Origin of the sequence: Paucidesulfovibrio gracilis DSM 16080 (assembly GCF_900167125.1) — a bacterium.
In the GTDB taxonomy this organism is placed as follows: domain Bacteria; phylum Desulfobacterota; class Desulfovibrionia; order Desulfovibrionales; family Desulfovibrionaceae; genus Paucidesulfovibrio; species Paucidesulfovibrio gracilis.
Genome location: NZ_FUYC01000006.1, coordinates 55,579 through 112,542 on the forward strand (window position 1 = coordinate 55,579; position 56,964 = coordinate 112,542).

A 56,964-nucleotide genomic window follows, 5' to 3' on the forward strand; every position below is an offset into this window, starting at 1 on the left:
GAGTCAGCAGCTCGACAACTATTTTGAAGGCAAGGATAAGCAACCCATCCGGGTGTACCTTGCCTCCGGCGGTTGAGCTGGTCCAAAGCTCTCATTGGCTCTGGATGAGCCAAACGACAACGACGAGAAGTTCGAATCCCAAGGGTATGACGTGCTCATTGAAAAAGAGCTGTTCACCCAGACCGGGGATGTTCGCATCGACATGACCTATTACGGATTCACCGTGGATTCCCAGCATCCTGTGGGCGGCGGTGGCTGCTCCGGCGGCTCCTGCTCCACGGGTGGGTGCGGCTGATTCCGACGCGGTCCCTGCACCGAAACGGTTCGGCAGCAGAAGGTCGCGAATGTATCATAGCCTGAGAAAAGGGCGGTCTCCACAAGGAGTGCCGCCCCTTTTTTTGTTCGCGGCTTCGGTCAGGAATCGAATTGCCGTTGATCCACAAGTCGGGGACTTTTTTTGTCCAGTCCGCCCGATTCCTGAGTAGCATCCTTTGCCGGGACCGTGATGATCTCCACGGCGGGCCGCAGTTTGCAGCACTCCTGAAAAGCCTGGGCAAATTTGCCCCGGTCCAGTTCCTCGGCATCGGGCCGTAGTTGGAGGCGGCAGGTCAGGGTGTCGCGCCCATCCGGATTGGCCACAACAAGTTGCCAGCAGTCGATTTCCTCGAATTGTTCCATGACGGTGGAGGCTTGGTCCGGGTAGAGAAACTGGCCTTTGACCTTGGCTGTGTCGTCCACGCGGCCCAGCCAGCCTTCCAGACGAAAGCTCGTGCGGCCGCAGGCGCAAGGCTCTTCCATCACGCGGGACAGATCGCCCGTGGCCAAGCGGATCAGGGGATATTCCCCGGTAAAGGGTGTGACCACCACTTCGCCCATTTCTCCAGGAGGCAGGGGCTGCCCCGTACCTGGATCGCAGATTTCCACCAGGGCGCGGGACGAGAGGTGCATGCCTTCGGCCTGATCGCACTCATAGGCGATGCAGCCCACGTCCGCCGTACCATACCCCTGCCGGACCGTAACGCCGAATGTTTCCTCCACCTCGGTGCGCAAGGAGCGGGTGAGTTTTTCCGCAGCCACGAACGCGGTCCGCAGGGAAAAGTCCCGCCGGGGATCCAGCCCCCGGGCCACGGCCTTGCGTCCAATGGTGCGCAAAAAGCTGGCCATGCCCACAAACCCGGTCACGGGCAGCCGGGTCATTATGTCGATTTGTGTCCGGGTCTGGCCCGGGCCTGCCGGGATCACAGCGCAGCCGATGTCCCGTAGCGGCTCCTCCAGCATCAGCCCTGCCGGGGTGAGATGGTAGGAAAAGGTCATCTGCACCACGTCCCGGGGCCGGAAGCCCGCGGCATAAAAGGCCTCAGCCCATCCCCAATAGTCTGAATCCGCTCCTTCCGGGTCAAGGATGGGACCAGGGGATTGGTAGATATGCCGCAGTTCGCCCAGTTCACGGGTGAGCATCCAATCCAGCCCGTGTTCGGCCTGGAGCCGGATGATATCTTTTTTCCGCAGGGGCGGTATGGCCGCAAACCCTTCCGGGGTGCGGACATCCTTTTCCGACAGACCGGCGTCGTTCATGCGGGTTTTGAATTCGTTGGAAAACAGCCAGGCCTTTTCCAGCAGGGTATGCAGGGCGCGCCATTTGCGCTTGCGTCGCCGTTCCGGTGATTCGGTTTCCAGGTCGTGGTAGTACATGGTCCTCCCTCGACGCGGCCGCCCGTGCGGCCGGGTGCGGATGTTTATTCCACAATACCCCAGGAACCGATCGAGAACAATCGGGAATCAATACATGGTGGGCGTTTTGCCCGGTGTTTTGGTCAAATCAGGAAGGATATGAACGAATAGCCGGATATATCCAGCTGTTTCACTTCCTTGGCGAATTTGGAAAAGATGAGCATGCCCAGCTGCTGCATTTCCTCGGGCCGGGCGCTGAAAAAGTGTTCCGGCACGGCGAAGTTGTTCACATCGTCAATGGCGTGGCCGCACACGGCTTCGGTAAAGATGCCCTGTTCGGTCTTGCTGACCCGGAAGGTCAGGGAGCGCTGTTTGTCGCCGTTGCCGCTGCTGATCATGTGGCAAAACACTTCCTCGCAACACAGGATCAGCGTATTCAGCTTTTGGGAGTCGAGATCCAGCTTGCGCTGGTTTTCAGTGAGGATTTTATGGAGCTTGGGCAATTCCGCAAGCTCGGCCTTGAGTGTACCCTGCACGGATTTTTTGGGCATGAAGTAGGCCAGGGCGCTGAGCAGGAACGCGGTGAATCCGCCCACGGCCACGCTGTTTTGCAGGAGCGGGGCCAGGGCTTCGGGGACGGCGTTGCCAAAGTAGGTTCCGCTTTCCGCCACCAGGCCCATGGTCAGGGAAAGGCCCAGGATGATGCCGTGCTGGTTGCTGAGTTTATTCACGCGGACCAGGCCGAATCCGGCATGAAAGAGCAGGGACGCGATGACGATGAGAAAGCCGCCCAGCACCGGGCCGGGCATGTCCAGAATGAATCCGCCCGCCTTGGGCAGAAAAGCCAGCACAAACAGAATGGCCGCGCCGAAAACGCCGATGCGCCGGGAGGCCACGCCCGTTATTTCGATCAAGGGCAGGTTGTCGCAGTAGATGGACGGCACGGGCGCACCGAGCAGACCACAGGCCACCTTGCTGAGACCGTCGCAATACAGCCCGCCCTGGATCACGTCGTAGGATACGCGGCGGAAATTGCGCTGGGAGATTTGTTGCACAAGCATGATGTTGCCCGTGCTTTCGATCATGCTGGCGAGCATGGCCATGCCAAAGGCCAGGATCAGCGGAACGTGCAGGCCCGAGATGTTGGTTTCGATGCCGGGCCAGACCATGGGCGGCAGGCCGAACCAGGGCGCGGCCATGGTGTGGGTGAAGTGCAGTTGCCCGAAGAGTGCGGATGTGATGTATCCGCCGGCCAGGGCGATGACCGGACTCCAGAGCTTGAAGGTCACGTTGCCGAAGAGCATGAACACGGTGAGCAGCAGCGCGGTCACGCCGCCGATGCCGAGTTTGACCAGGGTCAGATCCGGGGTTGTTTTGCCGGTTCCGGCCCAGATTTCCAGGCCAATGGGTACCAGGGAAACTGCGATGAGCAGGATGACCACGCCCCCGATGGCCGGGGTGATGATGTGGCGAAAAAACCGGATGAAAAACGTATACAGAAAAATGATGGGTACCGTGAGCAGGGTCATGGTGGCCACCAGTTCCACGCCGCCCATCTTGACCGCGTCCAGGGTGCAGATCAAAAAGGCGCTGTAGGAACCGGTGAACAGGATGAAGCCCGTGCCGATGCCGAATGGACGTCGGCTCTGGAGAAACGTGAAGATGGAGGCCGTGATCAGCGTGCCGAAGGTGATGAAGCGCAGCGTGTCCCCGGCAATGAGCTGTGATTTGCCCAATACGTTGGGAATGAAGAGAATGCCGTCAAAGATGATCAGAACATGGATCAGGGCCAGGGCCAAGCAAAGCGGAAGCGGCGGCGATTCAGCGGCCTCGTAGCGCAATTGGTCGTTGGACATGGTGGCGACATTCCCCAGGGTTGCATGTGGAGGAAACAATCTCTTGTAGGGGAATGTGTGGATTTGCGCAAACTGTTTGGTGGAACACGGACCCTAGTACGGATCATGGCGGACTGTTGCGCTGGGGGATGCTACTGCTGCACTGGTTGCCGTGCCGTACGGCATTTCGTCTGTGTTTCGTGCTCTTGCGACGGCGCTGCAATCGCATAAAATGCGGTATTGTTATCTTTTGTAACGCATTGGAGTGCGTTTCCCGTTGCGGCGTGGTGTGGGATGGATGTGAAAATGCATTGGGGAGCCGGCAACAGGCTCCCCGCATCGTATACCAGGGAAAAAATCGGGATTGGAGACAAGAAGCGCTTCAGCGCCATTCTTGTTCAAAATCCTGCGGGCCGACAATGCGATAGCCCTTGGCCGCGAGCGCCTCGGCCACGGGTGCCGGGTCCGTCGAATCCACGCGCACCACGATCACGCGTTTGTTGTCGTGGTAGAACGTGGCCGTGGAAATGATGCTCATGCCCAGTTCCTTGATGACCCCGGAAATTTCGTGCAGCACGCCGGAGCGGTCCTCCACCTCAAGGGTGATGCGCGAGCCGCCCTGTTGCATGCCCATTTCTTCCACGAATACGTCCAGCATGACATTGCGGTTGATGTAGCCCAATAGTTCGTCATCCTCGCTTACCACGGCCAGGCCGGCCAGGTCTTCGTCGGACATGCGCTTGGCGGCCAGTTCGATTTCCACGTCCGGAGTGATGACCTCGATGTTGGTGCGCATGATTTTGTCGATGGTCAGCTTGGCCAGAAGATAGTTCAGCTCGTGGCGGTCCAGGGAGGTGACCAGGCTGGGCAGGGCGCGGGCAATATCGCTTTTGCGCACGTACCCCACCAGCTTGCCCTGGTCCATGACCAGCAGCTTCCAGAGGCGGTTCTCCTCCAGCAGGCGTTCTGCGTCCTTGACCAGGGTTTGGGGGGTGACCGTGACGAAGTTTTTGAGCATCTTGAGTCCGACGTACATGACGTTTTCTCCTTGCGGGGTGACGGTGTTGCCGGGCAACGGGGTCCGTCCGAGCGACTGGCGGCCGGGCGAAGTCGTCGCGGGTATCTTCCATGACTCTATTTTTCATACAAACCCGGATTTGTGTCACTCGTCAAGAGCGCAGCACCCGGAACATTCTTTCCTGGATCGTGCGGTCCGGGGTTCTTTTTGGTTCGGCGTTCCAAAATATGGACCGGGGCGTTGTACATGCCTTGCGGCACTGTTGTTTTTGAGGTAAGCCCGTGTGCTATGCATGAAATGTCGCTTATTGATAGCATATTGAACATACTGGCTGACGAGCGGTCCAAGCAGAACCTGGGGAAGATCACCAAGGTGACGCTGCAAAACGGCAAGCTCGCCGGAGTGGTTACCGAGGCGTTGCTGTTCGCCTGGGAAGCGCTCACCCCCGGAACGCAATTCGAGGGGTGCGAAATCGAGGTGCGGGAAACACCGCTGATATTGCGCTGCTTTTCGTGCAAAAAAGAGTTCGAGGCCGAGAGCGCCATGCTTGCGGAATGCCCGGAATGCGGTCAGGAGATCGGGCATGAAGTGGTCTCGGGTCGGGAATTTTTGATTGAAAACGTGGAGGTCGAGGATTCGGAGGGGGAGGCCGGGGGCGACACAGCCCCGACGTCCTGATTCGGCCGGACGCGTTTTCCTTTCCTGTGGCGGGATTTCAAGCGGGCGGCAAGCCCGAGGAGGATAATCATGGAGATACCTGTCGTACGCAATGTGCTGGAAGCCAACGACCGCGTTGCCGATGAGCTGAAGGCTCTGTTCGCCGAGAAGAACATTCTCGTGCTCAACCTCATGAGTTCCCCGGGAGCCGGAAAAACGTCTCTATTGGAACGTACGCTCACGGACCTCAAGGACGAGTTCAAAATGGCCGTTGTTGAGGGGGATTTGCAGACCGTGAACGATGCGCAGCGTGTGGCCGCAACCGGCGCCCAGGCCGTGCAGATCAACACCGAGGGCGGATGCCATCTGGATTCCTCCCAGGTGCGCGAGTCGCTCAAATCCCTGGATCTTGAGGGGCTGGACATCCTGTTTGTGGAAAACGTGGGCAACCTGGTCTGCCCGGCCGAGTTCGAAGTGGGCGAGGATCACAAGATCACCCTGCTTTCCGTGACCGAGGGGGACGATAAGCCCGAAAAATACCCCCTGATGTTCCACATCTCCAGCGTCATGCTGCTCAACAAGGTGGATTTGCTGCCGTATGTCGATTTCAACGTGGACAGCGCCAGACGCCATGCCGCCAAGTTGAACAAAGACCTGCTCATGCTGAACGTGTCCTGCCGTACCGGCGAGGGACTGGAGCCGTGGTATGACTGGTTGCGTGAGGCGCGTGAAGCCAAGAAGAAATAAAGCGCTCCACAGGGAGTACACAGTAAGCCGATCCGGGATTCCGGGTCGGCTTTTTTTGTGGACAGGTGGTTGGAACGGCGGAATGCGGATGTTCACGGCCCGGACCTGTCAAATTCTGGCGGCCCGGATTTCCAGTGGAACTGACGGTGGTTTTCCCGTGTAGGCCACTTCTTGGGTCATGGCCGGGAAATGGCAGGGCGTGTTTTGAGCCTTGACTTCCCGTGGACAGCAAGGGACACTGGGCGAGTTGTGCGTCCATGTCATGGGCGGAGATTTTTTTAGCTTATGGAGTGCGATACATGCCTTTTCCTCAAAACCTCCCCTGCGAAGCCGTGCTTGATTCCCTGGCGGACGGCGTATTCACGGTGGATCGGGACTGGAATATCACCTACTTCAACAGCGCGGCCGCGCGCATCACAGGTACGGACCAGGAGGACGCCTTGGGCGCCAAATGCTGGGAGGTGCTCCGCAGCGGCCTGTGCGACGGGAATTGCGCCTTGGGCGAATGCCTGGAAAGCGGTGGACAGGTGGTCAACAAGTCCAAGTTCATCCTGCGGTCCGACGGTGAAAAAGTGCCTGTGTCCATCTCTGCCTCGGCCCTGCGCAATGCCGACGGGGAGTTGATCGGCGGGGTCGAAACCTTTCGCGATCTCACCGAGATTCATCTCATGCGGCAAAAGGTTTCGGAATCTTATACGTTTGAGGATATCGTGGGCAAAAGCCAGGGGCTGACCAAAATTTTTCAAATCATGCCCCAGATTTCCAAAAGTGAAGCCACGGTCCTCTTGCTGGGGGAGTCCGGAACGGGCAAGGAATTGTTCGCCCGCGCCATTCACAACCTCAGCGCCAGGCGGGACGGACCGTTCGTGGCCGTGAACTGCGGCGCACTTCCCGATAATTTATTGGAAAGCGAACTGTTCGGGTACAAGGCCGGCGCCTTTACCGACGCCAAAAAAGACAAGCCCGGCCGGTTTGAGTTGGCGGCCGGTGGGACCATTTTTCTCGATGAAATCGGGGATTTGCCGGGAAATTTACAGGTCAAGCTGCTACGCGTGTTGCAGGAGCGCACCTATGAGCCGCTGGGCGGGGTAAAGCCGGTCAAAACCGACGTACGCATCGTGGCCGCCACCAACCGGAACCTGGAAGAACGCGTGGCCACCGGGGAATTCCGCCAGGATTTGTTCTACCGGCTGAACGTGGTCACGTTGCGCCTGCCTCCCATGCGGGAGCGGCGTGAGGATCTTCCCCTGCTCATCGACCATTTTATTCAGCGCCACAATGCCCTGCTGGGCCGTCAGGTGGAAGGCGTCAGCGAGGACGTGCTCTCCATCTTCCTGCGGCACGACTTTCCGGGCAATGTGCGCGAGTTGGAAAATATTTTGGAATACGCCTTTATTCTCTGCCAGGAGGGGTTCATCCAGGTGGAACATCTCCCTGAAAACCTGCAACCGAACCGGCCCTCCGAGGAAGACATCTTCGAACCGGGCGGCACCCTGGAGGAAATCAAGTGCCGGGCCGTGCTGCGGGCGCTCAAGCGCAACCAGGGCAAGAAAATGGCCACCTGCCGGGAGCTTGGCATTTCCAAGGATACGCTGCGCCGTATGTTGGGGCGTTGCAAGAATGTGGGCGTATAATTCGCCTTGGCGAGTTTTGCGCGGGCGCATTCTCTGTCTTGCTTCTGGCTCGCGCGATGGCCTGATTCTGTTTAGTCGTTTGAAATACATTGATTTTGTTTGCTTCGGCACAGCCGGTGCTTAAGCGAAACCAAACTCTGGAGCAACACGTCCAGCCGGATGAGTCGGAAGTATGATTATCTGTTTAGCATGTTACCAGGACCGGTTAGCCTCGGTCTTTGAAAACGCCAGTGAGTTCCGGCTGTATCGCCTGGACGACGAGAACAATATTACCCCCGCAGGCCATGTATCCCTTCCCTCAAAGGACCCAACGGACAGGACATCCGCCATATTGGCCTGCGGGGTTCATCTCGTCATCTGCGGCGGGGTGTGCGGCGGTGTTCGCCACTCCCTGGAGGCGGCAGGGCTGGAACTGCGGCCCTGGCTGCGTGGCCGGGTGGACGAAGTGCTCGCCGCTGTGCGGCAGAACACGCTTGAACAATTGACCATGCCCGGTTGCCGTTGTCGTCGCAACGGTGCGGGCCAGGACTGCGGACCCGGACGAGGAAACGGACCGGGGCGCGGATATGGGCGTGGGCATGGCTTGGGGCATGGTCCCCAGGGACCGGGAGCTGGTCGCCGGTCGCGAAGTGCGGTCATCCCCACAATGGGAACCGCAGGTACGTGCTGCGGCCAAATGCCCGCTCCCATGCCCGAACAACAGACGTTCAACCAAGGAGAAACCATGAAGATAGCCATCAGCTGCGAAGGCCCGGGCCTGGAAAGCAAACTGGACCCCCGCTTTGGGCGCGCTGCCGGATTTTTGATTTATGATCTGGAAACCGGTGCGGATGAATACGTGAACAACGAGCAGAATTTGAGCCTGCCCCAGGGCGCGGGCATTCAGTCCGCCCAGACCGTGGGCGCCACCGGCGCCAAGGCCGTGATCACCGGCCACATGGGACCCAAGGCGTTTATGGCATTGGAAAAGGGCGGCATTCAGGTCTTTTTGGGCCAGGGCGGCACCGCTGCCGAGAATCTGGAGGCCTACAAGGCCGGGAAGCTCGCTCCCGCGGACGGACCGGACAAGGAAGGACACTGGTAGGCCGGGGTCGGCAATTCCAAGGGATCCCGACATGCATTGACAACGGGATCGTGATGATTACATAAGCCGGGCCGCCTTGCACGCTTCGGGCGTGGGCGGCCGGACCATACAAATTTCTAAGGAGTGAAAGATCATGAGTGACGCATGCGGCAGCTGCTCCTCGGGACAAGGCGCGGGCGGTTGTTCCGGTTGTGAATCGGAAGACCAGAAGCTGAAAACCAACCTTTCGCGCATCAAGCACAAGATCGTGGTGCTTTCCGGCAAGGGCGGCGTGGGCAAATCCACAGTGGCCACCAACATTGCCGTGGCCCTGGCGCAGGCCGGAAAACAGGTGGGTCTGCTGGACGTGGATGTCCATGGTCCCAGCGTTCCCCGGCTGCTCAGCCTGCAGGACAAGCAGCCCCATATCGGCCAGGAAATCATTGAGCCGGTGTCCTGGAGCAAAAATCTTTGGGTCATGTCTCTGGGCTTTATGCTCCCCAACAAGAACGACGCCGTGATCTGGCGCGGTCCCGTGAAGATGGGCCTGATCACCCAGTTCCTGCGGGACGTGGCCTGGGGCGATCTGGACTTCCTGGTTGTGGACTGCCCTCCCGGAACCGGCGACGAACCGCTTTCCGCCCTGCAGACCATCGGACCCGACGCCTACGCGGTCATCGTGACCACCCCGCAGGGCGTGGCCATTGACGACGTGCGCCGTTCCGTGACCTTCTGCAAGCAGGTGGGCAACCCGGTGCTCGGCATCGTGGAAAACATGTCCGGCTTTGCCTGCCCGGATTGCGGCAAAGTGTACGACATTTTCAATTCCGGCGGCGGCGAACAATTGGCCCGCGAGATGGACGTGCCCTTCTTGGGTCGGATTCCCATTGAACCGGAAGTGGCCCGCTCCGGAGACGAGGGCTTCCCCTATGTCAAGGTGGAGCACGAAAGCCCGGCAGCCCAAGCCCTGGGACGGGTGGTCAAGCCCATGCTCAAGCTGGCGGACAGCCTGCAGGAGCCTGCCGCGGACCAACTGCCCACGCCCAAGAGCCTGGCCAAGAACAACGGCGCGCTGCGTGTGGCTCTGCCCATTGCCGAGGGTCGGTTGTGCCAGCATTTCGGCCACTGCCAACAGTTTGCGGTCTATGATGTGGACACGGAACTGGGCAGCGTGGTGGCCAGCACCAGCGAAACCCCGCCGCCGCACGAGCCGGGCGTCCTGCCCAAGTGGATCGCCGGGTTGAACGTGGACCTGGTGCTCGCCGGAGGCATGGGGGCCAAGGCCCAATCCCTGCTCAAGGACGAGGGCGTCCAGGTTATTGTCGGCGCTCCCTCCCAGGAGCCGGAAAAAGTGCTGGAACAGTGGATGAAAGGCTCGCTCCAGACCGGCGCGAACACCTGCGACCACTAAGAATACAAGGTACTACCTCACCTCTCCAGGTCGGCGGCCCGGTTCCCCTTTGCAGGGGGGAGCCGGGCCGCTCCTCGTTTCGTGGCGGTCAAAGCGGGAACGTCGCAACTGGATGTCGGCGTGGCGCAGCACGCAGGCAGTAGGGACTTGAGAGAGCATTGAGGGGGGACATGGTCCCCTGCCGGGAACCGCAAACCGGATCCGGGTGGGCTAGTCGCTGAGCATTTCCATGAGCTGGCCGATCATGGAAGCACTGCGTTCGAACGCGGCCACCACATTGGGGTCAAACTGCGTACCAGCGCATCGCAGGATTTCCTCCCGGGCCTCGCAAAATCGCATGGCCTTGCGGTACGGGCGACGCTGCATCATGGCGGAAAGGCTGTCCGCCACCGCGATGATCCGCGCTCCGAGTGGGATTTCCGTGCCGTGCAGACCATGGGGGTAGCCCTGTCCATCCCACCGTTCGTGATGGTGGAGGATGATTTCCCGGATACCGCAGCGGCAAAGCGCCTGCACCGGCTGGACGATTTCCGCGCCAATGGCGGGGTGGCGTTTGAGCATGGCCCATTCCGCCGGAGTCAGTGGACCGGGCTTGAACAATACGGCGTCCGGGATACCGATTTTTCCAACGTCGTGCAGGTGGGCGGCCACGTGGATCACATCGGCGTGGGCCGTGGAAAGTCCCATGCGTACGGCCAGTCCGTAGGCAACCTGGGCCACTTCCTCGGAGTGCTTGCGTGTATGGTGGTCGCGGGCATCCACTGCCGTTCCCAGGGATTCGGCAAATTCGTGCAATGCCGTGGTAATGGTTTCCTGGGTCAGAGGCGCGCCGCAGGTCAGGTCATCTCGAAACATGGTGCATCCTTGTCAGGTGGTTGAACCGGGGGATCCGTAGCCTTGCCGTGTGCCGGGCATTTCCCGTGGGCAGCAGCGGCGTGGCGGGGTGAAGCGTGTCTCGTGTTTTTTTCATTTATGGTCAGTGAGTACGTCGTTTCCATGTGTTGATAGATCGTGTCCGCCGCTTCCGACGGAGATGTCGTGAGCAGGTGGGGTATGCCGCTCACGTAAATCTCTAATGAATTTGAGATTCAATTTCAACTAAAAAACAGGGGACGATTTTCCCGATACGCGCGGAAGCAGCAGCCTGTATCCATTGCTGGGACAGTATGTTTGAGGGCAACGGCGTGCTTTTCGTGTTTGGGTTCGTGGCGGCAGGGCATGGACCGGGGGGACGCCGTGCCTGTTGCGGGCGGGTGGTTGTTTGGAAAAAAGGCAGGGCCGCGTGAAGAGCGACCCTGCCGGGAAGAGTCGGCTGGCTTATGGGATTAGAGCGGCAGGCCAAGCAGGGCAAAAACGCCGGTCATCTTTAATCCCATGTAGAACATGACCAGGACAAAGACCTGCTTGAGTTGTTTTGCCGGCAGGAGGTGCGCCGCACGCGCCCCGACCACGGCCATGGGGATGCTGCAACCGGCCAGCAGCGCGAATTGCAGCCAGTTCACGTATCCTGTGGACCACGGCGGCAGGCCCGGGGTTCCCCATCCATGCACAAGGTAGGAGAGAACGCCGCCCACCGCGGTAAAGATCATCAAGGCCGTGGAAGTTCCAACGGCTTGGTGCATCTGGAATCCCAGGCAAAATACCAGGATGGGGATGATCAGCACGCCGCCGCCGATGCCGATCAATCCGGACACAATGCCCAGGGGGATTCCCCAAAGCACATACGGTGCAAGGCGCTGGACCGGCGCTTGCGCAGCCTGGGGCGGCTTGGCCGTGAGCATGCGCAGACCGCCCAGGATGACCGCCAGGCCGAAGAGGACGGTCAGGATTTTGGCCGGCAGGATGGAGGCAATCCAGGCACCGATAAAGGCGCCGCCCGCTCCTGTGAGTCCGAGGATGATCCCGGCCTTCCAGACAACAGCATTTTTTTTATGATGCGCCATGGCCCCGCTCAGGGCCGTGGGCAAAACCACCATCAGGTTGGTGCCGAAAGCGATACGGATGGCTATGTCCGGGGCGATGCCCATTGCCTTCAAGCCCCAAAACTGGACCGGAACCATGATGAAGCAGCCACCGACTCCAAGAAGCCCGGAGGCAAAACCGACAGCCGCGCCCGTCGCGAGCAGCGACAGGACGATACTCAACGTCATTGCGTTCTCCTTGTTGGATTTTGATCAGTACATCAACAAAAACAACAAGAAGCGCTTAACTGCCTTGCCACCGGCACGGGCAGTTCTTTTTTTTCATATGACGTAAAAGGGAGCAGCACATGGGGGGATCTGTTTCGTCCTTGCGGTAAATTCGTACCCAGGCCGGGAAACGGCAAGGGCATGCGGCAACGACTGTCGCGGTGCCGTGCAGTGTACCCACGGTATTGCGCAAAGTAAATCCGTTTGCTGCAACGTGGGTACTCCAGGACAGGACCGGAGCGTACCTATTTGTTCAGGGTCAGGCCCACGTCACCGCGCCGCCGTTCAATGCGGACCGAGACATCGTGTTCATGCCTCTCAAAGAGCAGGTCCAGGCTGCCGTCGCCCACTTGCAGATCTTTGATACGTACGATGTGCAGAAATGGGGGCAGTACGGGTTTGGTCAGATAAACCCGGCGCTGGGCGCCGTTCACGGAGATGCCCAGGCAGGATTGCAGCAGCGAGATGGTGGCGGCCGCGGCCCAGGCCTGGGGGGAGCAGGCCACCGGGTACAGGGTCGGCCCGTCTCCGGGGCGGCGTTCAAACCCGCAGAGCAATTCGGGCAGTCGATGCTGGTCCACCTGTTGGCTGGTGTCGAAGATCATCCCCAGGATGTGGGCTGCCTCCTCCTTGAAGCCGTATTGGGCCATGCCCTGGGCAATGAGGGCGTTGTCGTGCGGCCATACCGAGCCGTTGTGGTAGGACATGGGGTTGTACCGTGGCTGGCCTTTGGCAATGGTACGCAGTCCCCATCCCGAGTTGAATTCACGTCCCATGAGCAGCCGGGTCACGCGTTTGGCCCTGTCGGGCGAGACAATGCCCGCGAACAAAGCATGGCCCATGTTGGAGGATTTGACCCGGCAGGGCCGGTTTTTGCCGTCCAGGGCCAGTACGTAGCCGCCCATTTCCTTGTCCCAAAACGTGGACTCAAAGCGTTTTTTCATTTCCCGGGCCTGAACGTGCCATTGCATGGCCTCCTTGCGCATGCCCAGTTCCTCGGCCATGCGCGCTGCTTCGCTTTTGGCCATGAACGCATAGGCCTGGGCCTCCACCAGGGCGATGGGACCGGTGGCAAGCGTTCCATCATCGTGGAACACGCTGTCTGCGGAATCCTTCCAGCCTTGGTTGGTCAGCCCGAAGTCTGTGCGGCGCTGGTATTCGATGAACCCGTCGCCGTCCATGTCGCCGTGGGAGTCGATCCAGTCCAGGCACCCTTCGATCACGGGCCAGAGCCGGTGCAGATAGTGGTGGTCCCCGCTGCGGCGCAGATATCGCCCGGCCAGGACCACGAACAAGGGGGTGGCGTCCACGCTGCCGTAGTATTGTCCATAGGGCAGTTCCCCGGTGTTGGCCATTTCGCCGAAGCGCATTTCATGCAGAATTTTGCCCGGTTCCGCATCCTGCCCATCGTTGAATTCCGTGGCCTGGCGCTGGGCGAGATAGTCGAGCACGCCCCGGGCCACATCGGGGTTCAGCCACAGGGTTTCCAATGCCGTGATGATTCCGTCCCGCCCGAACGGTGTGGAGTACCACGGGATGCCCGCGTAGGGGTAGAGCGTGCCGTTTTCGCGGGTCAGAAGCATGGAGAGGTCCGAAACCGAGCGGGTCATCAGTTCATTGAATTGTTCGTTGGACGTGTGGACCACGCATTCGTGTTCAAAGAGGCCGCGTACGTTGTCCAGGGTGGTTTCCAGGGCATTGTCGAAGCCCCAGACCGGCTGGGTTTGTTCCGAGGTATGGCAGGCCGTGGTGATCTCGAAGTCCTCGCTCTCCCGGGCCGGAATGCTCCAGAGGAAGCGCGCCGCATGGTCGTCCATGTGCGTTGGCTCGTGCGAAAAATCAATCTCCGTGCGTCGGTCCAGCTGGTCCAGCCCCTGGTAGGCCAGGGTTACGCCCCGGTCCCGTTGGGACGTGGGCAAGGAGGTTCCGCGTTTGGTGCGCCGTTCCCCCCGCACCTCGAAGATGTCCGCAAAATCGGCCTGGAATTTGACCGCCACCTGGAACTGAAGATCCTCCAGCCCGTAGTTGCTGATGTGGAAGCGTTCATGGCAAACCCCGCCGTGCAGGAATTTACTGCGATGCACATGGATGGAGCCGCGTGGAATCATGCCGCCGTTTTGCAGAAAAATATCCGGATTGGTCAGGTCCACGGTAACGAGCATGTTGTCGCGGGTCACGTTGGAACTGAGCAGCAGGGGACGTACGTCTTCAATCTGGAATTCCAGGCAGGAGAGAAAGCGGGTGCCGTCGTGGTACAGCCCCTGCTCGGCCAGGCCGATGGGCTGAATGTCCCCGAAGCGGTCGAATACGGCAAAGGTATTGGCGTATTTGACAACCCGGCGGCGGTCGTCGGCTAGTGAGGACGTGGCGAGAACGTAGTATTCACCGGCAACCTTGATGATTTCTTCCATTGGCGACTCCCGGACTCCTTGCGGCTGTTGAGCAGGTGCTTGTAGATGCGCACGTAATTGTCGGCCATGACGGACGACGTGAAGCGTTGGTCGAACTCGGCCCTGCACCGGCTGCGGCTGAGCAGACCAAGGCAGCCCACCGCGTCCACGGCCGAATCCACGTCGTCCACGAGCCAGCCGCTCACGCCGTGGCGCAGCACCTCGGGAACCGAGCCTTGTGGAAACGCAATGACCGGCGTGCCGCAGGCCAGGGCTTCAATCATGACCAACCCGAATGGTTCGGGCCAGAGGATGGGGAAGAGCAACGCCGAGGCATTGCCGAGAAATTCGTTCTTTTGGGTCTCGTCGATTTCTCCCAGAAATTCCACCAAGGGGTGCCGGAACAGGGGCCGCAGCACCTCTTCATAGTAGTCCCGCTCAAAATCGTTGATTTTCGCCGCGATCTTCAAGGGGGTTTTGGAACGAATGGCGATATCCACGGCTTCCTCAATGCCTTTTTCCGGGCTGAGACGTCCCAGGAAGGCCAGATATCTGCCGGGACCGGGGTGGAATTGCAGCAGGTCGCGGGGCAGACCGTGGTAGACGTTGCCCACCCAGTTCATCTGCGGCAGGGGCCGCCGCTGGGAAAGCGAAATGGAGGACACGGGCAGGTCCGTGTATTCGCTGGCAAAGGGGAGAAAATCAGGCAGATCCAGCCGCCAATGAAAGGTGGTCAGTCCGTTGAGGTCGAAACGGCGCAGCAACGGGAAATGGATGTAGTCCATGTGGAAGTGGACGATATCGAATTCCCTGGAATCCTGCATGACGCGTTCGAGCATGAGCACGTGATGCACCAGGGTATTCTGGCATTGCGGGTCCAGGCGCAGCGCTTCATCGCAGCAGGGCCGCAGTTCCGCGCTGGTGTGCGAATCTCCACTGGCGTACAGAGCCACATCGTACCCTTTACGCACGAGTTCCTCGGTCAGAAAATGTACCACGCGCTCGGTCCCGCCATAGAGTTTGGGCGGCACGCTCTCATGGAGCGGCGCGACCTGAGCGATTTTCATAACAATCCCCCTCGGTTGTGAAAGAGCCGTGTTTTCTCCACAGACCATGCGTCCGTGGAGAAAAGGGACCAACGGCGACCGTTTGGCGGATCGCGCCCGCCAATGGCGGCTACTTTATATAATATACAAAATCAGGAAAAAAACAACCAAGTGAGAACAGATCGGGCGTGCTGGCAAGGCGTGGGCAATGGAACGCCTGCCCATGCCGTGCGTCGCAAGGGAGAAAGAACGGGCAAAGCAGGGGCATGGATTCAAACAACAAGGACCGCCGAAACTCTCCGGCGGTCCCTGTGTTGATTCGGCGGCCGATGGCCGGGAACGTGGTCAGCGGGCGATCATGGCCCGGAGCACGTCCACGCAGCTGGAGCAGTTGTGGGACATCTCGTTGAGGCAGTCCACAAAGTGGATCAGCTGGTAGATGTCCTTGAAGTTCATGTCGGAGTTATAGATCTTCCGGGTCAGCTCATTGGCCAGATCCCGCACGCGGGAACGGCTGTCAAAGACCCGGCGATAGGTGTCCTTGGTGCCTTCGCGGTCGATGGAGCGGCCCTCCACCAAGGCGATGGTGGCCTTGAGCGCGGGGCCGAGCAGGGTGGCGGAGCGGTCCACGCCGTCCAGCAGGCCGATGAAGTCCCCTTTGTAATCGGGCGGGATGGTCACCGGCCGCATGGCCAGCCATTGCAGCGCGTCTTCGGCCGAGTCCAGGATGTTGTCCTGCTTGTTGGTGTAGTTCAGGAAGGTGACCTTTTCCACAGCCATGAAAAGCTGCCGGGGCAGGTGGTTGCGGATGCGGCGCTTGATGGCGTCGGCCTCGCGCTCCACCTCGGCGATGGCGTCGGCCAATTCCGCCATTTCGCGGCAGGTGCCGCCCGTGACGTAGCATTCCATGGAGTCGTTGATGATGTTGATGCACTCACTGATCTTGTCATAGTGCTCCACAAGCCCGCTCATGGGGGACTTGCGGGAAAGCAGTCCGAAAAGGGGTAAACGCAGGGACATATGGTTCTCCTTCGTAAAAAAAGGTTACAGGCTACAGGAAGAGCCAGCGCATGACCACGAACAGTGCGATGCTGGTAAAGGCCGCGATGGGTACGGTGAGCACCCAGTAGAGCACAATGCGGCCGAGCACCCGGAAGTCCACGGCGGAAAAGCCCCGCGCCAGGCCGACGCCCACAACCCCGCCCACGGCTGCGTGGGTGGTGGAAACGGGCAGTCCCATGTTGGAGGCCACCAGCACGGTACTGGCCGCGCCGAAGTCCACGGAAAAACCGCGGGTGTTGGTCAGCGTGGTGATTTTTTCACCCACGGTGCCCATGACGCGGTGGCCCAGCACGGTGATGCCCAGAGCAATGCCCAGCCCGCCAAGGATGAGGATGCTGATGGGGACGTCTGCCTTGGGCAGGAGCACGTGCTGCTTGGCGATGAGGTAGATGGCGGCCACCGGACCGATGGCGTTGGCCACGTCGTTGGCGCCCTGTGAGAGGGCCACGTAACAGGAGGTTCCCACCTGCATTTTGCGGAACACGCCTTCCACGGCTTCCGCGCCTGCCTCGGCATCGATGACCATGTGGCGGAGCAGGGCGCGGACCACCAGCCAGACCGAGACCGAGAGCGCCAGGGTCATGAGCAGGGAGAGGCTCCAATGCAGTCCAAGCCCTTTGCCCACGGGGGTTTTGTAGAGGAAGGAAAAGATCACCAATGCGGCAGTGAGTGCCACCCAGCGTGGTGCCCAGCGGCGGGCCTGCTCAATGAAGTGTTTTTTGTAAAGGATGTGTTTTCGGATGTGGGAGAAGATGAAGTAGGAGATGCCTGCGGCGAAAAAGGGCGAGATGATCCAGGACATGACGATGCCGCCCATTTTGAGCCAATTGACCACCCCTGGTCCGCCCGCCACGATGCCGAAGCCCATGATGGCCCCCACAATGGAGTGGGTGGAGCTGACCGGGAGCGAGGTGAGCGTTGATATGAGCACCCATATGGCCGCGGCCATGAGCGCGGCGAACATGCCCACCATCATGAGTTTTGGATCACCTATTTCCGCGGAGTTGATAATGCCTTTGCTCACCGTGGCCGTCACGTGGGATCCGAGCACCACGGCGCCCAGAAAGTTGAGCGTCCCGGCGATGAAGACGGCCTGACGCACGGTGATGGCCCGGGCGCCCACGGCCGAGGCCATGCTGTTGGCTACATCGTTGGCCCCAAGGTTGAAGGCCATGAGAAAACCCGCTCCAATGGCCATGTAAAAGAACAGATCGTAGAGGTCCATGATTGTTGGATTCAGCTCCTGGTCCGCCTCGACGTGGCCGCGGCCGGACCGGTTTGTCAAGCGTGCGGTAAGGTAAAGACGAATCGGGCACCCTTTCCGTCTTCAGGGCGCTCCGCGTGGATGCGGCCCCCATAATTTTCCACGATTTGGCGGCAGATGGCCAATCCCAGGCCTGCGCCGCCCCGGTCGTCAATGGCGTTTGGATCGCCACGAAAAAAGCGTTCAAAGACCTTGTCTTCCAGGCCGGCAGGAATGCCGGGACCGTGGTCGCGCACGGCAAAGGACCACCCTTCGGGAAGGGATCGGGCCGAGACCTCGATATCCGCGCCGGAATGGCCGTAGTTCACGGCGTTGGCGAGCAGATTGTGGAAGACGTGCAGCAGTCCCTCGGATTCGGCATGCACCATCATGTCGTCTTCGGGCAGCAGGACGGACAGGCGCATGCCGGCGCTATCGGCTCGCGGTTCCATGTCCGTGATGGCTGCGCTTAGAATTTCTCGGGCGCTGACCTTGGTGTTGCGGCTTGAGGTGGCGGCGCGGTCTGAGCGGGCCAGTTTGAGCATGCTGGCGAGCACGCCGTCCATGTGGTCGGCGTTGCGCTGGATGATGCCCAGAAAGCGTGCCGTTGCCTCGGGGTCCGAGGGCGGAGCATCCATGAGTGTTTCTGCGTAGCCCTTGATGCTGGTGAGCGGCGTGCGCAGTTGGTGCGAGGCATTGGCAACGAATTCCCGCAGGGCGTGTTCATGCTCCACTTCCGCGGTCACATCCCGGAAGACCAGGATCAGTTTGCGTCCGCCCCGGTGTCCGGTAAAGGAAAGAATGGTCACGGCCAAGTGGCGAGTATCATTCAGCAAAATGCGCAGCCGTTCTCCCGGGGTGTCCGTGTCGTCGGTGGCGCCGTGTTCCTGATGGAGCATGCGCTCCACAGCGTCCTGCACTTCCAGGGGCAGGCCGGCTTCCAGGGGCGTTTTGGCCAGGGCTTTGGCCACCTCGGGCAGGAGCCGCTCCAGGGCGCGGTTGAACGAGTCGATGCGTCCGCGCTGATCCAGCACGAGTACGCCCTCGCCCATGCCCTGGAACATGGCGCGCAGACGTCCGCCCTGCTCCTCGATGGTGTCCACATGCCTGCCGATGCGGCGGGCCATGGCGTTGATGGCTTCGGCCAAAGGCTGGAATTCACGGCCGGGAACCTCGCGGATGCGCTGGGAAAAATCACCGTTCCCAATGTCCCTGGCCATTTCGGAAAAGGCGTGGACCGACCGACCCACGTTGCGTGTCCCCATGAGCAGGAGAATGCCGCTGGCAGCCAGTGCCAACGACATGGTCCACAAGGCGTGGTCAAAGACGCTGGCGAGCTGGCCGCGAAGTTCGGAAAAGGGAACGGCCAGACGCAGAACGCCCCTGGGCAGTCCGCTCACAGGGGGTAATTCCGTGGCGGCGTAGAGCATTTCCCGGTCCAGGGTGTCGCTGTACCGGCGGCTGGAGGCTATGGAGCTGGGCGTGGCCTTCCGGATTTCCGGACGCATGGAGTGGTCTTCCAGGGCGTCCAGCTCCTCGTAGGACACCATGGAATCGGCGAGCACCTGGCCGTCGGCAACAAAGGTCAGACGCAGGCCCATGCGGTGGCCCAGCTGCGTGCTCCAGTCATGGAATGATTTGGTATCGGGAAACGGCGCATGTTGCACCAGCAGCCATTTCACGGTTTCCAGTTCCCTGGCGGCGCGTTCTTCGGCCTCCAGCACGATGCTGTCGCGTGTCTGAAAGGTGGTGACCAGGAACAGGGCCAGCAGGGACGCTGCAAGAACCGCCCAAGCCCAGAGCAACATCCGGGTAAAGACCGAGCGAGGTTTCAAAGGGGACTCCTTGATGGGGTCGTCTTCGACAGAATAAGCCCGATTTGGGTTGTTCGTGGCGCCTTGGGGCGCGGGACCATGGGCCGCGACGCAATACGTCGCACGCAGGGTGAAGACACCCACGCGTGCTCCGCTGATACGGGACTTTCCCGTTCGGGGAAAGCCTGTAACATCATTGTAACCGAATTGTAACACCGGCCATGGCCGACGCAAGAAGAAAAAATTGGTCAGCTATTGCGGCACGCTAGCCGAGCCAAAAAGCAGGCTTGATCGCACTCAGTGCAGCAGCACTTTTTGCACGATGTTCCAGCCGGTCCAGGCCTGGTAGCCTGCGGTGGCCAGAAGCAGCACATTGACCAGGGCGTGCAGCAGCGGCAATGCGCGGCGTTTGGCCTTTTGGCGGTCCATGATCAATCCCGTTACCAGACCGATCCCCATGAGCGCGAGCATGACGAATCCGCCCATGGTGTGTGCGCCTTTGAGAAAAAAAGCGGGCCAGTGGATGCGGACCATGGCGGCCCCGCCGAGAAAGGACAGGGTCCAGGCGGCATAGACGACTTTGCCGAGCAGGACGTGCCGCTTCCAGGGAAAGACCCCGCGACCGCCGAGATGGTTGACGCGAAAACGTACCCAGCCGAGCGCAAGGACGTACAGGGCGAGCAGCAGAACCAGGGCCGAGAAGATGGGATGGAACCAAAGCATGGATGTTCCTTTTGCCAGAGATTAGACACAAGCGCGCCGGGTTCCGGCGGGTTGCGGGCCGTTCGGGGCGGGAAGCGGCGCACGGCCGCTCCCGGTTAAAAAACGTGCAGGAAAATGTAGTCGTTGTCCGAAACCACGCTGTGGCAGGAAACGCAGGTTCCGGGCTTGCCGGAAGCCTGGACTTCGCCTTCCGGGGAATACTTGATCCAGTACCAGTCTCCATAATCCGGATTAAAGTCCTTGACCTTGAACATGACGGTCAGTGCCTGGAGGGTCTGGCCGGCGTCGTAATTTTCCTTGACCACCATGGAACCGTAAGGCACAGGCGCGGCCTCTGCGGACACCGCCTGGGGGCTGACATAGACCCGGTGCAGCACCCCGTGCGGGGAATTGCCGGGCTGCATGCCCTCATGGTCGGGCCAGCCGTCCCATTCGGTGTAGGGTTTTGTCTCCGTGATGTGCGACCAGATCTGCACCGGATCCGGACCTTGTCCGGCCGAGGCCGCCGCCGCGAGGATGCCCGCTGCAAAGAGCAGGATCGCGGACATGACCAATGCCTGTTTTCTGGTTTGACTGCGCATGTTGACTCCTTGGTTTTTTAGCGAACACAAGCGGCAATGGCGCGATTATCACCAGAGTGCCACGGGAGCGGCAGAGTGGCAAGGTCTTGGAATGATACTCTTGCTGTCTCATGTTATATTTTTTCATGAGATGGCGGCGGGATGGACGTATTTCTTTGGAATAAACCAGGTATTTCGGCGCATTGGCGATGTGTCGGCCTGGCCGGGCCGCACAATGGCAAGTCGTTGAAACAACGAGGGAAGGATACGAAGCATCCCGGAAAAACCGAGGCAAAGCGGTCCTTCCGGGATGTTCGGGCGAATGAGGTGTTGTGGTGCGTCTACATGCCGCGCATGCAGTCGTACATTTCCTCGGAGACTTCCACGCGCACGATGCCGTTTTCTTCCACCACGCGCACGTTGCGTTCCGGGATCAGCGCCATGTCGTCAGCCACTTCCTCCCAGCGTCCCTGAAGATTTTCCTTGGTCAACCCGTTGGGTTCCATTTCATGCAGCGGAAAACTTTCCGCAACGACCCAGCTCATACGGAGTCTCCTTTGTCCTTGACCGCGTTCCGTACCCGGCCCAAAAGGGCGGCCCGGAGCGGATGGTTGTTTATGATGGCGTGCCGCTCGGGGCGGCGACGGTCACTTACCGATATTCTTTGGGGTTCAGTCCGAGCAGACAGAAGACCTCGTACGTGATGGTTCCCCACCAGTCCGCCAGCTCTTCCGGGGTGATTTTTCCCGGTCCGCGTCCACCCAAAAGATGCACTTGGTCACCCACCTGGACGCCATGGCCGGACTCGGCCAGATCCGTGACGTCCACTGCCGTGAGCTGCATGCAGACCCGGCCCGCTATGGGTACCCGCGTACCATTCAGGCACATGGACCCGCGGTTGGATAAGCCCCGGGAATAGGCATCCGCATACCCCGTGGCCACAATGGCCACCACGCAGTCTCGGGGCGCCTTCCAGGTGCAGCCGTAGCTCACGCTGCGTCCCTTGGCCAGGGGGTGCACCTCCACCACAGGGGCTGTGACCTCCATGGCCGGGCGCAGTTCCGCGCCCAGGGATTCGTGCTCGGTTCCGGCAAAGGGGTTGCAGCCGTACAGCCCGATACCGGCCCGCCTGCCCTGGTGATGCAGGGTTCCGTGGGCCAGGATCCCGGCGGTATTGGCCAGGTTGCCTTCCACGTCCAGCCCGCCGTGGCGCAGCGCGTCCAACACGGCTTGAAAAATGTCGCCTTGCTCCCGGGCAAAGGCCCAGTTGTCCGGCTCGTCCGCCGTGGCCAGGTGTGAGCTGGCCATGACCGGTTTCAGCCCGGGCGCGTCCGTGAGCACCGAAAGCAGCCGGGGTACGTCCTCCAGGTGGAATCCCAGCCGGGCCATGCCTGTGTCGAACTTGAGGCTGATTTCCAGAGGGCTTTCCGGTGTGGCGTTTTGGGCCGCGGTTTCCTTGAGCCGGACCAGCTGCTCCCAATTGCCCACAAAGGGGATGATCCGTTGGGGTGCCAGGGCCGCGTAATCATCCGAATCCACGGGACCAAGCAGGGAGAGAATGCGTCCGGTGCAGCCGCTTTCGCGCAGGTGCACGGCCTCGCCCACGGTGCCCACGGCAAAGGTGTCGGCTCCTTCCTCGGCCAGGGCGCGGGCCACGGGAATCAATCCGTGTCCGTAGGCATCGGCCTTGACCACGGCAAAGGTGTTGCCCGAGCCGGTGCTGAGTTGCCGGTAATTGTGGCGGATGGCATTCAGATCTACCTGGACGCGAAGCTTGTTGTACGGGATGGCCATGGGGATCACTTCCGTTTGAACAGTTTTTCCAATTCCTGGGGTGTCCAGCGCAGCACGGTGGGGCGTCCGTGCGGGCAATATTCCCGCTCCGGGCAGACCAGCCAGGATTCGAGCAGAGCCAGGGCTTCGTCCGTGGCCAGGGGTTGTCCGGCCTTGATGGCGGACTTGCAGGAAAGCATGGTCCACAATTCTTCCAGTCCACTTGCGCCGGAATCCAGGGCGGAGCGAAGGTACTCCTTTGCCTTGGCGCTGTCGAGCGTGGGAGGGATGCCTTCCACGTGCAGCAGGTCGGGCCGGGCATGGCTCAGGCGAAAGCCCGCGGCGCGCAGATCGTTCCAGAGGCGGTCCAGTTCCTGGGCTTCGGACGGGTGCAGCGGCAGTTCCAGGGGCAGGGCCAGTGGTTGAGAATCGCCCCGGGTGCGCTGGCGGCGCATATTGTGCAGCAAGACCCGTTCATGAGCCGCATGCTGGTCCACAAGGAAGAGGTCCGCGCCCCGCGAGAGCACTAGATAGGTGTCCGAGACCTGGCCCAGGTAGCGGTAGCCGCCCACCTCCGGGGCTTGGCGCGGTTGTTGGATCTCGGGAGACGCGAACGCGGGAACCGGGGATGCGGGGAGCGGTTCGCCGTCAGGTGGCGAAACGCGGTCATGCTCCGATTGCCGGGACAAGGACGCGGGATCCGGCGGCGTAAGGGGCAGTTCCCCGGGACCGCGTCGATATTCCGCATAGCTGGGAAATTTGGAGCGGTCCCTGCCGAAGCTGGGAGCCGGGGGTTCCCGAAATCGTGTTTCCGATGCGGGATCCGGCATGGTCTGGTGCGCAGGGTCGGGTGTGGCACGGCGGGGGTGAGCCAGTACTCCGCCCCGGTCCAGGGCGGAAAGTACGGCCGAACGCACGGCCGAGAAGACCGAGGATTCGTCCGAAAAACGGACCTCCAGCTTGGCGGGGTGTACGTTCACGTCCACCATTTCCGGGGGCAGCTCCACAAACAGGGCGGCCTGGGGATATTCCTTGGACAGCAGGCGTCCCGAATAGGCCTGACGCAGGGCCGTGAGCAGCAATTTGTCCTGCACCGGGCGGTTGCGGACCCAGAGCAGGATGCGGTCGCCCCGGCCTTGGGCCGTGCGGGGCGCTCCCACCAGGCCGTGAACCCGGATGCCGTGTCGCTCCGCGTCCACTTCGGCCACGCCGTCCATGATGGCCGGAGGCCAGAACGCGGCCAACCGGTCCCGCAGGGATTGGTTTTCCGGCAGGTTCATGGTTTCCCGGCCATTCACCGTGAGCGTAAAGCGTACGTCGGTGCGGGCCAGGGCCATGCGCAGGATCGCGTCCTGGCAGCGTTTGTTTTCCGTGGGTTCGGTCTTGAGAAATTTACGGCGCGCCGGCACGTTGGAAAACAGGTCGCGTACCTCCACCATGGTGCCGCGGTCCAGGGGATCCGGGCCGGACTCGCACATCTCGCCGTGATCCACATGCACTTTCCAGCCCATGTCCTGATCCTGGGCGCGGGAGGCCATGCGAAACAGGGAAACAGACGCGATGCTGGGCAGGGCTTCCCCCCGAAATCCGAAGGAGTTCACCTTTTCCAGATCGTTGAGCACCGCGATTTTGCTGGTGGCGTGCCGGGTCACGGCCAGTTCCAGTTCCTCGGGGACAATGCCGTGGCCATTGTCGCGGACCGCGATGCGCCGGACTCCCCCGCCGTCGATATGGATGGCGATGTGCGTGGCTCCGGCGTCCAGACTGTTTTCCACCAGTTCCTTGACCACACTGGCCGGGCGTTCCACCACCTCACCGGCCGCGATCTGATGCATCAGGGCCGGGGGCAGGACGCGTATGGGGCGTCGTTCAGGCATATCAGAATTTCAGGATGTTGAAGTTCAGACCCACGGAGGTGTCGTCGTCGGTTTGGGAAAAGCGCACGCCCACGTCGTAGCATTCGCCCATCCAGGTCAGGCTGACGGTTCGTTCCAGATCCGTGCCGCGTTCCAGATCCGTGCGGTATTCCAGACCCAGGAGCAGGTTCTGCATCACGTAGAGGTTGCCGCCCAGGTGCAGCACCTGCATGTTTTCGTCCCGGCGGCGTTTGTACTCGTCGATTTCCTGGAGCAGATCGTAGGAAACGAAAAAGTCGCCCACGCCCTCGCGGGTGTAGCGCAGGGTGTGTTCATGCTCGGTGAGGGTGGAAAGGTAGGGCGAGTACCAGGTTTTGGAGCTGAGGCTCCAGCCTGCCAGGGGCGAGAGGGATATTTCCGCCATGAGGTCCGAGAACGGGCGGCGTTCGTAGCGGTCCAGGTCATCCTTGCGGGTGGCCTCAAGCCGGTCGTAGCTCTGGGCGACGCGCACCCGGGCGAAGTCGAGGTAATCCGTGGCGATGAGGGGCGTTTCCCCGTCCGGGCCAAGGGTCACGTATTCGCGTTTGCGGTCAAAGGCGTTGGTCAGGGAGAAGGTGACCAGATCTTCCCCGATGATGCGGTCGCGCTCGTCGTAGTAGGGCAGGTCGGATTGGCCGGTCTTGCGCGGCACATAGGAGTAATCCAGGCGCGGCACGATGCTGTGTTTGATGTCGGTCCAGCGTTCGGTTCCCACCTGTTCCGACGAGGCTGCCAGGGCCGGGGCGTTCAGGCTGTAGGTACGGTAGACCTCGGAGAAAAGCGAGACCCCAGCCTCCATGCCCAGGTTCACGGGCGTATCCGCCTCCACTTCCGAGGCGCGTTCCACGCTGCCGTCGGCCAGGATCACGTCTTCGCCTTCCTCCCGCTCGGTCATGGAATAGACCGTGCCGCGCGCTCCCACATAGGGGATCATGGTCAGGGCGTCGGTGTGCACGGGCAGGCTCAGGGTGGGGCGCATGTCCAGACGGTGGCCCGTGGACCCTCTGTTGCGGTGGTAGTAGCCGTATTGGGCTTCCGCCTCGAACTCCAGCGGCGTCCCCGGGATGTCGTCCTTAAAGGCGTACATGTCCACTTCGGGCAGACGCTGGAGCGAGGGATCCTCGCCGTCGTCGTTGTTGCCGTTCATGTAGGCGGGATTTTGATTGTATTCGAGCTTGCCGGCCATGCCGAAGGACTGGAAGTCGCGGGTGAGCATGGCCGTGCTGGTGCGGGTGTCGGCGTCGGCCTCGTTGATGTCGCGTCCGAATTCTTCCAGCATTTCGTCGCGGCTGGCCTGATACCCGTTATACCCGTCGCGGAATTCACGCAGGTAATCCTGATCCGAAACCACATCCACGTCCACCATGGCGCGCCAGGCCGGGGTGCCGAGATACCCGTCGAACTTGCTGCGCCACCACCAGCGGTTGCTGTTGGAGCGGGCCAGTCCGTCGTCGTCCACGGGGTCGTCGTCCGCGTTGTTGCGCCGGTAGGTCACAGCGTCATTGAGCCAGTCGAACCGCCAATAGCCCTTGGTATAGGCGTTGTCCGCGTGGCGCAGTTCCAGCCCTTGCATGTAGCCGCGTCGGCTCATGATGTTCTGGTAGAACGTCATGTCCACTTCTTCGTTCACGGCCCAGTAGTAGGGGAGGTTCAGGCGGAAGCCGAATTTTCCGGAGCTGCCCACCTCGGGCATGAGAAAGCCGCTCTGCCGCTTGCCGCCGCCCGTGGGCAGACGCATGTAGGGCAGGTAGGCCACGGGGGTGTCGCGCACGCGGAAGGTGGTGTGCCAGAGTGTGGCATAGCCGTCCAGGGTCACGTCCCCTTCTTCGGTGTGTACGGACCATGCGGGCTTTTCCCCGCTACAGGCCGTGACCTTGGCATCTTTGAAGGAATAGCTGGCACCGCTGTATTTGCGGATGTAGGAGGATTCGAAATACAGGTGGGGCTTGACCATGAAGACTTTGCCTTCCTTGAGCCAGCCCTCCTGATTGTTCAGATCAAATTCCGCTTCCTCGGCTTCGAGGAAATCGCCCTGCCACATGGCCCGGACATTGCCGCGCAACACAAGCCAGCCGGTTTCGCGATAATACCGGGCAAAGTCGGCGCGCAGGGTGTTGGTGCCGTCGGTAAAGGTGGCGTCGCCCTCCACCTCCACATAGCCGCTGTCGTGCTCGGCGGCGATGCGGTCCGCGGTGAAGGTCCACTGGCCTTCCTCGGCGGGCTTTTCCTGGGCTTCGTTGAAGGTCAGGTCGCGGTCCGACGCATAGCGGCGTTCCATGGACATGGGCTGCTTTTGACCGAAGAGCAGCCAAGGCTGTCCGGCGAACAGGCAGCAAAGCGCCAGGGTGCAGACCAGGATCGGGACCAGACGACGTTTCAACGCAAACCCTCGGTTCGGATTTTTCGACGCTCGTTCACGGCGGACGTTGCCGCTAGTATAATGATATACGGTGTAAAATCAACGGCCCTGCCGCTGCGCCGCCGCAGGGGACCGGTCCCCGGCATTTCAGCTCACAAGGTATGGATCGTCCGTGGACAGATAATTCTTTACGTAGTCCTTGGCGCCGTCCTCCAGGGAGGTGAAGGGCGTATCATAGCCAACCGCCCGGAGTTTGTCGATATTGGCCTGGGTAAAGTACTGATACTTGTCGCGGATGGTCTCGGGCATTTCAATGAAGCCGATGTCCGGCTCTTTGTCCATGGCCTGGAAGACCGCCGTGGCCAGCGCCACCCAGGTGCGGGCCTCGCCCGTGCCCACGTTGAACACGCCGTTGGCGTCCGGGTGCTCCAGCAGCCACCACATCAGGTTCACGCAGTCCTTGACGTACACGAAGTCCCGTTTTTGGCCCCCGTGTGGATAGTCGTCCCGGTAGGACTTGAAGAGCTTCATTTTGCCGGTTTCGCCGATCTGCTTGTGCGCTTTGCAGATCACGCTCATCATGTCGTCTTTGTGGTATTCGTTGGGACCGTAGACATTGAAGAATTTCAGGCTAACAATGTGGTCCAGAATGCCCGCGCGCAAGGCCCAGAGATCGAAAAGCTGTTTGGAGTAGCCGTACATGTTCAGCGGCCGCAGCGCCTCAATGCCGTCATGGTCGTCGGAAAAACCCAGGGTGCCGTCACCGTAGGTGGCCGCGGACGAGGCGTTCACAAACCGCGCTCCGTGGTTCAGGCAGAAGCGGCAGAGCAGCTGGGTGTAGCGGTAGTTATTTTCCATGAGGAAATCCGCGTCCAGCTCCGTGGTGGAGGAGCAGGCGCCCATGTGCACCACGCCGTCCGTACGGAAGGGATCGTGCTCGCGCACGAGATACTTGTGAAATTCGTCCCGGTGCAGATAGTCGGCGTATTTCAGTCCAACCAGATTTTTCCATTTATCCGTGGTGGAGAGGTTGTCCACCACCAGGATGTCGTCCACCCCCATGCGGTTGAGTTGCCAGACCATGGCGCTGCCGATGAACCCGGCGCCTCCGGTGACGATATACATGGGCACTCCTCGTGCTTGCTCGTTGGTGTTGACTCTTGGCGGCTCCCCGGCGCAGGGCGCTGCCGCGCTTTCGGAGCCATTTTCTTACTGGTTTCCGCCCTGGGACGCAACTCCGGGCCGAATCGGATTCACGGATGAACACCGAACAGACCTCCTTTCTCCTAGGGGGAATTCCCGGTTTTCGTAAAACTATGCATTTGTCGGTGCAATCATCTTGCTTCAACCCTGTGAATCCGCTACGTTGAGAATGAGCGTTTTTCCATTTTAACAGGTTATTATTTTGTATCCGTAGTAAAACGAAGGAGCGATGCAATGGTGAACATGAAACGCAGCGGCCTGGGCATCTGCCTTGTGGTCCTGGCCCTGATGATGGCCTTTTCCACGGCCGCCTTTGCGGGCAAAAAAGTCCCCAAGGTGGATAACTTCATTCTCTTTGTGGACCACTCCGGGTCCATGGCCCAAAAGTACATGGGCAGCGGCGCAAAGAAAATTGACCTTGCCAAGGGCATGATGGGCAAACTCAACGACGCCATCCCTGAGCTGGGATACAGCGGCGCGGTCTACACCTTTGCCCCCTTTGCCGGGTATGCGCAGCCCGCGCCCTACAGCACCGCGGAAGTCGGCCAGGCCATCAACGGGCTGGATACCGACTATGAAGTCTTCATGCGCCGGACCCCCATGGGCAACGGTCTCATTGACCTGGATTCCGTGCTGGCCGGACTGGACGGCAAAACCGCCGTCATCATGGTCACGGACGGCGCGTCCAACATCGGCGCCGATCCCGTGGCCCAGGCCCAGGCGCTGTACGCCAAGTACGGCGGCAAGGTCTGCTTCCATGTGATCAGCTACGCGGACACGGAAAAAGGCCGGATGATCATTGATGAAATCCGCGCGTTGAATTCCTGCTCCGTTCCTGCCGACGGCGAAGCGCTCATGGCCGACGCCGCAGTCATGGACAAGTTCGTGGAAGACGTCTTCTTCACCGAGGCCGCCGAGCCGCAGCCCGTGGACGAGACCATCGTGTTCCGCCTGAACTTCGACTTTGACAAGTCCAACATCAAGGAAGACATGGTTCCCATCCTGGAGCAGGCGCTCATCCTGTTGCAGGAAAAGCCGGACATGGATTACGTGGTGGAAGGCTGGACCGACTCCATCGGTACCGACGCCTACAACATGGGACTGTCCAAGCGCCGCGCCGACTCCGTCACCCAGTGGCTGACCGGCAACGGCATCAACTCCAGCCGCCTGGAGCCGGTTGGTAAGGGCGAATCCGTCAAGTTTGACAACAGCACCGACGAAGGCCGCTATCAGAACCGCCGCGTGGAGATCCGCAGCAAATAAAGTTGCGACACGCCACGTTCAATGCTAATTGGCCGTGAAAGGGTCCGGGAGGCGGGCGAACCGTTTCCCGGACCCTGTTTGACTCTGGGGCAGAATGTTTTTCTGGTTCAGCAACCAGTAGAAGTTGTTGTAAAAAAGGCAGCATACGTCAAAGAGCTTGGGAACCTGGTGCGGATCGCCCGTCCCCAAGTCCCCGGAACCATGCCGGGAGCCTCCTGTTGCCGGAGTACTGCCCGCATCCCCCCGCAACCTCAAAACCACACGGATCGCAATGCGCCTGAACAGCCTGATCATCGTCTGTGTTTTGACCATGTCCCTGGGAATGGGCCGGATGGTCGCGGCCCAGGAACAAAGCGTTTCCGATGCGCAGAGCGTGACGGAGACCGTTACCGAAACCGCCACGGAAACCGCCGAGCCGGAGCCTTCTCCCGAGGAGCTTGCGGCCCTCCAGAAAAAGGAGGAGGAACAGCTCCGCATGCATTCGGATTTTGCGCGCTTTTCCGATACCTGGGTGGCCCGCCTGAACCGCAGCCACTCCAACGGGTACAATAAAATGCGCTTTATCCAGGATGGCGACACGGTACGCGCCCGCTACCACCGCATTGAAAAACGCAGCAGCGTGGTGCGCGAGTCTCCGTCCCAGCCCGGGCATTATTGCGGTATTCTGCGTTATCAGGACACCGTGTACGAAGCCGTGGGCACGACCAAGCAGGAGTGCCGCGCCGGGGAATTCATCCCCGTGGCCGGGACCGCCCGAGCCTTTTCCGAGATTTTCCAGTTCAAAAACGGTGCCTGGCGCTGATACCCCGCTGAACTATACGGCGATGCGGACAGTGTGCATTGGGGCGCGTCTGGACGCGTCCTGTTTTGCTGTGTCCGCGTAGGATAGAAAAAAGCCCTCCCATGGCCTGCATGTGGGGGGCGTTTTTTTAGGCGTTCGCAGCGGCGGGTGTTGCGCAAAAAAAGACGGCCCGGCCTTGCGGCCGGACCACCTTAGATGGTCAGACAGGCAGCTGGTTAGCCGCCGATTTTGGCTTTGATGGCCCGGCCCACGGTGCGGCCCAGTTCAAAGCAGTCGCTGTAGGTTTCATGCGTGGGGATGTGCTTGACCTTCACGGAAGCCGGATCCACGATTTCAAAGTTCATATCCTTGAGCCATTGAGTGAGCTGTTTAACGCACTCACCGCTCCAGCCAAAGGAGCCGAACGCCGCGCCGATCTTGTTCTGCGGGCGCAGTCCCTTCATGTAGGTCAGCATGTTGGCCATACCCGGCAGGATGCCGTTGTTGTGCGTGGGGGAGCCGACCAGTACGGCCGCCGCCTCGAACACCTCGGTCATGACTTCGCTGTGGTGATTGTGCTTCACGTCCATGAGCCGCACGCTCACGCCTTCTTCCACCAGCCCCGTGGCAATGGCCTTGGCCAGCTTTTCCGTGGAATGCCACATGGTGTCATACACGAGCACGGCCTTGTTTTTCGGCTCCTGGCGGGCGAACTCCATGTATTTGTCCGTGGCGAAGATCACGTCCTCTCCGCGGAAGAGCAGGCCGTGGTCCGGGCAGAGCATGTCGATATCCAGCTCCATTTCGGCCAGGGAAGCCAGGGTCTTTTGCACCACCGGGGAGTAGGGCAGCACGATGTTGGCGTAGTATTCAGCCATGCGTTTTTCCAGGGTAGGACGGTCCACCTCGTCGGCGAATCGTTCGCTGGTGGCCCAGTTCTGACCGAACGCGTCATTGGAAAACGCGATCTTGGCTTCGGGAACGTAGGTGAGCATGGAATCAGGCCAGTGCAGCATGCGGGTTTCGATGAACTGCAGGGTATGCTTGCCGATGGAGATTTCCGAACCCGTGGGTACCACTTCAACGGGCCAGTCCGTGTAGTGAAAGTGCGCCTTCATGGATTTTTCACCCATGGGCGAGGTGATGATTTTTTCCGGGTGGTAGCGGTCCACGATTTCCTTGAGGCAACCCGCGTGGTCCGGTTCCAGATGGTTGACCACCACGTAGTCGATCTTGCCGTCCTTGCCCAGCACCTGGGTCAGGTTGCAGAGCAGCTCATCCAGAAATTCGCGCTCCACCGTGTCGATGAGGGTGGTTTTTTCGTCTTTGATCAGGAAGTTGTTGTAGGTGGTTCCCAGGGGGGAGCGGGAATATCCGTGGAAATTCCGCTTGTTCCAGTCTACAATTCCGACCCAGTAAATATCTTTTTTCAATTCAACGGGCTTCATGCATATACTCCGGATGTTGGGGATGGGATGAAAAAAGGAGCCGGCCTTGTGGACCGCTCCTCACAGGCTGTGGCGCATTGGTGTTTCAGGTAGCCCCCGCTAACGTGCCGGTCTCTTTCCGGTACGCGAAGGCGGTGCGCAGTGGTGTAGTGCTTGGCGCGCCCTGCTGTGTTGCATGGAACAGTCTGCATGACGGCGTTGTTGCCCTGCACCAAGCCCAGCCGCCGGCGGCGGGTCAATGCGCTTGGGCCGAAAGATTATTCCACGGGCGAGAACTCGTCCTTGGATGCGCCGCAGATGGGGCAGGTCCAATCATCGGGCAAGTCTTCAAATTTGGTCCCGGGCTGGATGTCGCTATCCGGGTCGCCAGTTTCCGGGTCGTAGACATAGCCGCAAATTTCACAAACATAACGCATGGTATGTGCTCCTGTTCGTCAAACAGTTTTTTTAAGGAGATAAAAAAATGTCCCGGTCTACCGGGTTTGTCAAGGGAGGCATGCAAAAAATAGAAAGAACGCGGAACCGACAGGAGCGCCGGTTCCGCGTGGTTTGGTTTGCTGTTACTTGGTGGCGGCCCAGAGACCGTGGATGTTGCAGTACTCCCGGGCCTTGAGCGGTCCGGAAAGACCGCAGATGCAGAACTCGGCCTCGGGCGTGTCCCCGGGCTTGAGCATCTTGGTCAGCACCACATCACCCACCTGCAGCTCGATCCATTCGATCCAGTGCTTCTCCTCCATGGGGTGGGGGACGCTACCGACCTTGACCACCACCTTGTCGCCATCCTTTTCAATTACCGGGACATGCTTTTCCTTGGCCGCGTCCACGGTGTTTTCGGTCATGAGCTTCATGTTCTCGCCACAGCAGACCAGGTCGCCTTCGCCTTCATGAATGGCGATGACCATGTTGCCGCAGACTTCACATTTGTACACTTCACCGAGTTGGATACCCATTGGATAGCTCCTTTCGTTTGTTTACCAGTTGGTCGCCTTGACCTCAAAATGGGCCTGGGGATGGTCGCAGGCCGGGCAACGGCCCGGGGCCGAGGGACCGGTGTGGTTGTAACCACAGTTGCGACACCGCCAGACCGTGGGTTCGTCTTTTTTGAACACGCGGTCGTTTTCAATGTTGGCGATCAGGGCGCGATAGCGCTCCTCGTGGTAGACTTCGGCCTTGCCGATGTTTTCAAACACGTCGCCGATCTGCTTGAATCCTTCCTCACGCGCAATCTTGGCGAACTCCGGATACATGCTGGAGTGTTCGTGCTTTTCGCCTTCCGCGGCTTCCTTGAGGTTCTCCAGGGTGGAACCGATGATTCCAGCGGGGAAGGAGGCCGTGATCTCCGCTTCGCCGCCTTCCAGGAACTTGTACAGCCGTTTGGCGTGTTCCTTTTCATGGCCGGCGGTTTCCTCAAAGATGTGGGAAATCTGAACGAAGCCTTCTTTTTTGGCCACGCTGGCGTAGTAGGTGTAGCGGTTGCGTGCCTGGGATTCACCGGCGAACGCGGTCAGCAGGTTCTTTTCAGTGCGGGTTCCTTTGATGGACATATACAGACTCCTTGTATTCATGAGGCGGACAGAGTGATCTCTATAGCATATCAGCGAGCGATACGAAACCGGAAGAGAGTGAAAATCAGCAGGTTTTCCGTTGGCAGTCCGGGCAAATGCCCTCGAATTCGATATTGCACTCCTCGATCTCGAAGCCCATGCAGTCCTCCGGGGCGAGCATGGGCGCTTCCAGGTGCACGGGCACGTCGGCCACACGGTGGCAGACCCGGCATCGGATGTGCGCGTGCGGCGTGGCGTTGCCGTCGAACCGTTTTTGCGCTCCTGCCGGGCCTACTTTGCGGGCCAGACCCTGGGAGCAGAGAAATTCAAGATTGCGGTATACGGTACCCAGGCTGATGCGCGGCATGATCTTTCGGACCATATCATAAACTTCATCCGCGGTGGGATGGGTGGTGACCTTCCGCAATTCCTCAAGGATTACTTTCCGCTGTTTGGACAGCCGGAAACGGGTTTGTTCTTCCATATTCGTACCTCTCATCTTTTGTGGGAATAATTCCTAATATTCTTTTGAAACGCTGTCAAGGAATGGCAGCGTTACGTGCCGAAAAAACCGCGTTGTCCCTGGGTCCACCGCCTTTGACAAAAGAAAACGCCCCGGGGCAGCAGGGGCTGATCCGGGGCGTTTGTGCATAGCGCGAGGCTATTTTCGAAACGCAGCCACCATTTCCGTCAGTTGCGTGGCCATGTCCGCCACTTCGCTGATGCGGGCATTGGCCTCCTGAATGCCAGTGGAGACACTTTGGGAAAGGTTGCTTATTTCATTCACATTGTTGTTTATTTCATCGCTTGTGGCGGATTGTTCTTCCGCGGCGGTGGCGATATTGCGAACCATGTCCGCAATCAGGTCGGACTGGCTGACCACCTCGCCAAGCACCTGTCCGGCTTCTTCGGCCATTTCCGAGGTCCGCACCACGCGGCCCTGGTTGTTGCCCATTTCTTTGACCACATCAGCCGTGGACTCCTGAATCAGGGCAACGGCGTCCTCCACCTCCTTGGTGGCGTGCATGGTTTTTTCCGCCAGCTTGCGCACCTCGTCGGCCACGACCGCGAATCCGCGTCCCGCATCCCCGGCCCGGGCCGCTTCAATGGCAGCGTTTAGGGCCAGCAGGTTGGTCTGATCCGCGATGTCGTTGATCACGGCCATGACCTGCCCGATGTTTTGGGCGCGTTGGGTCAGTTCCTGCAAGGTTTCGGCGGTTTCCTGAGTTGTGTGGGCTACGCCGTTGATTTCCTGGACCGTGTTCTGCACCACGCCGCCACCGTCCTGGGCCACCTTGTTGGCACGCTCGGCGGCTTCGGCGGTTTCCGAGGCATTGCGCGCCACTTCCAGCACCGTGGAGTTCATTTCCTCCATGGCTGTGGCCACGCGGCCGGTCTGATCCGCTGTGGAGTCCACGCCCGTAGTGAGGTTGTCCATCTGGCCCAGCAGTTCATCCGAAGCTTTTTTCAGGGACATGGCCGTCCCCGTCACCTCATTGGCAACCTGGAGCAACGCGGCTTGCTGCTGCTCAATGTCGCGCCGGTCGCGTTCTTCCTGCGTCAGGTCGATGAGCACGCCAAGGGCGCCCACAACCTGCTCATTGGCGTCGCGCAGGGGCGACACCTCGAAATGCAGGGGGAACTCCACGCCATCCCCACGCTTGAAGCGCAGGTTCCCGCTGGCGCTCTGGCCGGATTCGATGACTTCCGGGGTCGTGGCCGCTTGCTCGTTGCCATAGAAGATGTCGGAAACCGTCCGGCCCAGTATCTCGCTGTCCTCCTTGCCGAGAATGGCCCGCAAGGGTTCGTTCACGTATTCGAGCCGCGTGTCCCTGTCCGTAACGAACATGGGGACGATGATGCCGGAGAGCACGCTGCGGTTGTATTGGAGTTGGTCCTTGATCTGCTGGACCATCTCGGAAAGGTCATTGCCGAGTCTGCCCAGCTCGTCGTGTCCGGAAACGTGGAATTCAGCGTCCAGGTTTCCTTGACTGACTTGCTCCGTGGCCAGAGCGATGTCTTGAATCTTTCGCACCACGCCATATTTAATGAAGAGCAATAAAATGGTGATCAGGCCGATTCCGCCGAGCAGGGAAATACCTGCGGCGCGGACCTGATTTTTTCGCAGGTTGGCGAATTGCGCGTCCACGTTTTGCGCCACCACCATGCCCCCGAGGATTTGCCGGCTCCGTCCGTGGCAATGGTGACATTCGGGCGCGTTTTGCACGGTGTTGATCTGCACGAATAGCCGCTCCCCGTGCATCTTGATCAGCTTGCCCTCTTCCGTGTCCATATCCAGGCTTTTGCGTACCAGTGCGGCCAGTCCGTCGTGGTTTTCCACGTCGAAGATGCTCTGGCGCACCACGTCGGCATTGGTGGAGTAGGCGATTTCACCACGGTAGTCATACATGTGCACCCGGATGTCGTCGTACCGTGAACCCAGCGCCGCAAACTGGTCCATGGTGCCTTGGTTGTCCCCTCGGGCCATGGGCTTTTCAATGCCGAGCTGAAGCAGGTCCGAGGTCTTGGCCGCGGTTTGGTGCACGTCGTCCACGATCATGTCGTATTCCCAAAAGGAATTGTAGACGAACAAACCAATAAAGGCCGTAAGGATCAGGGCCGAAGTAAGGAACATGACCTTGAGTCCCAGGGAACGGCGGAAAAAGCGCAACAAATCCATGGAGCCTCCCTAGTGCGCCCCGCCGAAGAGCATGGGCTTGAATCCGAAACTGCGGACGCGGTCCGGATTGTGGCAGGTTTCGCAGTCCTTGATGTCCAGATCGCCTTTGATCAGGTCCGGGTCACCGCGTTCCTCGACGTGCAGGCTGCCCGGTCCGTGACAGACTTCGCATCCCGCGTCGGCCATTTCTGGCGTTTTTTCAAAGCTCTCAAACCCGCCGGGCTGACCGTAGCCCGTGGTGTGGCACTGAAAACACTCCTTAAGCTCCGCCGGAGTCAGGTCTTTGGCCATGATCCGCACGGATTCACCGGAATGCGCTTTTTTGGAGAATTGAGAATAGTTTTGGTACTCGGAATCGTGACAGTCGGCGCAGACCTCAGAACCCACAAAAACTGCGGACTCGGAATACGCCCTGGCTGAAAATAGCACCAGGGCGCATACGGTCACCGCCAGTACGCTCCCCAAGCGAACCCAATCGGTGCAATGCTCTTCCTGCATAGATGTCCCCCCGCTCGTATGCCGTAACCCGTTCTGTGAAATTTTGCGCAATCGTACGCATTTTTTGGGTTATGGTAAAGGCCATCCGAGGGAAACCTATCCGGTATTCTTACCAATCCAGTGTAGATTTGAACGCGAGCGCCAAATCCTCGACCTCCTCGGCAAGCAATTGCGTCCCCTGTTGCTGCAGGCGGAGCGGGCCTGTGGTGGTTTCGCCCAGGCAGGCCATGGCCTGGCCCGCAAAAAGCGATTCAAAGTCGTTGCGATGCTCGGGACGGACCGTGACCACCAGTCGGCTGGCGGATTCCGCGTAGAGCAGGGCCGTGGGATTGAGACCGGACGGAGCCGGGGCGTCCGTAAGATCCAGCTCCGCTCCAAGGCGACCGGCCAGGGCCATTTCCGCCAGGGCCACGCCCAGACCGCCGTCCGAGCAGTCGTGGCAGGAGCTGACCAGCCCCTGTTGTGCGGCCTGGAACAGGGACAGGTAGCGCTGCCGGGCGGAAAGCAGGTCCACCTGCGGTACGCGTGCCGAACAAAAGCCCAGCTCGTCAGCCACTTCCGAGGCGCCCAGTTCCGCATCGGTGCGGCCCAGAACGTAGACCAGCTCGCCGGGACGCTTGAAGTCCGAGGTCAGGCATTTGTTCACGTCCGGCAATACGCCGATGACGGAATAGAGCACGGTGGGCGGAATGGAAATCTTGATCCCACCACCCTTGTAGTCGTTTTTCATGGAATCTTTGCCCGAGATGCAAGGGACGCCGAATCCCTGGCAGAAATGGGCCAGAGCTTCGTTGGCCCGGATCAGCTGGGCCAGCTTGTAGCGTCCGTCCGGTGTGGATTCACTCTGGACCGGATCGCACCAGCAGAAGTTGTCCACGCCCGCCATCCAGCGCAGGTCCGCACCCACGGCCACGGCGTTGCGCACGGCTTCGTCAATGGCGTTGGCCATCATCCAATAGGCGTCCAGGTCGGCGTAGCGCGGGCAAATGCCGTGCGAGACCACCAGCCCCTGTTCGGAATTGAGATCGGGCCGGAGCACGCCCGCGTCGGACGGGCCGTCCCCGTGTACGCCCACCAGCGGCTTGACCGCGCTGCGGCCCTGCACCTCGTGGTCGTACTGGCGCACGATGTATTCCTTGGAGCAGATATTCAGGCGGCCGAGCATGCGTTTGAGCAGTTCGCCGTGGTTTTCCACGTCCGGTGCGGGCTGGTCGTCCACGTCCGGCCGCTCCCAACGGGCTTCCAGGCGCATCTGCGGCACGCCGTCGTGCAGGAAATCCATATCCAGGCAGGTCACGATCTTGTCGCCGTAGCGCACAAGATACTTGCCCTTGTCGTCAAAAGTACCCAACGCCGTGGACTCCACGCCCATTTCTTCGGAAAGGGCCAGAAATTCATCCAGCTTTTCCGGCGGCACGGCCATGGTCATGCGTTCCTGGGCCTCGGAAATGAGAATCTCCCAGGGACGCAGGCCATCGTACTTCAGCGGCGCCTTGGCCAGGTCCATGTCAAATCCGCCGCAGTCCTGGGCCATTTCGCCCACGGACGAGGAAAGTCCGCCCGCGCCGTTGTCCGTAATGGCGTTATACAGCCCCAGATCTCTGGCGCGCATGAGGAAATCGTACATGCGGCGCTGGGTGATGGGGTCGCCGATCTGCACGGCCGTGGCCGGGGAACCTTCATGCAGTTCCTCGGACGAGAACGTGGCGCCGTGGATACCGTCCTTGCCGATGCGCCCGCCGGACATGACGATGTAGTCGCCGGGCAAGGCTTTTTTCTCATGGCTGGGGCGTCCGCTCACTGTGGCGGGCATGGTGCCGATGGTGCCGCAGTAGACCAGGGGTTTGCCCAGGTAGCGTTCATCAAAGACCACGGATCCGTTCACCGTGGGGATGCCGGATTTGTTGCCCCCGTGTTCCACGCCTTCGCGCACGCCTTCGAACACACGGCGGGGATGCAGCAGTCTGGGCGGCAACTCACCCTCGTGGAAGGGCGAAGCAAAGCAGAATACGTCCGTATTGCAGAGCAGGTTCGCACCCATGCCCGTACCCATGGGGTCGCGGTTCACGCCCACAATGCCCGTGAGCGCTCCGCCGTAGGGGTCCAGGGCCGAGGGGGAGTTGTGGGTTTCCATCTTCACGCACACGGACAGGTCGTCGGAAAATTTGATCACGCCCGCGTTGTCTTTGAACACGGAGAGGCAATAGTCCCCGTAGGGTCCGTTTTCCGCCTTGGCCTTGCGGATTACCTTGGTGCTGCCCTGGATGTAGGTCTTGAACAGGGAGTTTACCTGCCGGTTCTGGCCGGTCTCCGTGTTTTCGTAGTCGATGAGCGCGGTAAATATTTTGTGCTTGCAGTGCTCGGACCAGGTCTGGGCCAGCACTTCGATTTCCGCGTCCGTCGGCTCCGGGTCCAGTCCCATGGCCTTGCGCTCGGCGCGCACGTCCGGGTCGGCGTAGTAGTCGCGGATGCAGTGCATCTCCTCCAGGGAGAGGGCCAGAGTGTTGGAGCGGCTAAAGGCCGTAAGTTCCTGGTCGCTCATGCTGGAAAGGGGGATGATCGCCACTTCGTCCGAGGACTCGCCCGTAACCTGCGCGGCACGGGCTTCAAAGCCGGGGGCTGCGGCCCATTGCGCGGCGGACTTGTAGTCGAACCGTTGGATCAGTTCGTTGGCCAGCAGGTCGCGGGCAATGCGCTCCACGCGCTCCTGTTCGGCCACACCGTGAAAAAGATATTGGCGCGACGTGTAGACCTTGACCCGTTCCCTGTTCTGCCCCTGGAGTCCCAGCACCAGGGCCAGGGTTTCCTGGGCGGTGCGGCCCTCGTTATCCGTGACGCCCGGGCGAAAGCCCACTTCCACGATCCAGTCGAACCCCGAGGCCAGTGGCTGGAGAGAAATTTCATGCAGCACCGGATCATGCAATGCGCCCGCGTCCAGCACCGTGCGGAGTTGGGCTTCATCCAGCCCGTCCACGGTATAGACGTGGATCATACGCACCTGATCAACGTCCATTCCCAGTTCCTGGCGCACCTTGCGCGCGACCTTTTCTCCCTGCACGTCACGGACGTGCCGCTTGAGTCCCACTTCCACCCGGAACAGCATGGTTACTCCCAAAAGGTTTTTCGTACGTGTTATTTTTTGCGAGAAAGCACGAAATCCGCTGCCTGGGAAAGCACTTTCCTTTCCAGGCAGTCCGGCAGCCCGTTCAGGGCGGCCTTGGCTTCGTCAATGTAGCGGGCCGCGGTCTCGCGGGTGCGGTTGGCGTAGTCGCCCTCGCGCACCATGTCCAGCACACGTTGCTGCCCGGCTTCGTCCAGTTCATGGTTGCGGATGTCGGCCAGCAGTTTGGCGGCTTCATCCTCGCCGATATCCTCAAAAAGATGGATCAGGGGAAGGGTGACCTTGCCTTCGCGCAAGTCCCCGCCTTCGGGCTTGCCCATGGTGTCGGAAGGCGAGACATAGTCCAGGGCGTCGTCCACCAATTGGAAGGCGATGCCCAGGTTCAGGCCGTAGGCTCCAGCCACGTCCTCCAGCTCCCGGTCCGGGGTGGCCACGGCCGCGCCGCAACGGCAGGCGGTTTCAATGAGTCGGGCGGTTTTGCCGATGATGACCCGCATGTATCGTTCGCGGTCCACCACGGGTTCGTCCAGACCCGCCATCTCCAAAATTTCCCCTTCGGCCGTGGCCATGATGCCTTCGGCAAGGAGCAGATTCACCCGGGGGATGTCGTACTGCGCGCCCAGGCGGTTGGCCAGGGCCAGGAGCACGTCTCCGGCCAGCACGGACTGCGTGGTGCCGAAGGATACATGCGCAGCCGGGCGGCCTCTGCGGAGCGTGGCGTCGTCCAGAATGTCGTCATGGATGAGCGTTGCCGAGTGGAGCATCTCCAAAGAGCAGGCCAAGGGCATGACATCGCCGTCAAAGCCCAGGGTGCGTGCCGTGCAGATGGTCATCACGGGGCGAATCCGTTTGCCCGGTCCCAGCAACACGTGCCGGGAGACCTCCCGCACCAGCCCGTCGAGCTTGGCGGTTTCCGTATCAAGAAAGGAATTTACTCCGGGCAGTTCGGAGTCGAAGTAGGCGAAAAGTTGCTTCATGTCCTGTCGCATTGCTGTGGTTCTGGCTGATGCCGGGAAATCAGAAGACTACCCGCGCCCGCCTTGGAAATCCAGCGCTTTCAGCCCGTCAATTGCGCCACGGTGTGGCCCAGGGCGGCAAGTGCTCCGCATATGTCCCAATCCTCGTTGCGACGCGATCCTACTTTGTTGGAAACGCAGCGCAATTCCAAAAACGGTAGCCCCGCGCATAAACAGCCGTAGGCCAGGGCGAATCCTTCCATGTTTTCCAGGTCCGCCGCATAGGTGCGTCGGAGCATGGCGGCCCGCTCCGAGGTCGTGGTCACACTGGAAACGCTCAAACTGGCGGCCTGCGGCCATTCGTCGTCCAAATGAAGACCCATGGCAAGCGCGGCCTCGTTCACGTCCAGGTCGATTCTGTCCCAGACCGCACCGCCGTCAGTGCCCACGTTGGAGTGTTGCGCAAAACCCAATCCTCTCGCGTCCGCCCCTTTTGGGGTCCATAGTCCGTATTCCGGCCAAATTTCACGGCGAACCAGCACGGCTTGCCGCAACGGGAGCATAACGGGATCAAACGAACCTGCAACCCCGATGTTAATCACCCCCGAAAGGTCCGGCAGGGAAACAGCCCGGCCCAAGGACCAAGCCGCATTGACCAGCCCCACGCCCGAAACCAAAAGATGCGCGTCCCGCCCGGCCACGGCATGGCCCACGGGAACACCCTGGGGGCAGTCCGGGAGCGGGCCGAAATCGCGCAACGCGGCCGAAAGCTCTTGGGACGTGGCAGCGGTGAATAAAAGCATGCGCTGGTCTCTCTTCCCCCAAAATCTTTATCTGTCCCAGGCCATTGGCCTGTCGCGGGCCACCACCATGTTTTCGCCGTACGCAACATCGAAAAGTATCCCTTCCCTTCGTGCGGTTCGACCAGTCCGCTCCGCAGAGGTCTGGCCGGACCCTGACCCCGGCCGCGCCTAGTGCGGGACCGGGAAAAGGGATTTCAAAGGGCCGTGGACCCTTTGGCCGCCGCAGGCTTTTCCCCGTGGGGAATGAGCAGAATTGTTAGAGCCGCCAGTGCAAAAATCCGTGTTCTTTCAGTTCCTCGGGATCAAAGAATCCTTTCACGTCGATGATGATCGGCTGCTTCTGGTCCCGGAACCAGGATTTGATTTCCTGCAATTCCAGCTCGCGATAGGCGTCGTGGCTGACGCAGAGTACGAGGCAGTCCAGGTCGCGAAGCTCTTCCAGTTCCGAAAGATCAATGTCGTATTCGCGTTTGGCTTCGTCATGGTCGGCCATGGCGTCGTGGACGAGCATCCGGGCGCCGTATTCCTCGAACTCATGGACGATGTCCACGGCTTTGGTATTGCGCAGGTCGGGTACGTTTTCCTTAAAGGTGAGTCCGAGCATGCCGATGCGCGCATTTTTGATCTTTTTATCCGCGTTGATGAGCCATTTGATGGCGTTTTCCACGATGAATTTGCCCATGGTGTCGTTGATGCGCCGTCCAGCCAGGATGAGCTGGGGGTGCAGGCCCAGGGCTTGGGCCTTGAAGGTCAGGTAGTATGGGTCCACGCCGATGCAGTGGCCGCCCACCAGCCCGGGCCGAAACGGAAGGAAGTTCCATTTGGTGCCGGCAGCCTCGAGCACGTTCAGGGTATCAATGCCCATGCGGTCAAAGATGGTGGCCAGTTCGTTCATGAGCGCGATATTCAGGTCGCGCTGGGTGTTTTCAATGACTTTGGCGGCTTCGGCGGTCTTGATGTCTGCGGCGCGGTAGACGCCTGCCGTGACCACGCTTCCATAGAGTTCGGCGAGCAGATCGGTGGAGGCGTCGTTTTGGCCGGCAACCACTTTGACGATGGTCTGCAAGGTGTGCTCGCGGTCGCCGGGGTTGATGCGTTCCGGCGAATAGCCCACAAAAAAGTCCTTGCCGCAGGTAAGGCCGGAATGTTCTTCCAGCAGAGGCACGCAGATGTCTTCGGTGAGACCGGGGTAGACCGTGGATTCGTAGACCACCACGGTACCGGGCTGAAGGTGCTGCCCCACGGTGGTGCTGGAGCCGCGCACGGGGCGCAGGTCCGGGCTGCGATGGTCGTCAATGGGCGTGGGTACGGCCACGATGATGACGCGGGCTTCGGCCAGATCCTCGGCCTGATGCGAGTAGCGTACTGTGGCGGATTGCAGGTCGTGCGGCAGCACTTCGTTGGTGCGGTCTTTGCCGTCCTGTAGTTCGCGGATGCGCTGCTCGCAGATGTCGAAGCCGATTACGTCGAAATGTCGGGACAGGGCCACGGCCAGGGGCAGGCCGACGTAGCCCAGGCCGACCACGGCAATGGGCGCTTTCCGGGCTTTGAGTTCGTCAAAGGTGATCAAGGATGCCATGAGGGTGACTCCGGGTTATTGCGGATGGACAATCTGGCTCGGCCCGATTAGGGTTTGACCATGCATATGGATTGGCAATTTCTTTTGGCAGCGTTGGGGCTGGCCCTGGCATTGGAGGGCGCGGCCTATTTTCTCCTGGCCGAGCGACTGCCCCGCATGCTGGCCTTGCTCGCGGAGCAGGGACCGGGACTGTTGCGCGGCATGGGCCTGGCGGCCATGGTGCTCGGACTGCTGACGGTCTATCTTGTGCGGGCATGAGCCGCACGGCCATGCAGGGCTGGTGCGGAACATGGTGTTACTCGGTGGTGGCCGCTTTTTCCGCCACGTGAAGGAACACGATGCCCGAGCACAGCGGCAGGTGCGTGACCCGCGCAAAGCCTGCGTCGATCATTTCCTGTTCCAGGGTGCGTTCGTCCGGGAAGGCGCGGATGGTATCCGCCAGATAGCGGTACGCGGCCGCGTCGCCTGAGATGAGCCGACCAATGCCGGGCAGCACCCGGTTGAGATAAAAATTGTAGAGTCCTTTCCAGACCCTCCGGCTTCCGGTTCCGAATTCCAGTACGCAAAACCGCGCTCCGGGCTTGAGCACGCGCAAGACTTCGCCGTAGGCTTCGGCCCGGGGTTTGATGTTGCGAATGCCAAAGGCGATGGTGGCGCCGTCCACGCTGTTTGCAGGCAGCGGCAGCCGTCGTCCGTCGGCCTGGACCGGATGGATGCGGCCCGTACGGGAGCCTTTGATTTTTTTTTCGGTGCCGCGTGCCAGCATGGGCAGGGCAAAGTCCAGGGAAAGGATGCTGTTTTCCGGGTAGCGGCGCAAAAGTTCCGTGGATACGTCCAGGGTTCCGGCAGCCAGGTCCAGAATGGGACCGTCGCCCACGGGCCTGACGAGCCGGGCCAGCCGGTAACGCCAGACGTAATCCTGCCCGAGGCTGAGCACATGGTTGAGCAGATCATACCATGGAGCGATGCGGCCGAACATGTCGGCCACCTTGCGGCCATGAGACGATTCCTCCCCGTTTTGTGGGGGGTAAGCGCGGGTCTGGTCCATGGTCAGGATTGCTCTTGTTCGTCGTCGTACTGGTCCACTGTCCGGCGTACCGCGTTGTAAATTTCTTCAAAATGCTCGCCGAAATTTCCCGGTGAGATGCGTCCCACCTCGATGAACTTGATGACCACTTCTTTGGCCACTTGCAGCACATTCTTGTCGAGTTTTTCCATGTCGCCTCCGTGGGGTCGGGTTGGAAAACCCGCCCGGTGGGAAATGGTCCTGACCGAAGTGATCAAGAGCGCCGGGCGGGAAAAGCAGAAAGGAACCGAAAGGCCCCTTCCATGTTTTGGGGCTTCGTATCATGAGCCGCCCTGTTTCGTCGAGCGTTGGGAAGGGCGGTAAAAAGGCGCCCGCCGGGAGGTCCGGGGACGCCTGAAACAGCATGATGTCGTGCCGGAGCGGGCTATTCGCCCAGCTCCTCGGCCAGAGCCTGAATTTCTTCACGGATGATGCGGGCCGCCTCTTGAGGCACGGTTTTGGCCACTTCATCGCGGATCATTTTTTCAATGGTGGCAAGGCGCTGTTCCAGAGCCTCAAAGCGTTGCAGCAATTGAGGATCCGGTCCGGGCGCGGTCTGGGGCTGACGCGACTCCGCATTGATTTCCCCCAGGAGATTGTTCACATTCACGGAAGGCGGAGTGGGCGCGGGGCGCTGGTCCCCGGTCAGCACAACGGCCATGTCCGTGTTCAGGGGCGGTTCGGTGGCGGAACGTGCCGAATCTCCTTTGGAAGCAGCTTCGGAGACGTTCAGGTCGTCGAAATCGTCCAGGGCGGCCAGGTCGTCCAATTCGTCCAAGCCATCCAGATCATCGAGATCATCGTCCAGGGGCGGAAGGTCGTCATCCAGGTCGGAGACGTCGATGTCAACGCCATCAAGCAAGGACTCCACATCTTCCACTTCGTCGGCGTCGGAAAGATCGTCAGAAAGTTCGAAATCCGGTTCCGTAATGGGGGCTTCCGGGGAAGCCGGGGCTTGTTCGGCCGGTTCCGGGGTTTTGTCCTGCGGATCAGGCAGGGTGTCACCCATGTCTTCCACGGCTTCCTGAGCCTCATCCAGGGTCGCGTCCAAGAGCATTTCCACATCCAGATCGTCAGCGGAAAGGGACTCGACCGCGTCCGTGGGAGTCGGGGAAGTGATTGGTTCTGTGGGATGAACCTCGGGCGGCTCTGAAGAAGGGGCACGGGGTTGGGCTTTAGCGGGCTTTGGCTCGCTCGGCTCCTGGGCTGCTGCGGCTTTGGGCTGTTCCGGTTCGAGTTGTTCTGGCTCGAGTTGTTCCGGCTCGGGCGTTGCCGCCGCATCCTCGGTGGTGTCCGGCATGGCGTCCAGGTCCAGCGGGTCTCCTGAACCGTCATCCAGGTCCACGGAAAGATCCTCGTCCAGGCCGTCGTCCAGATCGCTCATCAATTCGGCCAAGGCATCGGAATCCTGTTCGGCATGGGCCGTGGTGTCGGTTTCCGGTCCGGTCTCTGTCATGGAGTCCAGATCGAAATCCAGGTCCATGTCCAGGTCGTCGGATTGTGGTGCATCGGCTGGAGCGGACTGCGGCGCAGCCTGCACCTCGGGAGTTTCCGGTTCGGCTGGCTGCGGCGCTTCGGACACGGCGGCAGCTTCGGGTGCCTCTTCGTCATCTTCCATCAGGAGCAGGTCGTCCAACTCCAAAATTTCTTCATCCTCGCCCACCGCGTCATCCGAAAGTTCGACGGCCGAGGGTTCTGCGGAGCCTGTTTGCTCTTCCGGTTCTCCGGGTTCGTCAAGCAGGTCGTCCAGATCCAGTTCTGAAAGATCATCCTCTGCAGCCTGGGAAGGCACGTCTTCCGTGTCGTCGTCGGCCAGCAATACCTCGTCCAACAGCAGGTCCACATCATCGGCGGGTTCGTCGGAGCCGGAAGATGCGGGCGTTTCGTCCGCCATGGGCTGATTGTCCGCGCTGTCCGTTTCGAGCAGGTCGTCCAGGAGCAGTTGATCCTCGTCGTCCTCCAAGGGGGCGGAAGCAGCGGCAGGGGAGCCATGGTCTGGCGAATCGGAATCTTCGGAGAGAGGCTCGGCGTCCGGGGGCTGTGTGAACGCTTCTTCCAGCAGCAGCGGTTCGTCGTCCGATTCAAGGGCATCGTCCAGAAGCAGGGCGTCGTCGGTTGGGTCGGATTCTTCGTCCCCGTCGAGCATGTCGTCGAGGATCAGGGGGATGTCGTCATCCTGCTTGGTGGTTTGCCCCTGCACGTCTTCGGGGAGCAAGTCGTTGTCCTGATCGCCGTCGGCGATCATGTCGTCCAGAATCAAGGGAGCGTCGTCTTCGGATTCGGACTCGTCCACGGAAGAAACCAGATCCGGGAGTTCGTCCTCGGTGGGCGGAGCCAGTTGGTCGTCGTCCGCAGCCAGATCTTCCGAAAAGAGTTCCTCAAGCTCCTGCTCAAAGGTCATGTCCACACTGGCGGCGTCCAGTCCGTCGGAATGCTCTTCCGCGTCCTCCACCAGTTCGGACAATTCCAAAATGTCATCGGGTGACGAATGACCAGGAGTCGCCGGGGGCATACGCTATCCCTCTGATAAAACGTGGTTGAAAAAAAAGGGGGCTTATCAGCCCCCTTGTACTCTTCAGGCCGTACTACTTAGTGTGGCAATCGTTGCACTTGGTCGGGCCTTGCTTCATGGCCTTGTGGCAGCCGACGCAGGAGTGCTTGCTCTTCCGCGCATGCCAAGCGCTGTCGAAAGAATCGGGATTGCGCTTGTTTTCGCGGCTGATGTCGCTGTGACAGTTGGTGCACTTCATGTCGTCGCTCTCACCCATCTTGTGGTGACAGTCTTCGCACTTCAAATCGCCATGCACGCTGTGCGAGAACATCAGCGGGGCATACTTCATCTTGTCGCCGGGGAACTTGATCTCGACATCCTCGGCCGGGGCATCGGCAGCCACGGCGATGGACAGCGTGAAGGCACCCATGAGGGCGACAGCCAAAAGTGTGATGAACAGAGTCCGTTTCATTCTCCTATCTCCTCCTTTTCAACGATGAAAACCGTTACACTCTTCGAATGCCAGCGTTACTCCGAAGCATGGTCCCGTGTCAAGCGGAGGAGCGGTTTTCGAACGGCTCGTACCCGCACTATTATTGACTTTAACAGGTATTGGAGAAGAATGTCCAGCGTGTTGGGACACAAAGAAGCACTCGCATGAATATCAGGGGGCGTTACGGGATGTTCCCTCGCTTACTGTCTTGAATTTATATGTTTTATTTCCGTTCATCCACAAGGCTGTATTTCCCGGCATAGCCGCGGGGCGTGAGCATGCGCCCCCCTGAAACGCGGGTGGCGGAATTGCCCACGAGAACAACGGTCTGCATATCCACATCCTCGGGGTGAATCGCGTCCAGCGTGGTCACGGCAACGCTCTGGCCCGGACGCATGGCCCGGCTCACGATGCCCACGGGCGTATTCGGATTGCGGTGGCGGGCAATGAGTTCCAGCGCCCGGGGCAGATGTGCTGTGCGGCGCTTGGAGCGCGGGTTATACAGGGCAATGACGAAATCCGCGCTGGCCGCTGCTTCCACCCGCCGTTCAATGAGCGGCCAGGGCGTGAGCAGATCCGAGAGGCTCACCGAGGCAAAGTCGTGCATCAAGGGCGCGCCCAGCAGGGCCGCAGCCGCACAGAGGGCCGGAACACCGGGCAGCACCTCCAGGCGTACCGAGTCCAGGGCGTTGCGCGTTTCCAGCAGTTCCAGCACCAACCCGGCCATGGCGTACACGCCCGGATCACCGCTGGAGACCACCACGGTTTCCCGGCCGGCCAGCGCGGCATCCACGGCCCGGCCAGCGCGTTCCACTTCGCCGGTCATGCCCGTGGAAATCACTTGCTTGCCTTCAAGCAATTCCGGCTCCAGCAGGCGGATATAGCCTTTGTAGCCCACAATGGTCTCGGCCCGGGCCAGGGCGTTGCACACGGCCGGAGTCAGGTGGTCCGGGTTTCCGGGACCGAGTCCGGCCACGACGAGACCGCCACCGCCAGCGTGATGCGGTTGTTGTGGCGCTTGGGCAGAATCAGAGGACCGTTGTTCGCGCTCAGAATCGCGGCGGCTTCGCATACTGAAGGAACCCCCATATGCTGTTGTACCAGGGCGGAGGGGGTGGGCGTGGTCACACGGCTCAACCGGTCCGCTGGATAAAATTGTAGAGAAAGGCCGAGTGTGTCGGCGGCTTGCAGCAGCCCTGGCTCATCGGCTTTGGCTTCGATGCTGGAAAGGTCGGCCAGCGCCGGAATCGCAAGGCCGTGCTCCTGTACCGTGGTACGAAGGAACGTCAATATTTCCTGGGCGGACGTTCCCCGGCGGCAGCCCAGCCCGGCGTGCAGGCAGGGCGGATGCAGGGCAAAGGCGTTTTGCGGGGGCGTTGTCCAGTGAATCCATACCCCTGGAACATTTGGGTTCCATGCCTCGGGCGTGCGGCAGGGGTGAAACCAATGGGACAGGGGACGCGTCCCCTGCTTGTGGCGGGAAAAAATATCCAGGGGATCGTACAGTTGCGGGGCTTCGCCTTCCAGCAACAGGGCGTTGACCGCTTTGATGCAGGGGATGTTGGAGGCACGAAGTTCCAGTTTCCGGGCCAGGTCATCCGGGGCGGGCAGTCCGGCGCAGTCCGTCCCCGTGGTGATCACGGCTTGCGCCCCGGTGAATTCGGCAATGCGCCGGGTCAGGGCATTGGCTCCGCCCAGATGCCCGGAAAGCAGACTGACGCAGTGTTTCCCGTTCTGGTCCAGCACCACCACGGCCGGGTCCGTGGCCTTGCTTCGAACATGGGGAGCAATGGCGCGCACCGCGATGCCCGTGGCGCCGATGAACACATGGGCCGTGCGGGTGTGAAAAATCCGCTGCATGCATTCGTCCAGAGCGTCGAAGGTCTGCACCATGTCCAGGGCGGACGTGTCGGCATGGGCAGCCAGCCGTTGCGGCACCCACAGCTCCGCCTTCAAGAACCGGGCGAGTTCAAGGCCCAGGGGCATCCCAAGGCGGCTGAAGGCAAGGATCGCCGTGGAGGGTGGATTGGCAGCGGGTTCGGGCATGATCGACCTATAGCGAATCCGGCCCGGTCCCGCCAGTGGCGGGAAAAGAGAGGACGCGGAACAGGGCGGCTTGAAAAAAGGTTAAAACGGACTTGAGAGTTCGGACTCCCCGGAGGACGGGGCGGTACGTTCGGCCGTGCGGGAAAGTCCGGCCCTGTCGGGCTGCTCCCCGCCCGCCAAAAAGGTCATGGTGCCGATGGGCGCGAAGGTGGTGGCCTGGCGCAGGGAGAGCCGCAAGGGACGACCCGGCTCCAGATGCAGGTCGGTTCCTGCGCGTACAGGCAGGTCATTGGCCGTGGTCAGGAGTTTGTTCGCCGGGCCGTTGCTCCAGGCGTCCTCCAACACATAGCGTCCTTCGGGCAGAGGAAAGGTTCCTCCGGGCTGCCAGGGAACCAGCACGCTGTCGCCGTGGCGGTCGCGCAGGCGCAGGGCATGGACCGTGCGGGGCTGCACGGAGATGTAGAATTCGGCCCGGCGCATGCTCGGGGTTTCGCGCACCACGCGGAACCGGGCGGTGCGACCGGCCTGGGGCGTTCTTCCGGCCCAGCGGGCCAGGGCGTTTCTGGTGGCGTCCATGGCCGAGTCGGCGTGGCTCTCCAGGCGGTACTTGTCCATGAAATTGTCGGGATCCAGAATGATTTCCCAACCGCAGTCCTGACCGTCGTTGGATCCGGCCTGGGCCACGTATCCTTTGAGATTGAGCACTTCTTCACGCAGGGATCCCCAGATGCCTTCGAGGATGAGCTGGTCGCCCACCAGGGCGCGCAATGTCTCGCCCTCATGCAGGAACCGGGGTTCACCGTTGAGCCAGCACACGAACACGGGCGGAGCCAGGGTTTCCGCTGTGGCGGGTTTGCCGCGCACCCGCACCCTGGCCGAGGCCACCTTGCGGCCGTCCGAGCGGACCTCGATGCCGTGGAAGGACTCCAGGGCCAGCCGGGGCGTATTGACTAGGTTCACGCCGGGCCGGTCCGAGGCGAAAACCGCCAGGGCCGGAGCCAGTTCGCTGTTGTCGGGTTCGGTTTCCACGGTAAGGGGGGCGCCCGGAGCCAGATCAATGGTGTGGCCGGGGGAAAGGGGCTGTCCGTTAACGCGGACATGCACATTGTCCGCGTAGTCCGCCACCACATCGGGCCGGATGGAAGGGGCTTCCACGTCCACGCCGTAATGTCGCAGCAGGGCCAGGGTCGCTTCCATCTGGCGCTGCACCTTCCAGTCCAGCTGGGTGATGCTCTTGCTCACTTCCACGGCCAGAGCCGGGATGTTCAGCGTTGTAAGCGCATAGCAGGTCAGGGATTTGCGCATTTCAGCATAGTTGGTGGCGTCGTCAAAGGTGCGGGTGTTGAAGAGCTGAAAGCGGTAACTTTTTGGGGAAATATGCGGATTCAATTCCGCGAGCACGTCGTCCACGGCGCGGCCCAGATTCAGCCGTCCGTAGACCATGGCGTCGATGATGATGGACTGGCCGTAGCGCATGGGATTGCGCAGGCTGTCCACATAGGTGGGATGATAAAAGCCACTGCCCTCATGCAGGTGGATGAGCGCGTCGGACTGGGCCAGGAGAAAGCGCACCACCCGGGCCAGCCGATCTTCGTAAAAGGCGTTGTAATCACGGTCGAACCGGCGGTTCATGTCCACATTGATCTGGCGGGTGCGCAGATTGATGGAGGGGACGTTGGCGCGCGGCACGATGATGAGGTTGCCTTTGCGCACCCGGGCGTGGGTAAGCAGTTGCGCGGTGATGAATCCCGAGGGTTCGTCGCCCTGGATGCCGCCCTGGACCATGATGGTTGGGCCGTCCTGGTCGCCGTGCAGAAAAAATACGGTCAAAGGGTACTGGGTGCCTTCAAAGAAGGTGAAGTCGTAGCGGCCGTGGGTCTCCGCGCTGGAAGGGACGGCGCAGAGCAGCAACAGCAGGCTAATCCAGGCGATGTTGGGGATATGTTTCACTGAAAATGACCTTTCCGTCTTCTCGCTTGACTGTCAATCGCACTCCATACACGCTGTCCGCTTCCACGGCATCGGGCAGGGAGATGCGCGCCCGCATGGGCTTGCGCCGTTGGATCTGGAAGGAGAGGTCCGTCCCCTGGGTCTCTAGAGGGACAACCCGGCCGTCGTTGGTGACCAGGGCGAGTTCGGTGTCGCCGCTGAGCAGCGTGTTGTTCAGGTTATTGAGCAGGTTGAAGTTCACCTGCAACTGCTTGGGACCGAGATTGAGGCGCATGTCTTCGAGCCGGACGGAGCCGGTGTCCACGCGGGGGAAGAGTTCAGAAAGATTGATGTCGGGGGTTTGGTCGTCCGCGTCCGCAGCGGTGTCCGTGGTGGCCTCGGGGTTTTGTAGCAGGCTCTGCAAATCGCTGGAATCATATGATTCCAGGATTTTTTCCATGTTTTCCAGGGTGGTCAGCCGCAGTTCCGCTTCCTTGAGCCGTCGGGCAAGTTCGGTATTTTCGCGTTTTAGGGCAAGGTTGTCCAGCAATGCGGTGGCACCGAAGTAAATGCCGCCCGAGGCCAGCACCACGAGCATGACCAGCGTGAAGACCAGGGCTTTGAGCCAGAAGGGATTCAGCCGGAACCGCCGGACGTCGAGGTCGTCCCGCATGAAGAGAATGCTGTACTTCGTGTCGTTCATAGTGCACTCCATTGCTCGCTGACGATACGCCAGCCTTGGCCTGTGGGCGTGAACACCAGGGTTTTGCGACCCTTGTCCTCATATCCCGTGGCGTCTTCATAGGTCTGAATGAAGGTGGCGGCGATGCCTCCGGAATGCAACCGGAAATCGAGATCTTGCAGTCCTACGCGCAAGGGGCGTTTTTCTTCCCAGAGCTGAGCCTTATAGTCACGGATGTGGTCCGCGCCGCGTCGGGAACCCTGCACGGCGTGCGGGTCATAAAAGCCGGCATAGGTGTCCAGGTCGCCTGTTTCCCAAGCATCGGCCCAGGAGCGGACCAGGGGGGCCAGGGTTTGGGCGCGGTGTTCAAGATATGTTTTTTGCAGGTCCGGCGCGGCGTCCGTTATTTCCCGACCCGCGATGCGCCAGTTCCCATCGTCGTCCTGCAACCAGTATAGCCGTTTGCCCACGGCCGAGGTGAGGCTGCCGGTGCGGTAGAGCTGGTCGAACCATGTGACCCAATACCCGGGTCCGGGCAGGGCATGGACGTTTTCGACCATCACGTCGATCCAGGGATGGCTGGAGAAGATCCGTTGCTTACGGTTCTGGAACCATTGGAAGTCAACGCCGGAACGGGTCATGCCCTCCGGGTCGTAATGGGCGAAGAAGTCGTCGCTGCGTCGGCTCCAGTCCTTGGCCCATTGCTGGACCGAGGAGACCAGTTTCCGTGCGAGCAACTGATCCTCGCCCGGAGTATCGGTCCAGTTCAGCTCGTCCGCGATGACCACGGGCGTGCCGGTGGCCAGGTCATTTTCCAGGCCGTCGATGTCCGGGTCGGCCAGGGCCACGCAGCCGCGTGTGTCGCGGGGGACGAGCTGCTTGCCGCGGCCGTGCAGCCAGATGCCAGAGCCGGTCTTGCCCCGGATGCGGTCCACGGGGTTGGGATAGTTCAGCGGATAGGCCACATCGCCGTAAAGCTCCCAATCCAGCCCGCCGCGCAGTCGGCTTTGAATGAAGTAGACGCCTTCCGGGGTGCGCAGGTCGCCCTGTACCAGCTTGTCTCCGTTGCTCTGTCCGGTGGTGCAGGGCAGGGACTTGAGCAGCTTCAGGGGGCTGCGCCGCGAGAGCATGAAGAGCTGTTGCCGGGCTTTGTCCACGGCCACGAGCAGTTCCGGTCCCTGTTCGTGCGAATGCAGCACGGGCCGCCACGCCCCGGCAAAGCTGGGCAGCGCGGTGAGAAGCGACAAGATGAGCAAGCAGGCGGCAGTGAGTCCCTTCATACGTATCCGGTGAGTTATGTTCGTTTTCCGCTATCGCCCCGCGGCCAGCAATTGCGCCCGCGTGAAGATGGATCCAAGGTTCAGCCCGGCCTGGGCCAACCGCTGCCGTCCACCCTCCTCACGGTCCAGCACGCAGAGTACGTCATCGACCTGAAGCCCGGCGTCCCGCACGCGTTCCACCGAGGTCAGCAAGGTGCCTCCCGTGGTGACCACGTCTTCCAGCAGAACCACACGGGATCCGGAAGGGAAGTTTTTTAGCCCTTCCAGGTATTGATTGGTACCGTGTCCTTTGGATTTCTTGCGTATAATAAAAGCCGCCAAAGGACAATTTTTTTCATAGGAAAGAACACTTACGGCGGAAACCAGAGGATCCGCGCCCAGCGTCATGCCGCCCACACCCGCGATGTCGCGGCCCTGGAGCATTTCCAGAAACAGGTTGGCGATGAGCCAGCCCCCTTCGGGGTGCAGAGCGGTCTGTTTGCAGTCAAAATAATAATCGCTTTTTTTGCCGGAGGTGAGGGTCACTTCGCCTTCCACATAGGAAAGCTCCAGCAGCAGCCGGGCGAGCCTGGATGTATAGTCGGACATGGATCAATCCTTTCCATAGACGCGGTCGTAGATTGTGCTTTCATACCGCAGGTAATAATTGGGGTCAAACGCATCCGCAAAATCCTCGGGTGAGAGGTGTTCGCAGAGCGCCGCGTCCGCTGCGGCCTCGGTCTGAAACGCCTTGCGTTCCTCCCAGCAGCGCAGGGCCACGGCCTGAACCATCTCGTAGGCTTTCTGGCGTTGCAGCCCCTTGTCCAGCAGCTTGACCAGCAGGCGCTGGGAATAGAACAGCCCGAACGAACCTTCCAGGTTGCGGTCCATGTTGTGGGCGTTGATTTTGAGGCGGTCCAAAAGGCCGGCCATGCGGGCCAGGATGTAGTCCATGAGGATAGTGGAATCGGGCATGATCACGCGTTCCACCGAGGAGTGGGAGATGTCCCGCTCATGCCACAGGGGCATGTTTTCCATGGAGGCCATGGCGTTGGTGCGCACCAGCCGGGACAGACCGCAGAGATTTTCTGCGGAAATGGGGTTCTTTTTGTGGGGCATGGCCGAGGAGCCTTTTTGCCCTTTGGAAAAGCCTTCTTCCACCTCCAGCACTTCGGTGCGTTGCAGGTGGCGCAGTTCCGTACCCAGGCGTTCGATGCCGCCGGCCAGAAGCGCCAGCGCAGTGAAATAGTGGGCATGGCGGTCGCGCTGCACGATCTGGGTGGAGAAGGGATCGGGTTCCAGGCCGAGGCGTTTCATGGCCAGGGCTTCCAGCTCGGGGGAAAGATGGGCGTAGGTACCCACGGCCCCGGAAATTTTGCCCACGCGCATGCCTTCACGGGCGGCTTCGAACCGGGCCTGATGCCGTTTGAATTCCGCGTAAAAGCCCGTGAGCTTCAGGCCGAAGCTGGTGGGTTCGGCGTGGATGCCGTGGGTGCGGCCCATGCAGAGCCGACCCTTGTGTTCGTCGGCCAGACGTTTGATGCTGGCCAGCAGATTTTCCAGTCCCTCGGCGATGATCCGGCCTGCGCGGGTCAGGAGCAGGCCGTTGGCCGTATCCACGATGTCCGAGGAGGTGCAGCCCAGGTGGATCCAGCGGGAAGCCGGACCGACTTTTTCTTCCACGGCCGTGAGAAAGGCGATGACGTCGTGTTTGGTGCGTTGCTCGATTTCCAGGATGCGGTCCAGGTCGAAATCGGCCTTTTCCCGGATGGTCTGCATGTCGTCCTGTGGGATGACGCCTTGTTCGCACCAGGCCTCGCACACGGCCAGTTCCACTTCGAGCCAGGCCCGGAATTTATTTTCCAGGGTCCAGAGCCGGGCCATTTCGGGGCGTGAATAGCGTTCGATCATTGGGGTGCCTCGTGGACTCCGGCGGAGCGGCGCGGGACGCGGAGGCGGGCCGGGGTCCGAATGCTGTTTCGGTTGACATGGACCGCCTGTGGCGGTCGCGAAAAAAAAGGCAGCCGGAGCTGCCTTTACATCTCCTAGGCGGAGGTGCCGACGCTGGTTGTGCCGGGGCTTTCGGATTTGCCGGGGCAGGCTTGGTCTTTGACCTTTTCCCGCTTTTCGGCGGCTTCGGCGGTTTTGGCTCCGTTTCCGTTGCCATTTCCATTGCCGTTGCCGTTGCCATTCCCGTTTCCGTCGCCGTTACCGCTGGGCGTTTTGCCAGCGTAGTCGGTCACGTACCAGCCCGAGCCCTTGAGGACGAACGAGGTGTTGGAAATCACCCTGTGACATTTCCCGCCACAGACTTTGCAGTCCAGTTCCAGGTCGTCGAAACCCTGCTGCCATTCCTCGAAGATCTGTTTACAGTCCTCACACTCGTATTCGTAGATGGGCATACCATCCTCCTTGGAAAGTGATGTGCTTGCCGCGCAAGGCGGCGCGAGCAAAGGCTACTTGGCGGCCTTGGCTTCGCGGATGCGCTCTTTGAGGCGCTCCTTGCGGCGTTTGCGGCGGCGGTCAAGTTCCTTTTTACGCTCGTGCTTCTTATGTTTGGCCATTGAAATAATCCTCCTTATGGCATTGTCAACGTGCATGTACCCGGGAAGCGAAAACCCATACCCCACATGCTGGGGCTTGTCCAGCACGGCGACCCGGCCCCGGGCTTGACGGATGCGGTTTTCGTGACCATTATCCCCCGACCCGGCAAGGGAAGCGGTTTTGAAGCGTTTCCCGGCATGGCGGAGACCGGAAGAGACGGTCGTTCGCTGCTTCGCGGCGGGACGGAGCGCGCGGGGCGCTCCGGTTTGAAGCGGTCCTGCGCACAGGGCCGCCCCATCAATCCACCAACCAACGGGACCAGCCATGAGTTTTAGCCTGAAAAGCATGAACATCGCCAAAGCATCCGAAGAATTGCTGCGCATCATGATGTTCGAGCAATGGATCCGGTTTTATTTTTTGGAGGACAGGGACGGAACCCTGTACGTGAACATTTCCCAGGAAGCCCTGGACCGCATCGGAGAACGGCAGGCCGATCTGCTGCCCCTGGCCGAGTTGATGAACGGCGAGGAAATCACCTACGAAAAATGCCAGGCCACGGTGTGTTCCTTTGCGGGTTCCCGCCTGGATGGACAGCGCTTTGCGCCTGAAGTTCTGCCCAAGGCCTTTGACTCCAAGGATTTCAAAGTGGAAATGTACATGTTCCAACTCTGGAACCGTTTGCATGAAAAGTTTCTGGACGAGCGGTTCCACGACTTTGAGGAGTGGGAGGAGATGATCGCGGAATGGAACAAGCTGGACGAGATCCGCGAATACCGCGAAAAGCTGATCCTCGGCGGACAGCAGGGCGCGGGTTCCGAGCCGCAGGTGCAGTAGTCCCAGCCCCCTGCAAGGCGTGGACGGGCCGGAAGTTCCTTTTGGAGCTTTCGGCCCGTTGCCGTTTGTGGGATTGGCGCGCAAAAAAAACGCGCAAACTTTGCTCTGCCCGTGCGGATTGCGGGATGAATATGGATTGCTGAAAAGAAAAACATAACGAAAATATTCGCTTTTTTGTTTCGGCACGGGTGTTGCTTTCCCTGAGGCATCATTGCCGGATGTTCGGCAGTGGCGCGGCGAGGATGCGGCCGGGCGCACGACCCGCGGACCCCGGGAAACCGATCCGTTGGCACAAGTGCCGGTTGCAAACTGAAAACCTTCACGCGTTACACTCTCACACTTCTTCGCCGGGAGGGGCGTCCATCGGGGACGCCCCTCCAGTCTCTTCCCCCCCCGCACACGATGCAGAACAGCATGAGCGCCCCGCATGCGGGATCGCCTCTTGCCGCGGCTTTTTTGTGCGCCTCATGTTCCTTGGTTCCCCTCCTTAAAAGCACATATCAAAAATACACGGCATCCGTGCTTTGTTCCGGCGGTGTTGGTCGGTTCTGGACCCGGCTCCGGCTTCCGTGTATCCAAAAGATCCATCGCCTTGAAACAACACCGTGTTTCGGCGATGCTGATTCGTTCCGTCAACTTCGGACCGGAGGCCGT

Annotated in this window: 50 protein-coding genes (1 of these 50 only partly in view); 10 read left to right on the plus strand and 40 right to left on the minus strand. The window is 60.6% G+C overall.

Annotated elements, in window-relative coordinates:
• Positions 1–295 carry the 3' portion of an IscA/HesB family protein gene (locus tag B5D49_RS15040; RefSeq protein WP_078717209.1) on the plus strand. The gene continues 23 nt to the left of window position 1, outside the view, so 295 of the gene's 318 nt are visible here — the last part of the coding sequence; the start codon falls outside the window, past its left edge; its stop codon occupies positions 293–295.
• A gap of 119 nt (positions 296–414) precedes the next feature.
• Here the strand turns inward: B5D49_RS15040 and B5D49_RS08225 are convergent, their stop codons facing one another.
• The 3 genes from B5D49_RS08225 to B5D49_RS08235 all read right to left on the minus strand — a co-directional run bounded on the left by B5D49_RS08225 (position 415) and on the right by B5D49_RS08235 (position 4,542).
• A complete protein-coding gene (locus B5D49_RS08225; protein ID WP_078717210.1) occupies positions 415–1,692 on the minus strand; it encodes a phenylacetate--CoA ligase family protein in 1,278 nt (425 codons plus the stop codon).
• Between the two features lie 122 nt (positions 1,693–1,814).
• Complete coding sequence (locus B5D49_RS08230) at positions 1,815–3,527, minus strand: uracil-xanthine permease family protein (protein WP_078717211.1); 1,713 nt, start codon at positions 3,525–3,527, stop codon at positions 1,815–1,817.
• Between the two features lie 361 nt (positions 3,528–3,888).
• Positions 3,889–4,542, minus strand: a complete 654-nt coding sequence (locus B5D49_RS08235) for a CBS domain-containing protein (RefSeq protein ID WP_078717212.1) — start codon at positions 4,540–4,542, stop codon at positions 3,889–3,891.
• Positions 4,543–4,821: 279 nt separating this feature from the next.
• Here B5D49_RS08235 and B5D49_RS08240 point away from each other — a divergent pair, with 279 nt between their 5' ends.
• The 5 genes from B5D49_RS08240 (at position 4,822) to B5D49_RS08265 (ending at position 10,036) form a co-directional block, all read left to right on the plus strand.
• Positions 4,822–5,202 carry a hydrogenase maturation nickel metallochaperone HypA gene (locus tag B5D49_RS08240; protein ID WP_268802029.1) on the plus strand — a complete coding sequence of 127 codons (381 nt, stop codon included), beginning with the start codon at positions 4,822–4,824 and terminating at the stop codon, positions 5,200–5,202.
• Positions 5,203–5,271: 69 nt separating this feature from the next.
• On the plus strand, positions 5,272–5,928 hold the full coding sequence (gene hypB / locus B5D49_RS08245; RefSeq protein ID WP_078717214.1) for a hydrogenase nickel incorporation protein HypB: 657 nt from the start codon (positions 5,272–5,274) through the stop codon (positions 5,926–5,928).
• Positions 5,929–6,227: 299 nt separating this feature from the next.
• Complete coding sequence (locus tag B5D49_RS08250; RefSeq protein ID WP_078717215.1) at positions 6,228–7,562, plus strand: sigma-54 interaction domain-containing protein; 1,335 nt, start codon at positions 6,228–6,230, stop codon at positions 7,560–7,562.
• A 172-nt stretch (positions 7,563–7,734) separates the two neighbouring features.
• Positions 7,735–8,646 carry a NifB/NifX family molybdenum-iron cluster-binding protein gene (locus tag B5D49_RS15110; RefSeq protein ID WP_327083015.1) on the plus strand — a complete coding sequence of 304 codons (912 nt, stop codon included), beginning with the start codon at positions 7,735–7,737 and terminating at the stop codon, positions 8,644–8,646.
• A 133-nt stretch (positions 8,647–8,779) separates the two neighbouring features.
• On the plus strand, positions 8,780–10,036 hold the full coding sequence (locus tag B5D49_RS08265; RefSeq protein ID WP_078717216.1) for an iron-sulfur cluster carrier protein MrpORP: 1,257 nt from the start codon (positions 8,780–8,782) through the stop codon (positions 10,034–10,036).
• Between the two features lie 210 nt (positions 10,037–10,246).
• On the opposite strand, the gene B5D49_RS08270 is transcribed toward B5D49_RS08265, so the two are convergent.
• From B5D49_RS08270 to rfaD, 14 genes are all read right to left on the minus strand, one after another.
• On the minus strand, positions 10,247–10,891 hold the full coding sequence (locus B5D49_RS08270; RefSeq protein ID WP_078717217.1) for an HD-GYP domain-containing protein: 645 nt from the start codon (positions 10,889–10,891) through the stop codon (positions 10,247–10,249).
• Between the two features lie 470 nt (positions 10,892–11,361).
• Complete coding sequence (locus B5D49_RS08275) at positions 11,362–12,186, minus strand: sulfite exporter TauE/SafE family protein (RefSeq protein WP_078717218.1); 825 nt, start codon at positions 12,184–12,186, stop codon at positions 11,362–11,364.
• Positions 12,187–12,470: 284 nt separating this feature from the next.
• On the minus strand, positions 12,471–14,636 hold the full coding sequence (locus B5D49_RS08280; RefSeq protein ID WP_078717219.1) for an amylo-alpha-1,6-glucosidase: 2,166 nt from the start codon (positions 14,634–14,636) through the stop codon (positions 12,471–12,473).
• Positions 14,579–15,682: a glycosyltransferase family 4 protein gene (locus tag B5D49_RS08285; protein ID WP_078717220.1), complete on the minus strand. Its 1,104-nt coding sequence runs from the start codon at positions 15,680–15,682 to the stop codon at positions 14,579–14,581. The genes B5D49_RS08280 and B5D49_RS08285 overlap by 58 nt, the downstream gene beginning before the upstream one ends.
• A gap of 324 nt (positions 15,683–16,006) precedes the next feature.
• On the minus strand, positions 16,007–16,681 hold the full coding sequence (locus B5D49_RS08290) for a DUF47 domain-containing protein (RefSeq protein ID WP_078717221.1): 675 nt from the start codon (positions 16,679–16,681) through the stop codon (positions 16,007–16,009).
• 31 nt (positions 16,682–16,712) lie between these two features.
• Positions 16,713–17,948: an inorganic phosphate transporter gene (locus tag B5D49_RS08295; RefSeq protein WP_078717290.1), complete on the minus strand. Its 1,236-nt coding sequence runs from the start codon at positions 17,946–17,948 to the stop codon at positions 16,713–16,715.
• A gap of 56 nt (positions 17,949–18,004) precedes the next feature.
• Positions 18,005–19,801, minus strand: a complete 1,797-nt coding sequence (locus B5D49_RS08300) for a HAMP domain-containing sensor histidine kinase (RefSeq protein ID WP_144019322.1) — start codon at positions 19,799–19,801, stop codon at positions 18,005–18,007.
• A 276-nt stretch (positions 19,802–20,077) separates the two neighbouring features.
• Positions 20,078–20,503 carry a DUF4079 family protein gene (locus tag B5D49_RS08305; RefSeq protein WP_078717223.1) on the minus strand — a complete coding sequence of 142 codons (426 nt, stop codon included), beginning with the start codon at positions 20,501–20,503 and terminating at the stop codon, positions 20,078–20,080.
• Positions 20,504–20,598: 95 nt separating this feature from the next.
• Positions 20,599–21,084 (minus strand): cytochrome P460 family protein, encoded by a 486-nt coding sequence (locus B5D49_RS08310; RefSeq protein ID WP_078717224.1) that lies wholly within the window; start codon positions 21,082–21,084, stop codon positions 20,599–20,601.
• A 320-nt stretch (positions 21,085–21,404) separates the two neighbouring features.
• Positions 21,405–21,608 (minus strand): hypothetical protein, encoded by a 204-nt coding sequence (locus tag B5D49_RS08315; RefSeq protein ID WP_078717225.1) that lies wholly within the window; start codon positions 21,606–21,608, stop codon positions 21,405–21,407.
• A 106-nt stretch (positions 21,609–21,714) separates the two neighbouring features.
• The gene (alr, locus tag B5D49_RS08320) at positions 21,715–22,857 is read right to left on the minus strand and encodes an alanine racemase (protein WP_078717226.1); all 1,143 of its coding nucleotides are present in this window, start codon (positions 22,855–22,857) and stop codon (positions 21,715–21,717) included.
• Positions 22,858–22,862: 5 nt separating this feature from the next.
• On the minus strand, positions 22,863–24,713 hold the full coding sequence (gene mutL / locus B5D49_RS08325) for a DNA mismatch repair endonuclease MutL (protein WP_078717227.1): 1,851 nt from the start codon (positions 24,711–24,713) through the stop codon (positions 22,863–22,865).
• A 1-nt stretch (position 24,714) separates the two neighbouring features.
• Positions 24,715–27,111: an LPS-assembly protein LptD gene (locus B5D49_RS08330; protein ID WP_144019325.1), complete on the minus strand. Its 2,397-nt coding sequence runs from the start codon at positions 27,109–27,111 to the stop codon at positions 24,715–24,717.
• 126 nt (positions 27,112–27,237) lie between these two features.
• The gene (gene rfaD / locus B5D49_RS08335; protein ID WP_078717228.1) at positions 27,238–28,215 is read right to left on the minus strand and encodes an ADP-glyceromanno-heptose 6-epimerase; all 978 of its coding nucleotides are present in this window, start codon (positions 28,213–28,215) and stop codon (positions 27,238–27,240) included.
• Between the two features lie 312 nt (positions 28,216–28,527).
• On the opposite strand from rfaD, the gene B5D49_RS08340 reads away from it, so the two are divergent.
• Both B5D49_RS08340 and B5D49_RS08345 read left to right on the plus strand, forming a co-directional pair.
• A complete protein-coding gene (locus tag B5D49_RS08340) occupies positions 28,528–29,556 on the plus strand; it encodes an OmpA family protein (RefSeq protein ID WP_078717229.1) in 1,029 nt (342 codons plus the stop codon).
• A gap of 271 nt (positions 29,557–29,827) precedes the next feature.
• A complete protein-coding gene (locus B5D49_RS08345) occupies positions 29,828–30,358 on the plus strand; it encodes a hypothetical protein (RefSeq protein WP_078717230.1) in 531 nt (176 codons plus the stop codon).
• A gap of 215 nt (positions 30,359–30,573) precedes the next feature.
• Here B5D49_RS08345 and B5D49_RS08350 read toward each other — a convergent pair whose 3' ends face one another.
• The 11 genes from B5D49_RS08350 to B5D49_RS08400 all read right to left on the minus strand — a co-directional run bounded on the left by B5D49_RS08350 (position 30,574) and on the right by B5D49_RS08400 (position 42,957).
• Positions 30,574–31,785, minus strand: coding sequence for an FprA family A-type flavoprotein (locus B5D49_RS08350; protein ID WP_078717231.1), 1,212 nt, complete (start codon positions 31,783–31,785; stop codon positions 30,574–30,576).
• 257 nt (positions 31,786–32,042) lie between these two features.
• Positions 32,043–32,201 (minus strand): rubredoxin, encoded by a 159-nt coding sequence (gene rd, locus B5D49_RS08355; protein WP_078717232.1) that lies wholly within the window; start codon positions 32,199–32,201, stop codon positions 32,043–32,045.
• Between the two features lie 144 nt (positions 32,202–32,345).
• The gene (locus tag B5D49_RS08360; RefSeq protein ID WP_078717233.1) at positions 32,346–32,735 is read right to left on the minus strand and encodes a desulfoferrodoxin; all 390 of its coding nucleotides are present in this window, start codon (positions 32,733–32,735) and stop codon (positions 32,346–32,348) included.
• Between the two features lie 21 nt (positions 32,736–32,756).
• Positions 32,757–33,329, minus strand: a complete 573-nt coding sequence (gene rbr / locus B5D49_RS08365) for a rubrerythrin (RefSeq protein ID WP_078717234.1) — start codon at positions 33,327–33,329, stop codon at positions 32,757–32,759.
• 85 nt (positions 33,330–33,414) lie between these two features.
• The gene (locus B5D49_RS08370; protein ID WP_078717235.1) at positions 33,415–33,813 is read right to left on the minus strand and encodes a Fur family transcriptional regulator; all 399 of its coding nucleotides are present in this window, start codon (positions 33,811–33,813) and stop codon (positions 33,415–33,417) included.
• Positions 33,814–33,990: 177 nt separating this feature from the next.
• A complete protein-coding gene (locus B5D49_RS08375) occupies positions 33,991–36,009 on the minus strand; it encodes a methyl-accepting chemotaxis protein (RefSeq protein ID WP_078717236.1) in 2,019 nt (672 codons plus the stop codon).
• A 9-nt stretch (positions 36,010–36,018) separates the two neighbouring features.
• The gene (locus B5D49_RS08380; protein WP_078717237.1) at positions 36,019–36,507 is read right to left on the minus strand and encodes a cytochrome c family protein; all 489 of its coding nucleotides are present in this window, start codon (positions 36,505–36,507) and stop codon (positions 36,019–36,021) included.
• 109 nt (positions 36,508–36,616) lie between these two features.
• On the minus strand, positions 36,617–39,610 hold the full coding sequence (locus B5D49_RS08385; protein ID WP_078717238.1) for an AIR synthase-related protein: 2,994 nt from the start codon (positions 39,608–39,610) through the stop codon (positions 36,617–36,619).
• Positions 39,611–39,639: 29 nt separating this feature from the next.
• Positions 39,640–40,605 carry a polyprenyl synthetase family protein gene (locus B5D49_RS08390; protein WP_078717292.1) on the minus strand — a complete coding sequence of 322 codons (966 nt, stop codon included), beginning with the start codon at positions 40,603–40,605 and terminating at the stop codon, positions 39,640–39,642.
• An 80-nt stretch (positions 40,606–40,685) separates the two neighbouring features.
• Positions 40,686–41,387, minus strand: a complete 702-nt coding sequence (gene mqnB, locus B5D49_RS08395; protein ID WP_078717239.1) for a futalosine hydrolase — start codon at positions 41,385–41,387, stop codon at positions 40,686–40,688.
• Positions 41,388–41,643: 256 nt separating this feature from the next.
• Positions 41,644–42,957 carry a nucleotide sugar dehydrogenase gene (locus tag B5D49_RS08400; RefSeq protein ID WP_078717293.1) on the minus strand — a complete coding sequence of 438 codons (1,314 nt, stop codon included), beginning with the start codon at positions 42,955–42,957 and terminating at the stop codon, positions 41,644–41,646.
• Positions 42,958–43,026: 69 nt separating this feature from the next.
• On the opposite strand from B5D49_RS08400, the gene B5D49_RS08405 reads away from it, so the two are divergent.
• The gene (locus B5D49_RS08405; protein WP_078717240.1) at positions 43,027–43,224 is read left to right on the plus strand and encodes a DUF2065 family protein; all 198 of its coding nucleotides are present in this window, start codon (positions 43,027–43,029) and stop codon (positions 43,222–43,224) included.
• A 37-nt stretch (positions 43,225–43,261) separates the two neighbouring features.
• Here B5D49_RS08405 and B5D49_RS08410 read toward each other — a convergent pair whose 3' ends face one another.
• The 12 genes from B5D49_RS08410 to B5D49_RS08460 all read right to left on the minus strand — a co-directional run bounded on the left by B5D49_RS08410 (position 43,262) and on the right by B5D49_RS08460 (position 55,334).
• Complete coding sequence (locus B5D49_RS08410) at positions 43,262–44,014, minus strand: ubiquinone/menaquinone biosynthesis methyltransferase (protein WP_078717241.1); 753 nt, start codon at positions 44,012–44,014, stop codon at positions 43,262–43,264.
• Positions 44,015–44,016: 2 nt separating this feature from the next.
• Positions 44,017–44,184, minus strand: a complete 168-nt coding sequence (locus B5D49_RS14955) for a hypothetical protein (protein WP_200806780.1) — start codon at positions 44,182–44,184, stop codon at positions 44,017–44,019.
• 233 nt (positions 44,185–44,417) lie between these two features.
• Positions 44,418–46,544 carry a hypothetical protein gene (locus tag B5D49_RS08415; protein ID WP_078717242.1) on the minus strand — a complete coding sequence of 709 codons (2,127 nt, stop codon included), beginning with the start codon at positions 46,542–46,544 and terminating at the stop codon, positions 44,418–44,420.
• A 73-nt stretch (positions 46,545–46,617) separates the two neighbouring features.
• The gene (locus tag B5D49_RS08420) at positions 46,618–46,995 is read right to left on the minus strand and encodes a cytochrome c3 family protein (RefSeq protein WP_078717243.1); all 378 of its coding nucleotides are present in this window, start codon (positions 46,993–46,995) and stop codon (positions 46,618–46,620) included.
• A gap of 244 nt (positions 46,996–47,239) precedes the next feature.
• Positions 47,240–47,992: a precorrin-3B C(17)-methyltransferase gene (gene cobJ / locus B5D49_RS08425; protein ID WP_200806783.1), complete on the minus strand. Its 753-nt coding sequence runs from the start codon at positions 47,990–47,992 to the stop codon at positions 47,240–47,242.
• Complete coding sequence (locus B5D49_RS08430; RefSeq protein ID WP_144019328.1) at positions 47,956–49,062, minus strand: cobalt-precorrin 5A hydrolase; 1,107 nt, start codon at positions 49,060–49,062, stop codon at positions 47,956–47,958. Before B5D49_RS08430 ends, cobJ begins: the two co-directional genes overlap by 37 nt.
• Before the next feature lie 81 nt (positions 49,063–49,143).
• Positions 49,144–51,012, minus strand: coding sequence for a M14/M99 family metallopeptidase (locus B5D49_RS08435; protein WP_078717245.1), 1,869 nt, complete (start codon positions 51,010–51,012; stop codon positions 49,144–49,146).
• Positions 50,981–51,694, minus strand: a complete 714-nt coding sequence (locus tag B5D49_RS08440; RefSeq protein ID WP_078717246.1) for a hypothetical protein — start codon at positions 51,692–51,694, stop codon at positions 50,981–50,983. Before B5D49_RS08440 ends, B5D49_RS08435 begins: the two co-directional genes overlap by 32 nt.
• Positions 51,691–52,953: a L,D-transpeptidase family protein gene (locus B5D49_RS08445; protein ID WP_078717247.1), complete on the minus strand. Its 1,263-nt coding sequence runs from the start codon at positions 52,951–52,953 to the stop codon at positions 51,691–51,693. The genes B5D49_RS08440 and B5D49_RS08445 overlap by 4 nt, the downstream gene beginning before the upstream one ends.
• Before the next feature lie 30 nt (positions 52,954–52,983).
• Complete coding sequence (pyrE, locus tag B5D49_RS08450) at positions 52,984–53,541, minus strand: orotate phosphoribosyltransferase (protein ID WP_078717248.1); 558 nt, start codon at positions 53,539–53,541, stop codon at positions 52,984–52,986.
• A gap of 3 nt (positions 53,542–53,544) precedes the next feature.
• Positions 53,545–54,843, minus strand: a complete 1,299-nt coding sequence (purB, locus tag B5D49_RS08455) for an adenylosuccinate lyase (protein ID WP_078717249.1) — start codon at positions 54,841–54,843, stop codon at positions 53,545–53,547.
• Positions 54,844–54,977: 134 nt separating this feature from the next.
• Entirely contained in the window at positions 54,978–55,334 is a 357-nt protein-coding gene (locus B5D49_RS08460) for an FmdB family zinc ribbon protein (protein WP_078717250.1), read from the minus strand.
• 466 nt (positions 55,335–55,800) lie between these two features.
• Between B5D49_RS08460 and B5D49_RS08470 the strand changes: the two genes are divergently transcribed.
• Positions 55,801–56,310 (plus strand): hypothetical protein, encoded by a 510-nt coding sequence (locus tag B5D49_RS08470; RefSeq protein ID WP_078717252.1) that lies wholly within the window; start codon positions 55,801–55,803, stop codon positions 56,308–56,310.
• Positions 56,311–56,964 lie beyond the last annotated feature (654 nt).

What these genes read in the sequence shown, in the direction of transcription:
- B5D49_RS08225 (WP_078717210.1), bottom strand. Translation starts at nt 1,692, where the DNA reads ATGTACTACCACGACCTGGAAACCGAATCACCGGAACGGCGACGCAAG.
- B5D49_RS08230 (WP_078717211.1), bottom strand. Translation starts at nt 3,527, where the DNA reads ATGTCCAACGACCAATTGCGCTACGAGGCCGCTGAATCGCCGCCGCTT.
- B5D49_RS08235 (WP_078717212.1), bottom strand. Translation starts at nt 4,542, where the DNA reads ATGTACGTCGGACTCAAGATGCTCAAAAACTTCGTCACGGTCACCCCC.
- B5D49_RS08240 (WP_268802029.1), top strand. Translation starts at nt 4,822, where the DNA reads ATGTCGCTTATTGATAGCATATTGAACATACTGGCTGACGAGCGGTCC.
- hypB (WP_078717214.1), top strand. Translation starts at nt 5,272, where the DNA reads ATGGAGATACCTGTCGTACGCAATGTGCTGGAAGCCAACGACCGCGTT.
- B5D49_RS08250 (WP_078717215.1), top strand. Translation starts at nt 6,228, where the DNA reads ATGCCTTTTCCTCAAAACCTCCCCTGCGAAGCCGTGCTTGATTCCCTG.
- B5D49_RS15110 (WP_327083015.1), top strand. Translation starts at nt 7,735, where the DNA reads ATGATTATCTGTTTAGCATGTTACCAGGACCGGTTAGCCTCGGTCTTT.
- B5D49_RS08265 (WP_078717216.1), top strand. Translation starts at nt 8,780, where the DNA reads ATGAGTGACGCATGCGGCAGCTGCTCCTCGGGACAAGGCGCGGGCGGT.
- B5D49_RS08270 (WP_078717217.1), bottom strand. Translation starts at nt 10,891, where the DNA reads ATGTTTCGAGATGACCTGACCTGCGGCGCGCCTCTGACCCAGGAAACC.
- B5D49_RS08275 (WP_078717218.1), bottom strand. Translation starts at nt 12,186, where the DNA reads ATGACGTTGAGTATCGTCCTGTCGCTGCTCGCGACGGGCGCGGCTGTC.
- B5D49_RS08280 (WP_078717219.1), bottom strand. Translation starts at nt 14,636, where the DNA reads ATGGAAGAAATCATCAAGGTTGCCGGTGAATACTACGTTCTCGCCACG.
- B5D49_RS08285 (WP_078717220.1), bottom strand. Translation starts at nt 15,682, where the DNA reads ATGAAAATCGCTCAGGTCGCGCCGCTCCATGAGAGCGTGCCGCCCAAA.
- B5D49_RS08290 (WP_078717221.1), bottom strand. Translation starts at nt 16,681, where the DNA reads ATGTCCCTGCGTTTACCCCTTTTCGGACTGCTTTCCCGCAAGTCCCCC.
- B5D49_RS08295 (WP_078717290.1), bottom strand. Translation starts at nt 17,948, where the DNA reads ATGGACCTCTACGATCTGTTCTTTTACATGGCCATTGGAGCGGGTTTT.
- B5D49_RS08305 (WP_078717223.1), bottom strand. Translation starts at nt 20,503, where the DNA reads ATGCTTTGGTTCCATCCCATCTTCTCGGCCCTGGTTCTGCTGCTCGCC.
- B5D49_RS08310 (WP_078717224.1), bottom strand. Translation starts at nt 21,084, where the DNA reads ATGCGCAGTCAAACCAGAAAACAGGCATTGGTCATGTCCGCGATCCTG.
- B5D49_RS08315 (WP_078717225.1), bottom strand. Translation starts at nt 21,608, where the DNA reads ATGAGCTGGGTCGTTGCGGAAAGTTTTCCGCTGCATGAAATGGAACCC.
- alr (WP_078717226.1), bottom strand. Translation starts at nt 22,857, where the DNA reads ATGGCCATCCCGTACAACAAGCTTCGCGTCCAGGTAGATCTGAATGCC.
- mutL (WP_078717227.1), bottom strand. Translation starts at nt 24,713, where the DNA reads ATGCCTGAACGACGCCCCATACGCGTCCTGCCCCCGGCCCTGATGCAT.
- rfaD (WP_078717228.1), bottom strand. Translation starts at nt 28,215, where the DNA reads ATGTATATCGTCACCGGAGGCGCCGGGTTCATCGGCAGCGCCATGGTC.
- B5D49_RS08340 (WP_078717229.1), top strand. Translation starts at nt 28,528, where the DNA reads ATGGTGAACATGAAACGCAGCGGCCTGGGCATCTGCCTTGTGGTCCTG.
- B5D49_RS08345 (WP_078717230.1), top strand. Translation starts at nt 29,828, where the DNA reads ATGCGCCTGAACAGCCTGATCATCGTCTGTGTTTTGACCATGTCCCTG.
- B5D49_RS08350 (WP_078717231.1), bottom strand. Translation starts at nt 31,785, where the DNA reads ATGAAGCCCGTTGAATTGAAAAAAGATATTTACTGGGTCGGAATTGTA.
- rd (WP_078717232.1), bottom strand. Translation starts at nt 32,201, where the DNA reads ATGCGTTATGTTTGTGAAATTTGCGGCTATGTCTACGACCCGGAAACT.
- B5D49_RS08360 (WP_078717233.1), bottom strand. Translation starts at nt 32,735, where the DNA reads ATGGGTATCCAACTCGGTGAAGTGTACAAATGTGAAGTCTGCGGCAAC.
- rbr (WP_078717234.1), bottom strand. Translation starts at nt 33,329, where the DNA reads ATGTCCATCAAAGGAACCCGCACTGAAAAGAACCTGCTGACCGCGTTC.
- B5D49_RS08370 (WP_078717235.1), bottom strand. Translation starts at nt 33,813, where the DNA reads ATGGAAGAACAAACCCGTTTCCGGCTGTCCAAACAGCGGAAAGTAATC.
- B5D49_RS08375 (WP_078717236.1), bottom strand. Translation starts at nt 36,009, where the DNA reads ATGGATTTGTTGCGCTTTTTCCGCCGTTCCCTGGGACTCAAGGTCATG.
- B5D49_RS08380 (WP_078717237.1), bottom strand. Translation starts at nt 36,507, where the DNA reads ATGCAGGAAGAGCATTGCACCGATTGGGTTCGCTTGGGGAGCGTACTG.
- B5D49_RS08385 (WP_078717238.1), bottom strand. Translation starts at nt 39,610, where the DNA reads ATGCTGTTCCGGGTGGAAGTGGGACTCAAGCGGCACGTCCGTGACGTG.
- B5D49_RS08390 (WP_078717292.1), bottom strand. Translation starts at nt 40,605, where the DNA reads ATGAAGCAACTTTTCGCCTACTTCGACTCCGAACTGCCCGGAGTAAAT.
- mqnB (WP_078717239.1), bottom strand. Translation starts at nt 41,387, where the DNA reads ATGCTTTTATTCACCGCTGCCACGTCCCAAGAGCTTTCGGCCGCGTTG.
- B5D49_RS08405 (WP_078717240.1), top strand. Translation starts at nt 43,027, where the DNA reads ATGCATATGGATTGGCAATTTCTTTTGGCAGCGTTGGGGCTGGCCCTG.
- B5D49_RS08410 (WP_078717241.1), bottom strand. Translation starts at nt 44,014, where the DNA reads ATGGACCAGACCCGCGCTTACCCCCCACAAAACGGGGAGGAATCGTCT.
- B5D49_RS14955 (WP_200806780.1), bottom strand. Translation starts at nt 44,184, where the DNA reads ATGGAAAAACTCGACAAGAATGTGCTGCAAGTGGCCAAAGAAGTGGTC.
- B5D49_RS08415 (WP_078717242.1), bottom strand. Translation starts at nt 46,544, where the DNA reads ATGCCCCCGGCGACTCCTGGTCATTCGTCACCCGATGACATTTTGGAA.
- B5D49_RS08420 (WP_078717243.1), bottom strand. Translation starts at nt 46,995, where the DNA reads ATGAAACGGACTCTGTTCATCACACTTTTGGCTGTCGCCCTCATGGGT.
- B5D49_RS08430 (WP_144019328.1), bottom strand. Translation starts at nt 49,062, where the DNA reads ATGCCCGAACCCGCTGCCAATCCACCCTCCACGGCGATCCTTGCCTTC.
- B5D49_RS08440 (WP_078717246.1), bottom strand. Translation starts at nt 51,694, where the DNA reads ATGAACGACACGAAGTACAGCATTCTCTTCATGCGGGACGACCTCGAC.
- B5D49_RS08445 (WP_078717247.1), bottom strand. Translation starts at nt 52,953, where the DNA reads ATGAAGGGACTCACTGCCGCCTGCTTGCTCATCTTGTCGCTTCTCACC.
- pyrE (WP_078717248.1), bottom strand. Translation starts at nt 53,541, where the DNA reads ATGTCCGACTATACATCCAGGCTCGCCCGGCTGCTGCTGGAGCTTTCC.
- purB (WP_078717249.1), bottom strand. Translation starts at nt 54,843, where the DNA reads ATGATCGAACGCTATTCACGCCCCGAAATGGCCCGGCTCTGGACCCTG.
- B5D49_RS08460 (WP_078717250.1), bottom strand. Translation starts at nt 55,334, where the DNA reads ATGCCCATCTACGAATACGAGTGTGAGGACTGTAAACAGATCTTCGAG.
- B5D49_RS08470 (WP_078717252.1), top strand. Translation starts at nt 55,801, where the DNA reads ATGAGTTTTAGCCTGAAAAGCATGAACATCGCCAAAGCATCCGAAGAA.